The sequence below is a fragment of the Rhodomicrobium udaipurense JA643 genome, assembly GCF_000636015.1.
Taxonomy (GTDB): Bacteria; Pseudomonadota; Alphaproteobacteria; order Rhizobiales; family Rhodomicrobiaceae; genus Rhodomicrobium; species Rhodomicrobium udaipurense.
On sequence record NZ_JFZJ01000011.1, the window covers coordinates 1 to 47,324 of the forward strand.

At 62.6% G+C, this 47,324-nt stretch carries 44 protein-coding genes and 2 riboswitches; of the genes, 27 read left to right on the top strand and 17 right to left on the bottom strand.

All coding sequences use genetic code 11. The features are described from left to right. Positions 1–192: 192 nt before the first annotated feature. The 11 genes from T281_RS03180 to T281_RS03235 all read left to right on the top strand — a co-directional run bounded on the left by T281_RS03180 (position 193) and on the right by T281_RS03235 (position 7,637). The gene (locus T281_RS03180; RefSeq protein WP_037234072.1) at positions 193–567 is read left to right on the top strand and encodes a flagellar basal body rod C-terminal domain-containing protein; all 375 of its coding nucleotides are present in this window, start codon (positions 193–195) and stop codon (positions 565–567) included. After that, a complete protein-coding gene (gene flgC, locus T281_RS03185; RefSeq protein WP_081796559.1) occupies positions 567–986 on the top strand; it encodes a flagellar basal body rod protein FlgC in 420 nt (139 codons plus the stop codon). The genes T281_RS03180 and flgC overlap by 1 nt, the downstream gene beginning before the upstream one ends. 2 nt (positions 987–988) lie before the next feature. After that, positions 989–1,297, top strand: a complete 309-nt coding sequence (fliE, locus tag T281_RS03190) for a flagellar hook-basal body complex protein FliE (protein WP_037234074.1) — start codon at positions 989–991, stop codon at positions 1,295–1,297. A gap of 10 nt (positions 1,298–1,307) precedes the next feature. Beyond that, positions 1,308–2,093 (top strand): flagellar basal-body rod protein FlgG, encoded by a 786-nt coding sequence (gene flgG / locus T281_RS03195; protein WP_037234076.1) that lies wholly within the window; start codon positions 1,308–1,310, stop codon positions 2,091–2,093. Between the two features lie 11 nt (positions 2,094–2,104). Continuing rightward, the gene (gene flgA / locus T281_RS03200; RefSeq protein WP_037234078.1) at positions 2,105–2,560 is read left to right on the top strand and encodes a flagellar basal body P-ring formation chaperone FlgA; all 456 of its coding nucleotides are present in this window, start codon (positions 2,105–2,107) and stop codon (positions 2,558–2,560) included. Positions 2,561–2,563: 3 nt separating this feature from the next. After that, positions 2,564–3,667, top strand: coding sequence for a flagellar basal body P-ring protein FlgI (locus T281_RS03205; RefSeq protein WP_037234080.1), 1,104 nt, complete (start codon positions 2,564–2,566; stop codon positions 3,665–3,667). A gap of 224 nt (positions 3,668–3,891) precedes the next feature. Continuing rightward, complete coding sequence (locus tag T281_RS03210; RefSeq protein WP_210164069.1) at positions 3,892–4,416, top strand: MotE family protein; 525 nt, start codon at positions 3,892–3,894, stop codon at positions 4,414–4,416. Then, the gene (flgH, locus tag T281_RS03215) at positions 4,413–5,144 is read left to right on the top strand and encodes a flagellar basal body L-ring protein FlgH (protein WP_037234083.1); all 732 of its coding nucleotides are present in this window, start codon (positions 4,413–4,415) and stop codon (positions 5,142–5,144) included. Before T281_RS03210 ends, flgH begins: the two co-directional genes overlap by 4 nt. A gap of 68 nt (positions 5,145–5,212) precedes the next feature. Beyond that, complete coding sequence (locus tag T281_RS03220) at positions 5,213–5,596, top strand: flagellar basal body-associated FliL family protein (protein ID WP_199502385.1); 384 nt, start codon at positions 5,213–5,215, stop codon at positions 5,594–5,596. 73 nt (positions 5,597–5,669) lie between these two features. Beyond that, positions 5,670–6,440, top strand: a complete 771-nt coding sequence (fliP, locus tag T281_RS03225; protein ID WP_052036976.1) for a flagellar type III secretion system pore protein FliP — start codon at positions 5,670–5,672, stop codon at positions 6,438–6,440. Positions 6,441–7,037: 597 nt separating this feature from the next. Further along, on the top strand, positions 7,038–7,637 hold the full coding sequence (locus T281_RS03235) for a hypothetical protein (RefSeq protein ID WP_037234088.1): 600 nt from the start codon (positions 7,038–7,040) through the stop codon (positions 7,635–7,637). Positions 7,638–7,709: 72 nt separating this feature from the next. Here T281_RS03235 and T281_RS03240 read toward each other — a convergent pair whose 3' ends face one another. Together T281_RS03240 and T281_RS03245 are read right to left on the bottom strand one after the other, a co-directional pair. Beyond that, complete coding sequence (locus T281_RS03240; protein ID WP_052036970.1) at positions 7,710–10,994, bottom strand: efflux RND transporter permease subunit; 3,285 nt, start codon at positions 10,992–10,994, stop codon at positions 7,710–7,712. Next, positions 10,991–12,019, bottom strand: coding sequence for an efflux RND transporter periplasmic adaptor subunit (locus T281_RS03245; RefSeq protein ID WP_037234091.1), 1,029 nt, complete (start codon positions 12,017–12,019; stop codon positions 10,991–10,993). Before T281_RS03245 ends, T281_RS03240 begins: the two co-directional genes overlap by 4 nt. Positions 12,020–12,140: 121 nt before the next feature. Between T281_RS03245 and T281_RS03250 the strand changes: the two genes are divergently transcribed. Beyond that, positions 12,141–12,452, top strand: coding sequence for an ArsR/SmtB family transcription factor (locus T281_RS03250; protein WP_037234093.1), 312 nt, complete (start codon positions 12,141–12,143; stop codon positions 12,450–12,452). 51 nt (positions 12,453–12,503) lie between these two features. Here T281_RS03250 and T281_RS03255 read toward each other — a convergent pair whose 3' ends face one another. The 4 genes from T281_RS03255 to T281_RS03270 all read right to left on the bottom strand — a co-directional run bounded on the left by T281_RS03255 (position 12,504) and on the right by T281_RS03270 (position 17,165). Then, positions 12,504–13,319 (bottom strand): energy transducer TonB family protein, encoded by an 816-nt coding sequence (locus T281_RS03255; protein ID WP_037234096.1) that lies wholly within the window; start codon positions 13,317–13,319, stop codon positions 12,504–12,506. Beyond that, complete coding sequence (gene exbD / locus T281_RS03260; protein ID WP_037234100.1) at positions 13,316–13,780, bottom strand: TonB system transport protein ExbD; 465 nt, start codon at positions 13,778–13,780, stop codon at positions 13,316–13,318. The genes T281_RS03255 and exbD overlap by 4 nt, the downstream gene beginning before the upstream one ends. Before the next feature lie 4 nt (positions 13,781–13,784). Then, entirely contained in the window at positions 13,785–14,741 is a 957-nt protein-coding gene (gene exbB, locus T281_RS03265; protein WP_081796562.1) for a tonB-system energizer ExbB, read from the bottom strand. A gap of 270 nt (positions 14,742–15,011) precedes the next feature. Continuing rightward, the gene (locus T281_RS03270; protein WP_037234103.1) at positions 15,012–17,165 is read right to left on the bottom strand and encodes a TonB-dependent hemoglobin/transferrin/lactoferrin family receptor; all 2,154 of its coding nucleotides are present in this window, start codon (positions 17,163–17,165) and stop codon (positions 15,012–15,014) included. Between the two features lie 371 nt (positions 17,166–17,536). Between T281_RS03270 and hutW the strand changes: the two genes are divergently transcribed. Together hutW and hutX are read left to right on the top strand one after the other, a co-directional pair. Next, positions 17,537–19,069, top strand: a complete 1,533-nt coding sequence (hutW, locus tag T281_RS03275) for a heme anaerobic degradation radical SAM methyltransferase ChuW/HutW (RefSeq protein ID WP_338053293.1) — start codon at positions 17,537–17,539, stop codon at positions 19,067–19,069. Beyond that, entirely contained in the window at positions 19,066–19,602 is a 537-nt protein-coding gene (hutX, locus tag T281_RS03280; RefSeq protein WP_037234105.1) for a heme utilization cystosolic carrier protein HutX, read from the top strand. The genes hutW and hutX overlap by 4 nt, the downstream gene beginning before the upstream one ends. A 139-nt stretch (positions 19,603–19,741) precedes the next feature. Here the strand turns inward: hutX and T281_RS03285 are convergent, their stop codons facing one another. The 5 genes from T281_RS03285 to T281_RS03305 all read right to left on the bottom strand — a co-directional run bounded on the left by T281_RS03285 (position 19,742) and on the right by T281_RS03305 (position 23,634). After that, complete coding sequence (locus T281_RS03285; RefSeq protein WP_037234108.1) at positions 19,742–20,842, bottom strand: response regulator; 1,101 nt, start codon at positions 20,840–20,842, stop codon at positions 19,742–19,744. Further along, a complete protein-coding gene (locus tag T281_RS03290) occupies positions 20,835–21,272 on the bottom strand; it encodes a response regulator (RefSeq protein WP_037234111.1) in 438 nt (145 codons plus the stop codon). Before T281_RS03290 ends, T281_RS03285 begins: the two co-directional genes overlap by 8 nt. Beyond that, complete coding sequence (locus T281_RS03295) at positions 21,269–22,750, bottom strand: sensor histidine kinase (protein ID WP_052036972.1); 1,482 nt, start codon at positions 22,748–22,750, stop codon at positions 21,269–21,271. The genes T281_RS03290 and T281_RS03295 overlap by 4 nt, the downstream gene beginning before the upstream one ends. A 71-nt stretch (positions 22,751–22,821) precedes the next feature. Then, on the bottom strand, positions 22,822–23,343 hold the full coding sequence (locus T281_RS03300; RefSeq protein ID WP_037234114.1) for a sigma-70 family RNA polymerase sigma factor: 522 nt from the start codon (positions 23,341–23,343) through the stop codon (positions 22,822–22,824). Beyond that, positions 23,344–23,634, bottom strand: coding sequence for a hypothetical protein (locus T281_RS03305; protein ID WP_037234116.1), 291 nt, complete (start codon positions 23,632–23,634; stop codon positions 23,344–23,346). It abuts the gene before it with no gap. Between the two features lie 145 nt (positions 23,635–23,779). Here T281_RS03305 and T281_RS03310 point away from each other — a divergent pair, with 145 nt between their 5' ends. Together T281_RS03310 and T281_RS03315 are read left to right on the top strand one after the other, a co-directional pair. Next, positions 23,780–24,619, top strand: coding sequence for a response regulator (locus T281_RS03310; RefSeq protein ID WP_037234120.1), 840 nt, complete (start codon positions 23,780–23,782; stop codon positions 24,617–24,619). Positions 24,620–24,725: 106 nt separating this feature from the next. Further along, on the top strand, positions 24,726–25,427 hold the full coding sequence (locus T281_RS03315; RefSeq protein WP_037234123.1) for an alpha/beta fold hydrolase: 702 nt from the start codon (positions 24,726–24,728) through the stop codon (positions 25,425–25,427). Positions 25,428–25,460: 33 nt separating this feature from the next. On the opposite strand, the gene def is transcribed toward T281_RS03315, so the two are convergent. The 3 genes from def to T281_RS03330 all read right to left on the bottom strand — a co-directional run bounded on the left by def (position 25,461) and on the right by T281_RS03330 (position 28,047). Next, positions 25,461–25,991, bottom strand: coding sequence for a peptide deformylase (gene def, locus T281_RS03320; RefSeq protein ID WP_037234131.1), 531 nt, complete (start codon positions 25,989–25,991; stop codon positions 25,461–25,463). A 125-nt stretch (positions 25,992–26,116) separates the two neighbouring features. Then, positions 26,117–27,706, bottom strand: a complete 1,590-nt coding sequence (locus tag T281_RS03325) for a cobyric acid synthase (RefSeq protein WP_199502384.1) — start codon at positions 27,704–27,706, stop codon at positions 26,117–26,119. Beyond that, complete coding sequence (locus T281_RS03330) at positions 27,706–28,047, bottom strand: cysteine-rich small domain-containing protein (protein WP_037234133.1); 342 nt, start codon at positions 28,045–28,047, stop codon at positions 27,706–27,708. The genes T281_RS03325 and T281_RS03330 overlap by 1 nt, the downstream gene beginning before the upstream one ends. Positions 28,048–28,186: 139 nt before the next feature. Beyond that, a riboswitch (cobalamin riboswitch) is annotated at positions 28,187–28,381 on the bottom strand. Positions 28,382–28,473: 92 nt separating this feature from the next. Between T281_RS03330 and gluQRS the strand changes: the two genes are divergently transcribed. The 5 genes from gluQRS (at position 28,474) to bchE (ending at position 34,694) form a co-directional block, all read left to right on the top strand. Continuing rightward, a complete protein-coding gene (gluQRS, locus tag T281_RS03335; protein WP_037234136.1) occupies positions 28,474–29,346 on the top strand; it encodes a tRNA glutamyl-Q(34) synthetase GluQRS in 873 nt (290 codons plus the stop codon). 48 nt (positions 29,347–29,394) lie between these two features. Next, positions 29,395–29,593, top strand: a riboswitch (cobalamin riboswitch). 161 nt (positions 29,594–29,754) lie between these two features. After that, a complete protein-coding gene (locus T281_RS03345; RefSeq protein ID WP_052036973.1) occupies positions 29,755–30,744 on the top strand; it encodes a FecCD family ABC transporter permease in 990 nt (329 codons plus the stop codon). Beyond that, positions 30,741–31,520: an ABC transporter ATP-binding protein gene (locus tag T281_RS03350; RefSeq protein WP_037234145.1), complete on the top strand. Its 780-nt coding sequence runs from the start codon at positions 30,741–30,743 to the stop codon at positions 31,518–31,520. Before T281_RS03345 ends, T281_RS03350 begins: the two co-directional genes overlap by 4 nt. Continuing rightward, a complete protein-coding gene (locus T281_RS03355) occupies positions 31,505–32,377 on the top strand; it encodes an ABC transporter substrate-binding protein (RefSeq protein ID WP_338053294.1) in 873 nt (290 codons plus the stop codon). Before T281_RS03350 ends, T281_RS03355 begins: the two co-directional genes overlap by 16 nt. Before the next feature lie 490 nt (positions 32,378–32,867). Further along, positions 32,868–34,694: a magnesium-protoporphyrin IX monomethyl ester anaerobic oxidative cyclase gene (gene bchE / locus T281_RS03360; protein WP_037234147.1), complete on the top strand. Its 1,827-nt coding sequence runs from the start codon at positions 32,868–32,870 to the stop codon at positions 34,692–34,694. Positions 34,695–34,786: 92 nt separating this feature from the next. Here bchE and T281_RS03365 read toward each other — a convergent pair whose 3' ends face one another. Then, positions 34,787–35,245, bottom strand: coding sequence for a GyrI-like domain-containing protein (locus tag T281_RS03365; protein ID WP_037234151.1), 459 nt, complete (start codon positions 35,243–35,245; stop codon positions 34,787–34,789). A gap of 273 nt (positions 35,246–35,518) precedes the next feature. Between T281_RS03365 and T281_RS03375 the strand changes: the two genes are divergently transcribed. The 3 genes from T281_RS03375 to T281_RS03385 all read left to right on the top strand — a co-directional run bounded on the left by T281_RS03375 (position 35,519) and on the right by T281_RS03385 (position 39,190). Continuing rightward, positions 35,519–36,637: a hypothetical protein gene (locus tag T281_RS03375; RefSeq protein WP_155955055.1), complete on the top strand. Its 1,119-nt coding sequence runs from the start codon at positions 35,519–35,521 to the stop codon at positions 36,635–36,637. A gap of 11 nt (positions 36,638–36,648) precedes the next feature. Then, the gene (gene cobF / locus T281_RS03380; RefSeq protein WP_037234159.1) at positions 36,649–37,416 is read left to right on the top strand and encodes a precorrin-6A synthase (deacetylating); all 768 of its coding nucleotides are present in this window, start codon (positions 36,649–36,651) and stop codon (positions 37,414–37,416) included. Between the two features lie 205 nt (positions 37,417–37,621). Then, the gene (locus T281_RS03385) at positions 37,622–39,190 is read left to right on the top strand and encodes a TROVE domain-containing protein (RefSeq protein WP_037234162.1); all 1,569 of its coding nucleotides are present in this window, start codon (positions 37,622–37,624) and stop codon (positions 39,188–39,190) included. A gap of 61 nt (positions 39,191–39,251) precedes the next feature. Here the strand turns inward: T281_RS03385 and T281_RS03390 are convergent, their stop codons facing one another. Then, a complete protein-coding gene (locus tag T281_RS03390; protein ID WP_037234165.1) occupies positions 39,252–40,544 on the bottom strand; it encodes a GNAT family N-acetyltransferase in 1,293 nt (430 codons plus the stop codon). Between the two features lie 583 nt (positions 40,545–41,127). Between T281_RS03390 and hpnN the strand changes: the two genes are divergently transcribed. Continuing rightward, positions 41,128–43,794: a hopanoid transporter HpnN gene (gene hpnN, locus T281_RS03395; protein ID WP_037234167.1), complete on the top strand. Its 2,667-nt coding sequence runs from the start codon at positions 41,128–41,130 to the stop codon at positions 43,792–43,794. Here hpnN and T281_RS17380 read toward each other — a convergent pair. After that, entirely contained in the window at positions 43,764–44,291 is a 528-nt protein-coding gene (locus T281_RS17380; RefSeq protein WP_052036974.1) for a DUF2147 domain-containing protein, read from the bottom strand. The genes hpnN and T281_RS17380 overlap by 31 nt on opposite strands. Positions 44,292–44,459: 168 nt before the next feature. Here T281_RS17380 and T281_RS03405 point away from each other — a divergent pair, with 168 nt between their 5' ends. Continuing rightward, positions 44,460–45,851, top strand: coding sequence for an aspartate aminotransferase family protein (locus tag T281_RS03405; protein ID WP_037234217.1), 1,392 nt, complete (start codon positions 44,460–44,462; stop codon positions 45,849–45,851). A gap of 207 nt (positions 45,852–46,058) precedes the next feature. Next, positions 46,059–47,312: a penicillin-insensitive murein endopeptidase gene (gene mepA / locus T281_RS03410; RefSeq protein WP_052036975.1), complete on the top strand. Its 1,254-nt coding sequence runs from the start codon at positions 46,059–46,061 to the stop codon at positions 47,310–47,312. The last annotated feature ends 12 nt before the right edge of the window (positions 47,313–47,324 follow it).

Consider the following 47,324-nt stretch of genomic DNA (forward strand, 5'->3'; position numbering starts at 1 on the left):
CGCTCTAGGTCTTGACGATTAGTCAGCTAAAATTATCAATAAATTCCATATACTTGAGACGACGCAGTCCTTCGATCGACCGAGCGACAAACGCATGAACAGTTTCAGATAAGAAATGCAACCTATTATATTAACTGGTTGTAGAGCGTTTTGAGTCGAACCCCCATTTCTCGACGGACGGGCGCTTCCTGCATGACGAACGTACTCGATATCGCATCTCTTCAGGGCCGATGGCTTTTCGCCAAGGAAAAGGTTCTGGCGCAAAACGTCGCGAATGCGAATACGCCTGGATACAAGACGGCAAACGTCGTCCCGTTCGAGGCCATGATGCATGACATCGGGCTTCAGATGACGTCGACCAGTCCGCTGCACCTTCGGGCGGAAGTTTCGCAGGTCGGCTCCTACGCGCAGGAGGACGCAGGTGACGGCGCGACGTTCTACTCGGGTGGCGACGTCAATCTTGATCAGGAAATGCTCAAGAGTTCCGAAGTCATGCGCGATTACGCGCTGAACGCATCGGTCGTGAAAACTTTTCACAGCATGATTTCGCAGGCGGCGAGAGGGTAATGACGATGGATAGTCTGTCAGCCTCTCTTGCCATCGCGGGTTCCGGTCTCTCGGCGCAGTCTCAGCGCATCCGTGTCGCGACGGAGAACCTTGCGAACTCCGAATCCACCGGCAAGACGCCCGGTGCGCTTCCTTATACGCGCAAGATACTGAGCTTCGATCAGGAACTCGATGCCGCAACGGGGGCGGAACTGGTGATCATCGGCGATGTCGATGCGGACCGGTCTCCCTATCGCATCGAAAACATTCCGGGTCATCCGGCAGCCGACGCTCAGGGCAATGTCAAGCTCCCGAATGTGAACGTTCTCGTGGAACTCGCGGACATCCGCGAAGGCACGCGCAGTTACGAGGCAAACCTGCAGGTCATCAAGCAGGTGCGCCACCTGGAAACACTCACCATCGACATTCTGAAGGGCTGACCATGACAATTTCCTCGCTTGCCTCTTTCGCCATCTCCGATCCGACGGCGTCGTTCGCTCTGGAGAAGAAGGCGGCCTCCGCCGGCGCTGCCGCGGCTGATTTCTCCAGCGTGCTGGCCGCGCTTGGGCAGCAGACGGCCGTCGATGTCAAGGCGGGCGAAAGCGTAGCCGCTGCGGGGCTTCAGGGCCGCGCCTCGACACAGGAGGTCGTACAAGCGGTCTCCAAGGCGGAGCTATCGTTGCAGGCGGCGCTTGCCGTGCGCGACAAGGCCGTCTCGGCCTATCAGGAACTCACCCGGATGACGATCTAGCGAGGCCATCATGCGCGCTCTTTCTGTAGCTGCGACCGGCATGGTCGCTCAGCAAACGAATGTCGAAGTTATCGCGAACAATATCGCGAATGCCAACACGGTCGCTTTCAAGCGCTCACGGGCGGAGTTTGCAGACCTGCTTTATCAGTCGGAGCGGGCGGCGGGCGTTCCTAACCGAAGCGACGCCGATGCCATACCCGAGGCCTCACAAATCGGCCTTGGCGTGCAGCCAGTTGCTATCAGAAGCCTGCATACGCAAGGCTCGCTAACGAAAACCGGGAACTCGCTCGATCTAGCGCTCAACGGACGTGGGTGGTTCCAGATCACCGGGGCGAACAACGAGACGCTTTACACGCGTGCAGGCACGTTCAGCAAGAACGCGTCGGGCCAACTCGTGACGCCGGACGGTTACACGGTTATCCCAAGCATCACGATACCTACCAACACCACGTCGATCCAGGTCAACACCGACGGAACGGTCTACGTCGACCCCGGCACGGGGGTCATGACGCAGGTCGGGCAGCTCACCATCGCCACTTTCGTGAACGATGCGGGACTGGAGGCGCTTGGCAACAACCTCTTCCGGGAGACGATATCCTCGGGAAACGCTCAGGTTCAGGTGCCCGGTAGCGAAGGCTACGCGACGGTCCAGCAGTATTACGTCGAAAGCTCCAACGTCGATCCGGTGCAGGAGATCACAAATCTGATCTCGGCCCAGCGAAATTACGAAATGAACTCCAAGGTCATTCAGGCTGCGGACGAGATGTTCCAGGTCCTCACGAAAAATAATCTTTGATGGGTAGTATCATGAAAAGCGTCATGATCACTGCGGCAGTGGCCGCCCCGTTTTTCCTTGCCGCGCCATCATTGGCGGAGGAGGGCGGGCGAATCGTTCCCGTGCCAAAGCGTGCGCTCTATCCTGGCGACGTCATCACCGAAGAAATGCTCACCTCGAAGCAACTGTCAGAAAACGAGAACGCCAGCGCTTTCATTACCGAAGCCAGCGGCGTGGTTGGCAAGACTTCGCGTCGAACCTTGTTGCCGGGGCTGCCGATTCCGAAGGTTGCGATCCGGGAGCCTGTGGTTGTTCGCCAAGGCAAGGCCGTGTCGCTCGTTTATGAATCCGATACCGTGCGCATTACGGGACTCGCCATGGCGCTGCAATCTGGCAGCGTTGGCGAAACCATCAGCGCGCGCAATCCGGATTCGGGCGTCGTGATTCACGGCGTGGTGATGGCTGACGGCAGCGTGCGGGTAAACTGAGCCGTGAAACGCCTTCTGATAGCACTTCTGCTGATCCAGCCCGCGCATGCTACGACGCGGATCAAGGATATTGCTGTCATCCAGAATGTGCGGCCGAACCAACTTGTGGGTTACGGAATCGTGGTGGGATTGAATGGCACCGGCGACAATCTGAGAAGCTCGCCGTTCACCAGTCAGTCGATCCAGTCGATGCTGGACCGAATGGGCGTGAACATCCGCAACAACCTCATGAACAACAATCAGGTTCAGACGAAAAACGCCGCCGCCGTCATCGTCACGGGGGAACTGCCCGCCTTTGCCCGGGAGGGCGGCCGGATCGATGTAACCGTGTCCTCGCTCGGTAACGCAACGTCGCTTGAGGGGGGGACGCTCCTGATGACGCCGCTTTCGGCCGCAGATAGCGTAATCTACGCCGCTGCTCAGGGCCAGGTCAGCGTATCCGGCTTTACCGCCGGCGGTCGCGCGGAAAAGCTCACGCAGGGCGTTCCGACAGCCGGACGTATCGCCAACGGCGCACTGGTGGAGCGGCGTCTACCGATTGAACTCGAACGCTTTAAATCCTTCACGCTGGAACTTTTGAACCCCGACTTCTCCACGGCGACGCGAGCGGCGGACGTGATCAACTCCTACACTACGTCAGCCTATGGCGGACGCTCGGCGCGCGCGAAAGATCTGCGCTCGATCGAATTGCTCCGACCGCCGAGGCTCGATGCGGCGCGTTTCATCAGCGAGATCAGCGAGCTACCCATCCAGCCGGACACTCCGGCGCGGATCGTGATCGACGAGCGCACCGGCACCGTGGTGATCGGGCGTGACGTGAAGGTCAGCACCGTCGCCGTTGCACACGGCAATATAACGGTGCGCGTCACCGAGATGCCGAAAGTCGTTCAGCCTGCGCCTTTCTCGCGCGGTGAAACCGCGATCGAGGATCGTACGGCAGTCAATGCCGAGCAGCCGGATGGAACGCTGTTCGTGCTGAACGGCGCTAACCTTCAGTCTCTTGTCACTGGGCTCAATCGCATGGGACTCAAGCCGCAGGGCATTATCGCGATCCTTCAAGCCATCAAGTCGGCTGGTGCGCTGCAGGCAGAACTGGTGGTGCAATAATGAGACGCATGATCCAATCCGCAGGTTGCCTCATGGCGCTCGTCGCAGCATGTCCAATGTCAGCGATTCCAGCTGCCGCTCAGCAATACGCGTGGGGCTGGCCTGATGAGGGCGGAGTGGCGCGAAAGATTCGCGTGGCCCCCGACGCGCAACCGCAATGGGATGCTTCCGTCGATTCGGCGGCGAAGAAGGCGGGTGAAGTCCGGCCAAAGGAACCCGAGCCGGTGAAGATGCCCGCCGCTGCCGCGACCCCGCCTGCGGCCAATTCGCGGGCCGCGCAGTCCTACTGCGAGAACATCGCGGATGCGGCGGCGGATGCACGGTTTCTGAGTCAGAAAGCCGAACTGATGAAACTCGACGACGAACTTGCTCGCCGCACGGCTCTCCTTGAACAGAAAACGAACGAATACAAGGAGTGGCTCGGCCGCCGTAATGAGTTCCTGAGGAAGGCCGAGCAGAGCCTTGTCGAGCTTTACACGAAGGTGAAGCCCGACGCGGCTGCGGCTCAGATCGCCGCCATGGACGAAGAATCCGCATCGGCTCTGCTGATCAAACTGAGTACAAAAAAATCCAGCGCAATTCTGGATGAAATGCCGCCGGAAAAGGCGGCCCGTATCGTGGCGGTGATGATTGGCGCGTTCAGGGAGCAGGACGGTCCCGCCTCGGCCGCTGCAGTCAGCAATGAGGGCGCCCGGAAGGATGCTGCAAAGTCGGCCAGCCCGTCTCGGCAGAAAGAAGATAAATCATGAAAATCTGCACGCTGGCGGTAGCAGCAACGACCTTGATGCTCGGTGGATGCTTCAACCGGATGAACGAGATTGGACGGGAGCCGGGCCTTACGCCGGTCGGCGCGGGGCTTGTGCCTGCTCATACGGCGATCGGCACGATGCCGGCAACGCCCGCCTCGTATGTCACTCGCGCGTCGCTGTGGCAGGACAACGGAGCCGATCTGTTCAAGGACCCGCGCGCAACCAAGGTCGGCGACGTGATCACCGTCAAGATATCCATCAAGGACAAGGCGTCGATTGATAACAACAACAGTCGCTCGCGATCTTCGACGCGCGAACTGGATATCACCAACAAGGCCAATCTCAGCTGGTCCGGGCTTAACAAGCATCTGGACACACAAAGCAGCGGCGAGTTAGACCCCAAGGTGGAGTCGACTACCAGCACCGATGCAAAGGGCGGAATTTCCCGTGCGGAAAGCATCAACCTTCTGATCGGCGCGGTCGTGACGGAGGTGCTGCCGAACGGCAACCTGATCGTCGCGGGCCGTCAGGAAGTGCGCGTGAACTTCGAACTGAGAGAACTGCTGATCTCGGGGATCATCCGGCCGCGCGATATCGCAACCGACAACAGCATTTCCTACGACAAGATCGCGGAGGCGCGCATCTCCTATGGGGGGCGCGGCCGCATCATGGACGTGGCCCAGCCGGCCTGGGGACAGCAGGTTACCGACTGGCTTCTGCCATTTTAGCCGCGAGAGGATCGAGCGTGACGCAAAGCCAACCGAAAAAACTCTTCGGAGTCCTTGCAGGCGCACTCGTGGCAGCCGCGTCGGGGTTCGCGTTCGGCTTCCTCGAACCGGGAGCCCTTCAACCGGCTCAGAACGTGACGCCAAACCAGACGGTAACAACCAGAAACGAGGTCAGGGTGCTGCCGCCCATCATCGCCAATCTCGCGAACGGCTCGGACCTCTCGGTGCGGCTTGAAGCGGCGGTCGTGCTCAAGCCGGACGTCGCTGACGCAGCGGAGATTTGCGCCAAGATTTCGGATGACCTGGTGACGTTCCTCAAGACGGTTTCGATTCGCGAGATAGAGGGGCCGACCGGGTTCCAGCTCCTCAAGAATGATCTCAGGACGCGGGCTTCAAGGGTTGGTAACGGCGCAACCCTGGATCTGCTGATCCTCACATTTGTGGTTCAGTGAAATGCGGGCGCAATTGCACGGAGCTATCAGCCATCGAGAGGCCGCCATGCCTTCGCATTGGTGCGACGAAGGCATGAGCGTTGTTACAGTTTGGCGAGGCAAGTGGGCAACCGCCGCACTTCTGCTACTTCTGCTGGTGCTGGCGCCATCCAGCGCGGCCGCTCAGCAGACTGGTGGTCAGTTCGGTGGTCTCGCCTCGCTGTTCCCGGAGACAGCAGACGGCACGTCGTCGCGCATCATTCAACTGGTGCTCGTCATTACTGTGCTGTCGCTGGCTCCGGGGATCCTTATCATGGTGACGTGCTTCACTCGCTTCGTCATCGCGCTCTCTTTTCTGCGAGTCGGCCTCGGTTTGCCGTCCACTCCCGCCAATATCATCCTCGTGAGCCTCGCGCTTTTCATGACGGCCTTCACAATGTCACCCACCTTCGACAAGGCGTGGGAAACGGGCGTCAAGCCCTTCATGGACAAGAAGCTTTCAGAGGATGCGGCTTTTCAAAAGATCACCGATCCATTTCGGGAGTTCATGATGGCTAACGTGCGCCAGAAGGATATCGATCTCTTCGCGGGAATGTCTCCTCAGGCAAGCGCCGAAGGGGCGACCGCCCTCAGAACGCTGATTCCCGCCTTCATGATCTCCGAGCTTCGACGCGGCTTCGAAATCGGCTTCCTTATCATGCTGCCATTCCTGGTTATCGACCTCATCGCGTCTACCGTGCTGATGGCAATGGGCATGATGATGGTCTCTCCCACGACCGTTTCCTTGCCGTTCAAGGTGTTGTTTTTCATACTGATCGACGGCTGGAATCTTCTGGTCGGAAATCTGGTCCGGTCTTTCCACTAGTGGCCCGATCCCCGACATTGAGCGCGAACTCAAAGCAACCGGGGCTCAAATGTCAAGTTCGCGCCACTAGGACTTTTGGTAGCAACCTTAAGCTGTGTAATACGCGTTACAACCAATTGCCAAACCAGGAGGTAAACCGTCATGGTCGCGTTAACTTCTCCCATAATTGGGCTAGGTTGTGTTGGCTCAGGTCAGCGAGCCGGATCTGCCCTCGATCACCGTTCGCCATCAAAAGTCCGAGCACCGTTATCATCAATATGATCGTTCGGCACTCCCACAGGACCTTCAATGTCGCCACGACGATATAGGCACCTACCGCAAGCACGGCGATGGACTGAAACGGAAGGTTCGTCAACGCCGCCGTGAGAGGCGAAACGTCGACTCCCGAAAATGGAGCAATCGTCATCTTGTTTCTCTACTGCCCCCTAGAGCCGATGATTGTGCAAATATAATGCTCAACCGGAAGATGTGGCAAGTAGAGAGGAAACGGCGCCGCCCAAGAATGCAAGAGAAGTAAACAGTTGGAGAATGTGATCGTTAAACTTTAAGGATTGTCTGCCGTACCTAAACGCGTACTGCGTTCAACAAGCCCCAATCATGTCGACCACGGTCGCTCAATCACGCGAAAAAAAGATGTCCCTCCGCATTTCCGCTTTCGCCGACGAAGTCGGCTTTTATGTGCACTCGACCCGCTCCGGCGTTAACAAATACGCGATCGATGCTGACGCCTGGATTGAGGGCGCCACTGCCGCCGGATGGATGCCGCATTTGCGGCAAAGGCCCCTGTCTGCGGGCTATGTCGCTGGTGAGTGGCAAATCGCGACATTGAAGGATGCCGCGAACCCGGTTCGCTATCCGGGTCCGATCCCTGAAGCATTGTGGGACGATATTTTCATAGGGCTGGGATGGCGCGGCTTGGTAAAGGCGCAGCCCGAGCTCAAGGTTTGGAACGGCGATGTTTTGCCGGATGTACTCTCAGCCGGAGCCGTTCTGGTGCGCCTCAGCCTCTTGCGGGTTGCTGCCGCGCAGCCGGCAGCTATGGCCTTGGAGCTTTCCAACCTCCAGGCGCACCTCGCGAAAAGCGAGGGCAAAAAACTTGAGATCGATGAAGCGATGATCGAACTCCTCGAAAAATACGCGGAGCGCGCAGGTATTCCCGAGCATTGGCTGATATGGGGCATTGCGGAGGAGCTTTGATACTCCGCCGGTCAGCCTTTCGGAGAACAGTTTAAGAGGGGGGAGGCTGCGGGCCGCGGGGGGCACGCAGCCTCAATTTTTTGAAGGGAAGCCGCCTTCCGGTTCGGGCAACCGGTCGTCGCGCAACACGATGTAGATTGCCGGGATAACGAGAACTGTCAGTAGCGTCGATGACAACAGCCCAAACAGCAGCGAGATGGCAAGCCCTTGGAAGATCGGGTCGGTGAGGATCACCGCCGCACCGATCATAGCGGCCAGCGCCGTCAGCAGAATCGGCTTGAAGCGGATTGCGCCAGCTTCGAGCAGCACCTGACGGAGCGGCGTGGCTGCGTCCCGACGTTCACGGATGAAGTCCACCAGCAGGATCGAATTGCGCACGATGATGCCCGCCAGCGCGATGAAGCCGATCATCGACGTTGCAGTGAATGGTGCGCCGAACATCCAGTGGCCGATCACGATGCCGATCAGCGTCAGCGGCACGGGCGTCAGGATCACGAGGGGAAGCTTGAACGAGCCGAACTGGCCGACAACGATGAAGTAAATGCCGAGTATCGCAATGCCGAAAGCCGCCCCCATGTCGCGGAAGGTGACGTAGGTCACTTCCCACTCGCCGTCCCAAAGAAGCGTCGGCTTCGTTTCGTCATCAGGCTGGCCGTGAAGCGCAATGACCGGCTTTTGCCCCGGCCCCCAATCGGCGTGGTCGATGGCGTCCCGCACGGCGAGCATACCGTAAATCGGCGCCTCGAACTTGCCCGCGAGATCCGCCGAAACCATCTCCGCCGGTCTGCTGTTGTGACGGAAGATCGGGAAAGACGCGCGCTCGCGCTCAAGCCGCACCACATCGCCGAGTTCGACCACGCTACGATTACCGGGGATGGCGTTCGCGGGCACGGGCGTCGACAGCGTATGCTGGTCGATGGCGAGGTCGCGTTTCGGCAGCGCCACCGCGATCTCGACCGGATGCCGCCCCTCGCCGCGATGCGAATAGCCGACGGTTACGCCCGACAGATAGGCCTGCACCGTGTCATAGACATCCTTCTGCTCGACGTGGAAAAATTCGAGCTTGTCCTGATCGATGGCGACGCGCAGCCGCTCGGACGGCGTGCCGAAGCTGTCATCTACGTCCACGATGAACGGCACGCTCTTGAACAGCTCCTTCAGCTTCGTCGCCGTCTCGCGCCGCGCCTCCGGCGTGGGGCCGTAGACTTCGGCGAGAAGCGTCGCCATGACCGGCGGCCCCGGCGGCACTTCGACCACTTTCAGCGCCGAACCTTGCGGCAACGGGAGGCCCGCGAGCCGCTCGCGGATGTCGAGCGCGATCTGGTGGCTCGTGCGGTCACGCTCGTCGCGGTGCGTGAGGTTCACCTGAAGGTCGCCCAGTTCTGGCGCGGACCGCAGATAATAATGGCGCACGAGGCCGTTGAAGTTGAACGGCGCGGCGCTGCCCGCATTGGCCTGGATCGTCTCAAGCTCGGGAAGCGATGCGAGGCGCCGGGCGGCGTCGGCCAGCGCGCGGTCCGTATCTTCGAGCGACGAGCCTTCCGGCAAGTCGAGCACCACCTGCACCTCGGACTTGTTGTCAAACGGCAGAAGCTTCACGCTCACGGCCTTGAAATAAAACAGCGAGCAGGCCGCAATCGTCGCCACGCCGACGCCGACGAGGAAGCCGAGGGAGCGGGCGCGCGTTTTCAGGATCGGTCGGGCCGCGGAAAGATAGGCGCGCGCGAGGAAACCGTGCCGTACGCCAACCCCGTGGCTGTCGTCGCCATGCAGCGGCGCGCGGCCCGCGATGCGCATCATCAGCCACGGCGTCACCATCACCGCGACAAAGAACGAGAACACCATCGCGGCCGACGCATTTGCCGGGATCGGGCTCATATAGGGGCCCATCAGCCCCGAAACGAACAGCATCGGCAGGAGCGCGACCACCACCGTCAGCGTCGCGATGATGGTCGGATTGCCGACCTCCGCCACGGCCTCGATGGCCGCCGTCATGCGGTTGCGCCCGTCGCGCATCGCCCAGTGCCGCGCGATGTTCTCGATTACTACGATGGCGTCGTCCACCAGAATACCGATGGAGAAGATCAGCGCGAACAGGCTCACGCGGTTGATGGTGTAGCCCATGATCCACGACGCGAACATGGTCAGCAGGATCGTCGTCGGGATGACAACGAGCACGACCAGCCCCTCACGCCAGCCGATGGCGAACACGATGAGCAGCACGATGGAGACGGTCGCGAGCCCGAGATGGAACAGCAGTTCGTCGGCCTTGTCGCTCGCCGTCGCGCCGTAGTTGCGCGTGATGTTCACGTCGATGCCGGGCGGCAGGGCCGAGCCTTTCAGCGCGACGAGCTTCTTTTCGAGCCGCTCCGCGATGACCACGGCATTCGCACCGGCGCGCTTGGCGATGGCGATGGAAACGGCCGGCACCCGTTCGAGCTTGCCGTCCGCCGTCTTCGCGTAATGCCACGAGCGTGCTTCGACCGGCTTGCCGTCTACCACGACCTTCGCCACGTCGCGGACGTAGACGGGGCGACCATCGCGCGTTGTCAGCAGGAGCAGGCCCACATCCGGCACGCCGGCCAGCGTCTGGCCTGCAACCACAGGCACCGCTCGGCCACCGTCGCGCGTTTGTCCGGCCACGAACGAGCGGTTCGCCGATTTCACCTTGTCTATGAGCTGCGCAAGCGTCACGCCATAGAGCGACAGGCGCTCGGGGTCGGGCTCGATGCGGATCTGGTCCGGTCGGCCGCCCGAGAGATAGGTGAGGCCGACTTCGTCCACCTTGGCGAGTTCGATGCGCAGGTTCTCGGCGAGATGATAGAGCGCCATCTCCGTCCAGCGCGGCGCGGCCTCCGGCGTCGGCGAGAGCGTCAGCACCATGATGGCCACGTCGTCGATGCCGCGCCCGACGATCAGCGGCTCGGGGATGCCGACCGGGATTAGGTCGAGGTTCGCCCTCACCTTCTCGTGCACGCGCAGTATCGCTTCGTCCGCCTTCGTGCCGACGAGGAAGCGCGCCGTCACAACCACGCGGTCGTCATAGGTCTGGCTGTAAACGTGTTCGACGCCGTTGATAGCCTTCACGATCGTTTCGAGCGGCTCGGTAACGAGGCGCTCGGCGTCCTGCGCCTTGAGGCCGTCCGCGCGCACCTGGATATCGACCATCGGCACGGAGATCTGCGGCTCCTCCTCTCGGGGGAGCGCCACAAGCGCCAGCGTGCCGAGCGTGAGCGCGGCAAGCAGGATGAGCGGCGTCAGCTTCGAGTTGATGAAGGCGCGTGTGAGATAGCCGGAAATGCCGAGCCTGACATGCTTCGGGTCGCTCGGATCGCGCGTGCTGTTGCTGCTCGTCATGGCCGCACCAGCCTGTCGCCGGGGTTGAGCCCCGCGAGCACTTCCACACCTTCGCCGCCACTGTCGAGCAGCGCGCGATGGCCCGGCTGTACTACGACATCGACTGCGCCATCGCCATGCGCCACACGGGCATAATCGAGCCCGAAGCGGCGGAACAGAAAGGCAGGCGGCACCACGATAGAGGGTCTCTTGCCCGCCGAAATCCACGTCAGCACGCGCTCGCCCACGAAATATTTGCCGAGGCCATCGGCCGCCGCATCCGCGATCACGCGCCCGTCCTGAAGCTCTGGATAGACGAGCGTGATCGTACCCTTGGCCGTGGGAAGGTCGTCGCCCGAAAGCTCGCGACCGCCGACAAGCACCGGATCGCCTTTCTTCATGAAGCGCGCGTGCCGCTCGGGCAGTTCAAGGCGCAGCACATATGCGTTGGCCGCGATCTTGGCGATGGTCTCACCGGGCATGACCACAGCGCCGACAGTCACGGGCAGCGTCAGCACGCGCCCCTGCGCGGGTGCCAGCACCTCGCCTTCCTCGACCTGTTTCATGAGCACGCTGCGCTCGGCTTCGGCGGATTTGAGCGCGTTCGCGGCAACCTCGGAAACCGCGCGCGCCTCGTCGAGCTTGGCCCCCGCCGCGAAGCCGCGCTGCGCCAGTTGCTCCTGCCGCGCAGCCTCGGCCTTCGCCGTCTCGGCACGCGAGCGAAGCCCCACGATCTGCGCATCGAGCGACTTGATGCGGAGCGCGAGCTTCTGGTCCGTTACCGTTGCGATGACGTCGCCCGTCTTGACCTCGCTGCCGCGCTGGATCGAGAGCGAAGCCACCGTGCCGCCAGTGCGCACGCGCGCGGCCACCTCGTCGGTGGAGCGCACCGTCGCGTAGACGGCCTTAAGGTCGTCGATCTCGCGCGCGCCGACGTCGAACGTATCGGCGGCGTGGGCAGGCGCGGCGGCTGTGCTCAACACGGCGAGGAGCGCGAACAGCGCCGCCCCGCGCTGCGGCGTTCCATGCGGAGAGTGTCGTTTCATCGAAACCTCGTCAGCGTCGCCGTCGTGGCGGCTTTCTTCGTTGCTGGAAAGCTTAATCGCGGCGTGCTATTATTGCAATATGTCGTATCTATGAATATACGAAGATAACGGAAAAGGGATCATGCTGGCTGACGACATGGAAAAGGCGGCCGACGCCGCAAGCGAGCTGCTGCAATCGCTCGGCCACCGTTCGCGACTTCTCATCATGTGCCATCTCATCGACGGCGAAAAGTCGGTTGGCCAGCTGGCGGCGCTCCTTCAGACGCGGGAGTCGACCGTCTCGCAACACCTTGCGCTGCTAAGGAAAGATCGGCTCGTGGCAACGCGGCGCGAGGGGCAGACGGTGTTTTATTCCATCGCGAGCGAGCCCGCTCGGCAGTTGTTGGAACTGCTGCACGCCCTTTTTTGTCCGGCGGTGGGTAAAGGCCAATAGCTCCGTCGGCGGACGAGCGCTTTTCGGCTGCGCCGCGCCCCGTTCCATGGGTCAGCGCGTGAAACGGAGGGGAACCGAGAGTGTGATCGTTGCGCGCGCCATATCTGAAGGCGGCGCGGGCACGGGAGACGCGCGCCGCGCAAGAGAGACGGCCTCCGCGTCGAGTTGGGAGCTGCCCGACGAGCGGGTAAGACGTGCCCAAAGAACACGACCTTGCCGGTCTATGGCGAACGCGACGTAGGCCGTGCCGTTCGACGCGCCGCCGGGATGGCGCTTGTGGCGGTTGAGATGGCCGACGACCGCGCTGCGCCACGAGGCGGCTGAGGCCGAAGAAGAGACGCCTGCGGACGACGCGGCGTTAACGGCAGCATGCCGGGCCTTGTTCGGGCGGGGCGCGGCTGCGGCGCGCGCGGTCGATTTTTTCCGCTGCGGCTTCTGCTCCTCCGGCTTCTTTTCAATTGGCTTCTTTTCGACCGGCTTCTCGGGTTGAGGCTCCTGCCGTGCCTGCTCGATAATAGCTTCCGCTTTGTCGAACTCGGGAAGCTTGGTCTCTTCTTCCTGCAATTGCTTTTCTTCCGGCTTCGGCTCGCTGACCTCCTGTTCGGGCGAAGCTTCCGATTCTGCGCCCGTTGCAACATCGCGCATCGGCGTATCAGGGGCGGCCACGATCGGGGAAAGCTCGACCATGACCGCGCCAGCGGGATCGCTCGATGCGGGCGCCGCGTCTTCAGGCTGAAAGAGGATAATAGCAGCCACGCCCGCATAGAGCGTTGCGGCAGCCGCAGCAGCGACCGTCCAGCGCACCGCATCGCGCCGCCCCTCATCCATGCCTCCAGTCGCGTCGAAGCCCCAATCCGCTGTGGTCATGGCTTCCCCCCGCCGGTTGCCCCCGCCGGTGCGCCAGCCTGCGGCGCGGCCTCTAGGCCGACGAGCCCGATTTTCAGATAGCCCGCGCTTCGCAGCAGGTTCATCGCGTCCATCAGCGAGCCGTAATCGACGCTCCTGTCCGCGCGAACGAAGACGCGCTGCTCGGTGTCGCCCTTGGTCCTTGCGTCGAGCGCGGCCTTGATCGCCTCGCGCGGGAGGGGATCGTTGCCGATGGCGAGCGTGAGGTCGGCCTTCACCGTGATGAAGAGCGGCTCGGCCGGGCGCGGCTTTGGCTGCGCGTTCGATGTTGGAAGATCGACCGGCACATCCACCGTGGAAAGCGGCGCGGCGACCATGAAGATGATGAGCAACACCAGCATCACGTCGATCAGCGGCGTGACGTTGATTTCGTGGCTTTCCTCGACGGCGTCGCTCGGTTCCCGCTTCAGACTTCCGGCCATCGCGCTACTCCGCCGCCGCCTTGATGCGAGGCCGCGCTGTGCATCTTGCATCGAGATCGAAGCTCACGAGCCTTTCGACCGCTGCCGACGCATCCGCTAATAGCTGGCGGTAGTCGGTGATTTGCCGCGCGAAGGCGTTATAGACCACGACGGCGGGGATCGCGGCGACCAGGCCGAGCGCGGTTGCGAGCAGCGCTTCGGCGATGCCGGGCGCGACCACGGCAAGGTTCGTGGTTTGCGCTTTCGAGATGCCGATGAAGGCGTTCATGATGCCCCAGACGGTGCCGAACAATCCGACGAACGGCGCAACCGAGCCGATGGTGGCCACGACGCCGATCCCGACCATGACGTGACGGCTCGCCCGCGCCTCGGCGCGAGACAGCCTGGATGCGACGCGCTCCTTGACGCCGTCCTTGTCGGGATTGCCAAGCGTTCTGGAGCGCTGAACCTCGCGAACGGCCTCCGCGACGGCCACCGCGCCCGGCCCTTTGGTTTGCGCGACCGCCTCCGCTGCCGCGTCGAGGCTTGGCGCGCTATCGATGCTCATGATCGCCGCCTTCAATCCCCGCCGCGCCGCCCAGAGTTCCGCCGTTTTCGCGAAGAACACCGTCCATGTGAGAAATGAGGCCAGCATGAGCGCGATCATCACCGTTTTCACGACAACGTCGGCGGCATGGAACATTCCCAGCGGGGACAGTTCGTGCGGAAGCTGCTTGCTGGTCGGCTTGTCGCCCGGCGAGAACGGAAGCGGATCGCTTTCAGGCGTCGCGATGGGCGCTTGTGCTTCGGCGACTGGCCCCGCGTCGACTTGCGCCGCTTGCGTCTCGACCTGCGCCGCTTGCGGCTGCTGCTGTGCCTCATTCTGTGCAAAAGCGGGACTCGCTGCGATCAGAAGCATCGCCCCGACGGCGATCATCCGGCTTACGGTATTCAGACGCCGCGGCGTGGCCTCCGACTGCATCCGTTCTCCCTCATGTCATGAGATAGGCTTGGCGCGGGACTGTCTTCACAGCATTCATTCAGTCGACCGAGTCCTTGCGCGCGGTCGGGAAACAATAGTCCGGCAAGCAAAGACAAGCAATAATAATAGTTTATAACTATTATAGGTTTAGTTTGAAATTGGCGAGCGTCGGGGAGTCATTATATAAGGCGGGAGAATAGAACCTTTCAAAACAATACCCGGCGGACCGTCCGCCGGGTTCATATCGTGTGGATCGTTGCTCGCGGGTGGCTACCACTTCACGGTCCAGCTCACCGCGCCCTTGAAGTTGATGCCCTCCTCGTAGGATGCGTAATCCACTACCTGATAGGCCTGATCGGTGATGTTATCGACTCCGAGATCCACTCGGAAACCCTTGAACGGCCCTTCGGTCGGTTCCAAGACCATATAGAGGTCAACGAGATCGTAGCCGCTGCGATAGGATGACGACGAACTGGTTTGAGTGAACTGATCGGCGATGGTGTAGCGCGCGCCGAATCGGGACCAGATCTCCGGCACCTTGACGCCCGCGTTGAGGATCACCTTGTCGGGCTGGAGCGCGCCGAGATACTCGTTCGTCTCGGTGTCCTTGCCGGTCATGGTCGAGTATCCGACGCCGCCGAAGAAACGATGGCTGTCATAGGTCAGCTCGATTTCCGCGCCGGAGAGTTCGGCGTTCGGAACGTTGAAAAACCATGTGTAGCATTTCGACTGGTCGAACAATGCCGGGTTGCTTACGCAGCCGTCGGAGATCACTTCCTGATTGATGTAGTTCTGCGCGGTCGTATTCCAGTATGAACCCTTGATCCTTAGTTGGTCTCCGCTCTGGACGAGGTTCTTGAACTCGAAAGCCGCGCCGCCCTCGGCCGTCTGGCCCTCCTGCGGCTTGAGATCGGGATTCGCCTTGAACCTATTGTATATCAGCCCGATACCGCCGACATATCCGGCCGTGAAATGGTTCCCCTGAGCGTAGAGTTCGTTGTAGGTCGGCGCGCGAAACGCCTCGCCGTAGCTACCGAACACCTGGAACCACGGCACCGGCTTGTAGCTTCCCGCGATCTTCGGCGAAATCGCTTCGTCGGTGAAGTCTTCGTGTCCGGTGGCATTCATCGAGAACGTGTCGAAGCGGACGCCAGGAATAAGCGTCGCTTCGCCGGGCAGCGATAGCGGTCGGTCGAACTTGAACTCCGCCTGCGCGAACGTGCCGCCGTAGGACGCTTCGGCACTCGGGATCGACGCGGTGGACGTAACAACCGAGGATGTCCCGCATCCGGAGCTTCCCACCGGGCAGCTATCGTTGCCCGCCTGCCGGTCGGTATGGTAGTCCGCACCGTAGGTCAGCGTCACCTTGGCGCCGAGACTGGCGAGGTCGAAGCGGGAGCGGTTGTCGATGTCCACGCCGACAGTTTCGACATTGCGAGCTGCTTCACGCACTGTATTGGAGATGTTGTAGTTTTCGTAGAGGTGGTTCTGCTCCCAGTAGACGCGCAGATTGCCGTCGAACCACGGGCTCCCGGCTGGTGCATAGGAGAGCTTGCCGGACACCATATCGCTCAATGCCCGCCTGTTGACCGCCTTGTTCGTGGTGGCGTCATATACGTTGTTGCCCTGTGGGTTCGCGAGCGACGGACCGTTGTCGAGGAAGTGCGTATAGGTGCCCGTGAATTTCAGGTCCGGCGTGATCTGCACGGAACCCTTGACGAGGGCGGATTTGATGTCGTCCGTGTTCGGCAGTGTCGTGCCGTTGCCGAGTTCGAGATCGCCCACCCTGCGATAACCGAAATTGGCGACGACATCATATGTCTTGTCTTCGCTCCGCGTGAAGACCGTCGCCGACGCAAGCGCCTGCTGGCTGGCGCTCTGCCCCCCCATCTTGATCTTGAACCCGGCCGTTTCGCCATCCGCGAGGAGATCCGCCGCGTCGACTGTCGTCATAGCGATCACGCCGCCGAGCGCGCCTGAACCATAGAGCGCCGACGACGGTCCCTTGATCACTTCCACCTGCTTCAGAAGGTCGGGATCGAGGAAGATGCGCCCCTTGTGGCCGGACTCGAAACTTTGCCGCACGCCATCGACGAGAACGAGAATGTCCTGCCCGGTGAAGCCGCGGATCTGCGGGTCTTGCCCCGCGATACGCGGGCCGCCGCCCACGTAAACGCCGGGGATGCTTTTCAACACGTCGCTGATAGATGTCGGCTGCTCGATTTCGATCTGATCTTTTTGGACCACCGAAACCTGCCCCGGATAGTCGAAGGCCGCGATCGGATTGAGTGTCGCGAAGATCGAAATCTCGTCCAGTTGGACCCGTTGCCCCGCTTCATCTTGCGAAAATGCGGACGCCGAAAGAAGAGTGGACGCTGAAAGCGCCACTGCCGCGGCATAAGCCGCTCTGCTGCCCCATGTCATAACATACCCCAGTCAAGTGCCAAAGTGCCCGACGCAAGGTTGGGGTAATGAAACAGGCCGCGCAAGGCGAAAGATCGAGTCGATCTCGGTTTTTACTTGAGTGTGTCGAATATATTTAGAATATTTCTCGCATAACTTCACATGGAATGAGTCTTATAATAATTAAAATCAAATAGCTTAAATTAAGCGAGGTGCGGTAAAGTTAAACTTTTAGAATTAATCGAAATATAAATAAATGTTGTTGCGACATTAATCGGCGTCGTCTAGCTTTTTTACTCAAGCTGGAGCCTCGCACGTGCCGTATCCGCTCGACTGATCGAGGCGGGCTGTGCAACTGCGCGCCAGCGTTGGGCACAGTTGGGGAAGGACTTATGCACCGCAGGCCGCCGAACGCCGAAAAAGCAAGCCGCTCCGATCCATCGCACAACGACGCGGTCCCTCACCATGGCGCAAGCCATCCTCACGCGAGCCCGCCGCATGCAGGCAATACCGGCGCAGGTCATCCGGCCAAGCCGGGCCACGCGGGCGGTCATCCCGGCGGACACCCGATGTCCGCGCCTAAGACCATCGACGCATTCTTTGTTCCGGCTGGGCGCGATCCGCTGACGGAGGCGTTTTCGGGCCGCGAGTTTTCGCCGCCCTGGCGCGGCAGCGTCGCCATCAATCCCGCCGAAGCCGGAGATGCGGTCGCGCGAGCCTTCGCAACGCCACGCGCCGATCCCGCAGCCGTCTATATCAACGTGCCTTACTGTCAGAGCCGCTGCCTGTTCTGCGGGTTTTTCCAGAACGTCTGGCGCCCCGAGCTTTCGGATGCGTACGTGAACGACGTCGTCGCCGAAATGGAAGAAATGGCCGCGACGCCGTTGGTTTCGACCGCGCCCATCGAGTCCGTCTATCTCGGCGGCGGCACGCCGAGCGCGCTTCTTTCCGCTCCGCTGGCGCGTCTCATCGCCAATGTGCGCCGCCTGCTGCCTCTCGATCCCGAGTGTGAAATTACGGTAGAGGGCCGCGCTTACGGCTTCGGCCTCGAAAAGGCGGTGGCGGCGTTCGATGCGGGCGCGAACCGCGTCTCGCTCGGCGTCCAGACCTTTGACACGACGGTGCGGCGGCGTCTCGGACGCAAGCTCGACGGCGCGGCGACGCTCGCCTTCCTGAACGACCTCGCGGCGCTCGACCGCGCCAGCATCGTCTGCGACCTGATGTACGGCCTCCCCGGTCAGTCGCGCGAAATCTGGCGGCGCGACATCGAAACCGTCGCGGGCAGTCGCATCGACGGCGTCACGCTCTATGCGCTGAACATCTTTCGTGGCGGCCCGCTCGCGAAGTCCATCGCGGACGAAAAGCTGCCCCCGGCCGCGCTCGTGGGCGAACAGGCGCAGATGTATGCCGAGGCCGCGGAGTTCCTCGTGGCGGAGGGCTTCCGACAGGTGTCGCAGTCGCATTTCGCGCGCGGTAATCGCGAGCGGAACCGCTACAACAGCGGGATCAAGCGCGGCGTGCCATGCATTCCGTTCGGCCCCGGCGCGGGCGGACAGGCGCACGGCGTCCGCTGGAGCAATCTCGTCAGCATTGAGGAACGGAAGGCCGCGAAGGCGGAGGGGCAGGCCCCCATCGCGGGCGCATCGCGCATGCCGCCTGCCTATGCCGCGCAAGCAACCATCACGGCGGGGCTTGAAGCAGGCTCGCTCCCCATCGATGTTGTGGACGCCATCGCGCCCGGTTTCGCGCGCGCGGCCGCGCCGCTCCTCGACAATTGGACGGCGGCGGGACTGGGCCGGGTCGACGGTAGCGCCTTCCGAGCCACGCGCGCGGGCACGTTCTGGATCACCAACCTGACCGGCGGCCTTTACGCTGCGCTCGACGCCATTCCGCACACAGTCACAGCAACGGAGGAAATCGCATGACCGAAACGCAAACCGGCTTTGCCTCAAAAGAGGAAGCGCTGGCGGCACTCGCCGCGCGTCTCGAAACGAACCCGGATGGCGTCATCGAGGCGCTGGCGGAGGCGCACGGCGTAAGCGTGGTCGAAGCGATGCAACTCCTGCCGCGCGCGAACTGTGCTTTCGCGCCCGCCTCGGCCTTCGACGACATCATGAACGACCTCGCGGAATGGGGCGACGTTACCGTTGTGGTTCACACGAAGAGCCTCGTTCTCGAATGCCGGGGTCCGCTTCCGAAGGGCGAATATGGGCGCGGCTTCTTCAACCTGCATGGCAAGAGCCCTATCGGCGGACACATCAAGGCGTCGCGCTGCGCCTGTATCGCCTTCGTGCGCCGCCCGTTCATGGGCAAGGAAAGCTGCGGCGTGCAGTTCTTCGACATCGACGGTGAAGCCATGTTCAAGGTGTTCGTGGGGCGGCTGGCGGACTATTCGCTCAACCCGGAGCAGGTCGAGAAATTCGAGGCGTTGAAAGCGCGGGTGAGCCAGAACGGATGAGTGCTGCTTTCAAAGAGTAATTCGAGACGCCGCGATCGGAAGCGCCACGACGAGCGAGCTGCTGTTCGCTATCGTCGTTGCGCTTTTTTCGGCAAGCCGCCCCGACTTCACGATCCGGTCTTGCCTCGGGGGCGGCGCCTCAGGTCAGCGCCTTCTCGCTTTCCAGAACACGAATGTGATCGCCGAGGGGAAAGGTCAGGACGGCACGCGTTCCCGGCGACAGCTTTTCGTATCGCAACGCGCCTTCGAGCTTTTCGGCCATGCCCGCGATGATGCGCTGGCCAAGTCCACGCCGCTTCTTCTTTTCGGGCGGATCATCTTGGGTGCCTACGCCGTCGTCCTCGACCAAAAGATCGATCTCTGACTCGCGCAGGCGGATCAACACGCGCACCTGACCGCGTCCGTTCGGATAGGCGTGCTTCAGCGCGTTCAGAATCAGTTCGGTGGTGACGATCCCGATCGAGACGGCCGCGTCGGGCGATATCTGGATCGGCGCGCCGCTGAACGAAATGACGCTGTTCGAGCTTTCCCCGCCGGACACATCCTCCAGATCGCGAATGAGGCTGGCCAGATAGTCCGAGAGCGTCACCCAGCGCACGTCGAACGACGTATAAAGCGAGCGGTGGACGCGCGCGACTGCCAGCACGCGGCCGTTCGCCTCTTTCAGCGCCGCCTTCACGTCGGCGTTGCCGCTGACGTCTCCCTGAAAATGGAGGAGCGACGCGATAAGCTGAAGGCTGTTGCTGACCCTGTGATTGACCTCGCGGAGCAGCAGCGCGCGTTCCTCGGCCAGCGCTTTGAATTCGTCGCGAGCCGTGCGGACGGCGGCTTCGGCCCGTTCCCGTTCGCGCTTGAGGGCGGTCGTGAACATCGCGTTGGTGATCGCGTTTTCCAGCAGCAACAGGAAATCGCCGTGGAGGTCTTTCACGACATAATCCGCTGCGCCTGCCTTCAGCGCCGCGACGGCGACACGGCTATCCTGCATTCCGGTCAGATAGACGATGGGTGGCGCGTTCGAGCGCGATTGAAGCGCCGCGAGAAGCGACAGACCGTCCTGCTCGGGAAGGACGTGATCCAGCAGGACAACGTCGAATTCGGACGCCGCGTTTTCCTCAAGGCCAGCCGCCGCGGAGTTCGCCGAAACGACAGAAAAGCCGCTGCGTTCCAGACGATTCGAAACCAGCTGGCAGAAGCCTTCATCGTCGTCGATGATCAGGATTCGCGGATTTTTGTTAGGCATTCAACGGGTCCGGAACCTTGATGACGGAAAAGAACAGGCCAAGCTGCCGTATGGCAACGGCGAACTGCTCGTAATCGACGGGCTTGGTAATATAGACGTTGCAACCGAGATCGTAACAGCGCCGGATTTCGAGTTGGTCATCTGTTGTTGTCAGCACGATCACGGGCGCAACGCGAAGATGACCGTCATTTTTGAGATATTCGAGAATATCGATTCCAGACATGTCCGGCAGGTTCAGGTCGAGCAATACAAGGATCGGATTCATGTCGGCCGGTTCGCTCTCGATCCGTTTGAAATAGGCGAACGCGGACGCGCCGTCCGAGAAATGAATGATCTCGTTCGTTACGCCGGCTCGTCGGATGTTTCGTTCGATGAGGCGAGCGTGACCATGATCGTCTTCGATCATGACGATTGCAACAGGCTTGTTCACGCCGCGATCCCCCTGTTCTGCGCTGCGGTTCCCGGAAGGGTCACCTTGAAGGTGGCCCCGATTCCCAAGGCGGATTCGACGGCGATCGATCCGCCGAGACGCCGCACCAACGCGGACACGAATGCCAATCCCATTCCTTCGCCGGGTACATCTTGCGGACCAGCCCGCCGAAAAAGCTCGAAGATCCTTTGATGATCGCGGGGATCGATGCCCCGGCCATTATCGGAAACCGAATATACTACGTCAACACCCCGCAAGTAGCCTTCTATCTTTATTTCTCCGTGTCCGTCATTTTTAAGGAATTTGATGGCATTCTCGATGAGGTTGGAAAAAATCTGCTCCATCGACATCCGGTCGCTCAGGACCGGCGGCAAATCCCCGACCGTGATACGTCCATCCTTCTCGCGTATTTGATGGGCGACGTTCGATACGACGGTCTCGACGAGGGCCTTTGCTTCGATCAATTCAGAGTGAAGCGGACGGCTCCCTTGCCGGGAAATCTTCAGAATGGCGTTGATGAGCCGGTCCATTCTGGCGATCGAGCTTTTGATGAAGCCGAAAGCCTCGTCGAAATCCTTGCTGAGAACGTCAGCATCCGCCAGCGCGTTCGCCTTCTCCAGCCGTTCGAACAATTCCTTGCGAAGCGTTTCAAGCTCCGACGTGAACCCCATGATATTGACGAGCGGCGAGCGAAGATCGTGGCTCACGATATAGGCGAAGCGCTGAATTTCATCGTTTGCCCGCTGCAACGCCGCAGTGCGATGCCGGACGATATCTTCAAGGTCGTTATTCGTTTTTTCGAGCGCCTTGTGTGCTTTCGTCAGCGCCGCGTTAGACTTCATCAGGAACCAAATGCTGAGAAACGAAAAAGCCAGCACGGCGACGCCGCCGATCACATCGACTATGGTCTTGATCTCGCGAAGTTCCGCCGCGTTCGTCTCTATTTCCTCGCGCTTCTCGGTGGCCTCATCTTGCAAGGCGTTGATGTTCTCTTCGATCTGTTCGGAAAGCTTGACGCCGTAGTTCTCTTTGAGGCGCGCGATAGTGGCGTCGCGTCGTTCGTTCGTGGCATCGGCAACGGTTGCCGCCATTTCGTCGGCCTTGCGCATCATAAGATTCAGCAGAACCGCAAGGCGTTCCTTTTCTTCGAGTGCCGAGGGTGCGCTTTCGATCAAGCTTTTTGTTCGCGGAACAAGCTGCGAATGCAGCTCATTATAAGGCCGCAGATATTGCTCTGTTCCCGCGAGCAAATAACCGCGCTGGCTGCTTTCGACGGTTCGCATCATTCGAGCGACGCGGCCGAGCTTGCCGTAATAGCGGTTCATCTCGGCACCGGTGCGGGAACCGTCTTCGAGGCGATGGGATAGCCAGAACGAAAACGTTGTAAGAATGATGAGCACGCTGGCGGCCGCGCCAAGAAGCGCGGCCTCCCGGCGGCTCTCGCGGAACAATGTGAAGATGTCGCGGAAGCTGGCCATGACACCAACGCTCTCTTTCGCGGCCGAAGCCCGGCCGTCGACGTAAGATACACGATGTGGCTTCATGGAGGTCAATCGACCTGCGCGGGAATCGCTTTCTCCCCGTTCACGTATTCTTCAAGCCGCTGTCGAGCGCGGCTGAGACGGCTTTTAACCGTGCCAACAGGGCAATTGCAGACCGCCGCCGCTTCTTCATAGGAAAGCCCCTCCGCCGCGATGAGGATGATCGCCTCGCGCTGTTCGGGCACGAGGCCGCTCAGTCCTCTCAGCACGTCCTTGAACTCGATGTATTTTTCCTGCGTCGCGCGGGTTTCGAGGTTCGACGGGTCGACATCGTCCAGCGGCGAGGTCTGATGATATTTCTTGTAGCGGATGTCGTTGTAGAAGCTGTTGCGGAGGATCGTGAACAGCCAGGCGCGCAGGTTCGTGCCTTCCTGAAACTTGTCGAGGTTCGACAGCGCTTTGACGAGCGTATCCTGAACCAGATCGTCCGAATGCTGCGAGCTTTGCGTCAGCGATAGCGCGAAGGCGCGCAGGTTCGGGATCCACTTGACCAATTCCTGCCGCAGGCTTGCATCGGCGGGATTACCCATTCAATTGCGCTCCTGCTTTTCGATCTTGTTGATAAGGGCGAGCATGTCGTCGGGGATCGGCTCCGCGAGAAGCTTCTCGTAGAGCTTCACCACACCGGCCGCGAACCTCGCTTCATCGTATGTGGGATCGAGCGGCGGCTTTTGCTCGGAATCGCCGGCCCCGTCGGCGGCGCCTTTGTCCTCAGGCATCTCGGTCAGCTTTACGACCAACCCGGCCTCATCGTCCTTCAGAGGCGACTGCGGGAGAGGAGCGCTCGCTTCGCGCTCGCTCGTATCGTTTTCGTTCATCATGGTTCCTTGTTGTTGAGAGGAGTCACCGGCCACTCTGGACAGGGAGTAAATTTTCACAAATCATCAATGCACTGGAACACCCGCTACGGGCGTTTGTTGCAGTCACGTCAACTACGCCTGGACAATTATCTTTGGGGTACGCCATATGTCTGTTTCGCAATCCATTGCTCCGCATCTGCCTTCGCTCCGGCGGTTTGCGCGTGCGCTTTCCGGTTCGCAGGAGAGCGGAGATGCCTACGTTGTGGCCCTGCTGGAAGCGCTGGTCGACGACCCCTCATTGTTCCCGACCGGACTGGAGCCGAAGATCGCGCTCTACCGCGTTTTCCTGAAGATCTGGAATTCCGTAGGGACCAACGACTTCCGGATCAGCAGCGAAACGTCCGAGGCGATCCATGGGCTGCAAACGCTCACGCCAAAGCCTCGTCAGGCCTTCCTACTTCTGTCGGTGGAAGGTTTCGACGCGGAAGCGATCGCGAAAATTCTCGACATCGACACGGCTGAAGTCGCCGTGCTGATCGCGGCGGCGGATCATGAAATCGCGAGCCAGCTCGACCCGGCGGACATCCTCATCATCGAGGACGAACCGCTGACCGCCGCGCATCTCGAAGAGATCGTGACGGGCATCGGCCACAACGTGACGGGCACAGCACGCACGCACGCCGCCGCGCTCAAGCTCGCGCGCGAAACGCAGCCGGATCTCATCCTCTCCGACATTCAGCTCGCGGATGGGAGTTCGGGCGTGGAGGCCGTGAACGAAATTCTCGGCTCACTCGAACTGCCGGTGATCTTCATAACGGGGCACCCGGAACTTCTGCTCACCGGCGCGAAGCCGGAGCCGACCTTCCTCATCGCGAAACCGTTCAACGCCGAGACCGTCAAGGCCATCATCGGGCAAGCGCTGTTTTTCCAGGTGCGCTCGCGCGTGAAGGACGGCAACGGCGAGCTTCCCCGGAAATCTTCGGAATCGGCAGCCGACGCGTGCTGATAAACCGTTCCTTCAGTTGGAGCGTTTACAGAACAACGTGACTCCTCAGGTTCGTGCATCCCGCATAAATGCTCGCGGGAGTGCACGAGGGGAACCGGAGAACACCATGGAAGCCTTGCCAGCGCTGTTGATCCCCGGCCTCGGCTGCGACACGCGGCTCTATGGCAGCCAGCTTCCTGCGCTGTTCAGGCAGGGAGCGACCGTCACGGTTGCCAACCACACCCGTAGCGACTCCATCGCCGCCCTCGCCGACGATGTGCTCGCGGCCGCGCCGCCGCGCTTCGCACTCGCCGGGCTTTCGATGGGCGGCTATATCGCTTTCGAGATTATGCGACGCGCGCCGGACCGCGTGGCGAAGCTCGCGCTACTCGACACAACGGCGCGCCCCGACACGCCGGAGCAGACAGCGCGGCGCAAGACCCAGATCGAGATGGTGCACACCGGCAAGTTCGGCGATCTGCCGGGCCTGCTGTTCCCGGTTTTCGTGCATGCAAGCCGCCGCAACGACCACGCTCTGCGCGCCGTCGTGGAAAGCATGATGTTTGAAAGTGGCGCGGATGTCTTTGTCCGCCAGCAGACCGCCATCATGGGGCGGCGCGACTCACGGCCTTATCTCGCCGCGATCCGCTGCCCGACGCTCATCGCTGTCGGCTATGGCGACGAGCTGACGCCGCCCGCGCTCGCGAAGGAAATGGCCGATGCGATCCCCGGCGCGAAACTGGAGGTCGTGCCGGATTGCGGGCATCTGTCCACGCTGGAACAGCCGGACTTCATGGCGCGCACGCTGGCGGCGTGGCACAGCGTATGAGGCGGGCGATCCGCGTCGGCGCTGCGTGGCGCCCTAAAGCACGTCGGCCTTGGCGCGCTCGCGTTGCAGCTTGTGGTATTTGCGGATAAGCAGGGTCCGCTTCAGCCGCGACAGGTGATCGATGAACAGCCGCCCTTCGAGGTGGTCGATCTCGTGTTGCACGAGCGTTGCCTCAAGATCGGAAAAGTCCCGCTCCTGCTGCTTGCCCTCGACATCGACATAGCGAACGCGCACGAGCGCCGGCCGCTCCACCTCCGCGTACATCTGCGGAATGGACAGGCACCCTTCCTCATGCACGCGCGGCGTGTCGCCATGTGCGAGAATTTCAGGGTTGATGAGAACGACCGGGCTCTTGCCCTTCTCGTCGCCCTTCTGCGCATCCATCACGATGAGGCGGCGAAGAACGCCGATCTGCACCGCCGCGAGCCCGATGCCCGGCGCGGCGTACATGGTTTCAAGCATGTCGTTAGCGAGCGCGCGCACCTCGTCGTCGACTGTCTCGACGGTTTTCGATGTTTCGCGCAGGATCGCGTCGGGGATCGTGATGATGGATCGTATTGCCATGCTCAGCAGATAAGCGAGGCGCGCGGCGCGGTCAACGGCTTCGTTTGCGGCGGAAATCAGGATTTGTTCATCCGCTCAAGTCTTCGCAGGCTACGCCCCGATTTTTTGAAGGCAACGGGCGCGCTTCAAACGGCCAGGGCGAGCAACGCGTCGAGGTCGAGGTTCTTTTCGACATGGTCCGCCAGCGCTTCGAGTGCCGCTTCGGTGCGCGCGTCGAAGTCCAGCCCGGAGGCCGCCGCGCCGACGCTTTGAAGCCAGTGCGCGCGAAACTCGTTCGAGCCGAACAGGCCGTGAACGTATGCGCCCGCGATGAGGCCGCTCGCCGAGAGCGCACCCTCGGGCTGTGCGCCGCCGTGATCGTCTTCCAGCACGAGCCAAGGCTGATCGAGCCCCGCGCCGGTCGTGCGGCCCATGTGCATCTCGTAGCCCGTGACGCGGCAGCCCGACGCGCGGTCGGTCGTATCGATGTCAATCAGCCGCTTCTCGCCGCCGATTTCCGTTTCGATGTCGAGCAGGCCGAGGCCCGCTGTCTCGCCCGCCGGTCCCTCGATGCCCTGGGGATCGCGCACCACGCGGCCGAGCATCTGAAAGCCCGCGCAAAGCCCAATCACGCGACCGCCGCGCCGCGCATGCGCGAGGATGTCGATGTCCCAGCCCTCACGGCGCAGCACGTCGAGGTCGGTGCGCGTCGCCTTCGAGCCGGGGAGGATGACGACGTCGGTATCGGCGGGGATCGGGTTGCCCGGTTGAATCCACCGCAGCGAAACGCCGGGTTCTGCCGCCAGCGGATCGAGATCGTCGAAATTAGCCACGCGTGACAGGCGCGGCACCGCGACGTTGACGCCGCGTCCCTCGCCCTCGGCGGGACGTTCCAGCGCCAGCGAATCCTCCGCCGGAAGCCGCTCCGCGCTGTCGAACCAGCGCAGCACGCCGAGAAACGGCCAGCCGGTCGCCTCCGTGATCGTCACCACACCCGGCTCGAACAGCGAGAAATCGCCGCGAAACTTGTTGACGATGTAGCCCTTCACCCGCGCGCGGTCCGCCTCGGAAAGAAGCATGTGGCTGCCGACAATGGCCGCCATCGTGCCGCCCCGGTCGATGTCCGAGAGGATCACCACCGGCAGGCCGCCCGCTTCCGCGAGGTGCATGTTGGTAATGTCGGAGTTGCGAAGGTAAACCTCCGCACCGCTGCCCGCGCCCTCCACGATCACAAGATCGGCTTCGGCGCGCAGCCGGTCGAGGCTGTCGATCACGGCGGGCATCATCCGCTGGCGCATGTGGTGATAGATGCGCGCGGGGCAGTTGCCGAGCACGCGCCCGCGTAGCACCACCTGCGAGCCGATATCCGTCTGCGGCTTCAAGAGCACCGGGTTCATGTGGATCGAGGGCGCGGCCTTCGACGCGCGTGCCTGCATCGCCTGCGCGCGGCCGATCTCGCCATAGACGATCTCGCCATCGGGGCCGGGCGGCAGGTCGCTGTCCGCCGCCACGGCCGCGTTGTTCGACATATTCTGCGCCTTGAACGGGCGCACCACGAGACCCCGCCGCGCATACGCCCGGCACAGCCCCGCGACGACCATGCTCTTGCCGACATCCGACGCCGTGCCCTGGATCATAAGCGAACGCGCGCGGCGCGGCAGCCCCTCGGGCGCGGGCTGATAGGCGATGCGGGCGATGAGTTCGGCGGCCTGTGCGGGGATCGTGTCGGCGGTCATTAGTCTGTTTCGTTTTCTACCGGCGGCGCTTTCAGCCGGAATTCGCGCGTCTGATCGTGCCCGTCCCAGATCTCCGGCTTCTTCAGCCATTTCTGGATGAAGTTCCAGCTTCCGCGATGGCCGTTATGCGGCAAGGTGCAATCGGAGCAATCCTTTCGCCGCATGCCGTTCGCGTCGGTGTAAACCTTGTACGGGCCGGGGCATTCGTAGGCGATTAGCGGGCAATAGCAAAAGAGGCAATTGAATTTGCCGCGAACGCCCTTGTGGCAAGGCAGGAACGGGCACGCCTCGTTCGTGAAGCCCTTGAAGCCTTCGTTTGTGGTGGTGTCTTTCGGTTCCATGCCGTGGCCTTTGCGAGTGTCATCGGAGGCGAAGGACGGCGATGGCAGGCGGGCGACCGGCGACGAACGCAGGCAGTCTAGCGCATGGCATGGCACCGTTTCGGCCCTCCGCCGATACGAAAATGCGTGTGCGCGCTTTTGATAACGCGCGGCTCCGGCCGGTCTCCTGGCTCGCGGATATCGCCTCGACCGCCTTCCCGAACCGCACCGGCCCAGTGACTCTTGATCGAAGCATCCGCCTACAGTTGCGGGGGCAGCCGCGGCATTGGCAAATCGCCGACCGCGTTCCCGTTTCACCCGATTTCACGCGGGCACCGAAGCTAACCTTAAAATAGGTCGAAGGAGCGCGCGGGCAAGCCCGACGAACGGCGCGGCTGCAATGCTCCACAGGCTTGCGCGGTGGCGCGGCGTGAGAGACAAAAACGCATGACCTATATCGGCCGCTTCGCACCCTCGCCCACGGGGCCCTTGCATTTCGGCTCGCTCGTCGCGGCGGTGGCGAGCTACTGCGATGCGCGCGCGGCTGGCGGGCGCTGGCTCGTGCGCATGGAAGATATCGACCCGCCGCGCGAGATGCCGGGAGCGGCCCGCCGCATCCTCGATCAACTCGCCGCTTATGGTTTCGAGTGGGACGGCGATGTGCTGTTCCAGTCGACGCGGCTCGATGCTTATGCCGAGGCGCTCGACGCGCTGCGGGCGAGCGGGCACGTGTTCTGGTGCAACTGCTCGCGGGCAGATCTCGCCCGCCGCTCTGGCGCGGTCTATCCCGGCACATGCCGCGCGTTCACGGCACCGCGCGACGATGCCGCCGTGCGCATCCGCGTGCCACCCGGCACCGTGGAGTTCGCGGATCGGGTGTTCGGCCCGCAGCGCGAGGACGTTGCCGAAACCGTAGGCGATTTCGTCGTGCGGCGCCGCGACGGGCTTTTCGCGTATCAGCTCGCCGTGGTGGTCGACGACGACTTTCAGGGTGTAACGGATGTCGTGCGCGGCGCGGACCTCCTCGACAACACGGCGCGACAGATCGTGCTGCAACGGCTGCTCGGCCTGCCGACGCCGCGCTATATGCATCTGCCGCTCGCGCTCAATGCCGATGGCAGCAAGCTCTCCAAGCAAACGCACGCGCAGGAGTTGCCCACGCCCGCCGATAGCGGCCTCTTGTGGCAGGCGCTCGCCTTTCTCGGGCAGGACGTGCCGCCGGGCACGCCGCCAGTGCCATGCGCGGATGTCCTCGGCCATGGCGTCCGGCACTGGACCGGCGCCGCAGTGCCGCGCTCATGCCCTATGCGGCTCGCCTAGCCCGCGCGACGCGAAGCCCATCGCATTGCCGTCGCTTTCCCTTTATGATAGGCCGCATCAAGCGCCGGTGCCCGCGAAAGCGGGTGAAACGGGAACGCGGTGAGGGATCGATCCCAATTCCGCGGCTGCCCCCGCAACTGTAAGCGGCGAGCCGACATCGAAGCCACTGAATGCATGCGTGTGTTCGGGAAGGCGATGGCGGCGACGACCCGCGAGCCAGGAGACCGGCCGGCGCTGTAACTTGTTATGTCGACGCGTTTCTTCATGCGAACCGGTTTCCACTTCGCTTGAAAACGCCATCGGCAGCGAACGTGCGACGGCGGGTCGGCGGAGGATGTCATTTTACAGGTTCCCCATACGGATTCGGCCGTAACCGCGACCGCGCTCGCGCCTCGCCGCAAGTGGCCGGTGGCGACGCTGGCGCTGATCGCGGTTACGGCGGTGCTCGCCGTGTTGTCGCTTGGAGCGGGGCCGGTCGCGCTTTCGCCCGACACGGTTACGGCCGCGCTCTTCGGTGCAGGCACTGAGCCGCAACGCATCATCGTGCAGGAAATCCGCCTGCCGCGCGCGGTGCTGGCGCTGGCCATCGGTGCGATCCTCGGGCTTTCCGGCGCGGCGCTGCAAGGGCTGTTGCGCAATCCGCTCGCCTCGCCCGCGCTGTTCGGTGCACCGCAGGCGGCGGCTTTCGGCGCGGTCGTCGTGATCGCGACGGGGCTGGCCGACGCGCTTTCATTTGCGCTGCCCGTGGCGGCGATCGCGGCGGCATTCGCGTCCGTCTTCGTTCTGCTCGCCGTGGCGGGGCGCAACGCGAACCTTCTGATCCTCATCCTCGCGGGCCTCGCGCTGTCGGCGCTGGCGGGCGCGGGAACCGCGCTGGCGGTGAACCTCGCGCCGAACCCCTATGCCGCGCTCGAAATCACCTTCTGGCTGCTCGGTTCGCTCGAAGACCGGAGCTTCCAGCATGTTGCGCTGGCGCTGCCTTTCATACTCGCGGGCGCGGCAATCCTGCTCGCCAATCGCAACGCGCTTCGCACGCTGAGCCTCGGCGAAGAGGCGGCGCAAAGCCTCGGCGTGGATGTGGGGCGGCTGAGGCTCGCGGTGATTGCGGGCGTGGCGCTTGGCGTTGGCGGCGCGGTGGCGGTGTCCGGCACTATCGGCTTCATCGGCCTCGTTGCGCCGCATCTCGCGCGCCCTCTCATCGGCCACGACCCCGCGCGGCTGCTGCTGCCAAGCGCGGCCATCGGCGCGGCGCTGCTTCTGGCGGCCGACATCGCCGTGCGCCTCATTCCGGCGACGACGGATATAAAAGTCGGCGTGCTGACGGCGATCATCGGCGTCCCGTTCTTCCTTTATCTCATCGTGCGCGACCGCCGCGCGCTGACCGGTGGCCTCTCATGAGCGCGGCTTATCTCTCCGCGCGCGGCCTCGGCGTTCGGCTTGGCGCGCGCGATCTCATCGCGAACGTGTCGTTCGATCTGCCGTGCGGCTGCCTCGCCGCCGTGATCGGCCCGAACGGTGCGGGCAAGACGACGCTGCTCCGCGCGCTCGCAGGGCTGGTGCCTTCGCGCGGCGAAATCCGTGTCGGCGGTAGCGATGCGGCGGCTCTGGCGATCCGCGAGCGCGCGCTCCGCTTCGCCTATCTGCCCCAAGGCCACGCGGTGCATTGGCCGCTGCCCGTGCGCGACGTGGTGGCGCTTGGCCGCTATCCGCACGGCGCGACCGATCCCGCGAATCTCCCGCGCCGCGACGCCGAAGCCGTCGCTCGTGCCATCGCCGCCGCCGATCTCGGCTCGCTCGCCGACCGCCCCGTTACCGAGCTTTCCGGCGGCGAGAAGGCGCGCGTGGCGCTTGCCCGTGTGCTTGCGGTGGAAGCGTCGGTCGTGCTGGCGGACGAACCCATCGCCTCGCTCGACCCGCGCTATCAGCTCGACGTGATGGCGCTGCTTCGCGACACGGCGCTCGGCGGCGCGCTGGTGCTGGTGGTAACGCACGATCTCGGCCTTGCCGCGCGGTTTGCAGATCGCGTGCTGGTGCTGAAGGACGGGCGGCTGATCGAGTCCGGGCCGCCTTCCGCTGCGCTGTCGCCCGAGGTGCTGGCGCATGCGTTTCACATCGGCGCATTCCGGGCGGAGCATGACGGCTCGCCGGTGCTGGTGCCGTGGGTCGCGCCGTGATCCGCCTCGTCGCCGCCTGCGCGATGCTGGTCGTATCGCTCGCGGTCGCCCGCGCAGCCGACGCCCCGCGCCGCATCGTTTCCATCAATCTTTGCACCGACCAGCTTGTTCTCACGCTCGCCGACGCCGATCAGATCGCCGGTCTCAGCCCTTATTCGCGCGATGCCTCGCAAAGCTGGCTCGCGAAGGAAGCGCGCGCCTTCCCGAAAATGTCGGGCGGGGCCGAGGATGCGCTTGTTGCCGAGCCGGACCTTGTACTCGCGGGTCGCTATACGCGGCTTGCCACGCGGCAGCTCCTGAAGGCGAAGGGCGTGCCCGTTGCGGAGTTCGACGTCGCTCGCTCCATCGACGACGCAAAGGAGCAGATCCGGCGCATGGCCGCGCTCGTCGGCCATCCCGAACGCGCGGAGCCTCACATAGCGCGGATCGACGCGGCGCTGGCCCGCGCCCACGCAGCCGCATCGCGAACGCATCCGCGCGTGCTCGCCGTGTCCCGGCGCGGCTGGGTGTTCGGCGGGGAGTCGTTGACAACATCGCTGCTGGGTGCGGCCGGTCTCGCGAACGCCGCCGGAGATATGGGTCTGGCCCATGGCGGTTTCGCGTCGCTGGAAGCCATCGTGATGGCGCGCCCGGATTTCATCCTCGTGACAAATGTTCGTGATCGCCCGCAGGATCAGGGCGAGGCGCTGCTGGTGCATCCCGCGCTGCAAAAGCTGTATCCGCTCGCGCGCCGTATGGTCATACCGGAGCGGCTCACGACATGCGGCGGACCGATGCTCGCCGAAGCGCTGGATAGCCTCGCAGCGCAGGTTTCGGCAGTCGAGACGAGTAAAGCCACGCCTGCGTTTTCACGGTGAGATTCAACGCATATCGGGTCAGAACGCCGCGCAAAGGGCCGCGAAAGGCCGCTTGCATTCGTCTCAAGCGGGTGCAATAAGTCGAGTTTGATGGTGCTTCGATGGTCTTGATCATCGAAGTTAATGGGTAATCAGGCTGACATTCCATCCTTTACAAAGAAGGATGGATACTTGGCATTGCTCGCGCAGGAAAGTTTTCCGCGGCGAAGCGGCAAGTTTGCCAAGCTATTACCGGCCATTGGAACAGACCAAATCCGCTGGAGGGTGGTTCAGACGCTATGATGACCTTCAACTCTACCGGCCGGTTTCTGATTTGTCGCGGAATCGCCGACGCCTTCTGAGGAGCGTTGCTGATGTCGCTGTGGCATTTTCGGACAACGGCTCATATCGGATTATGGCGTAGCTCACGCTTCCGGCTTTGTCCACCCCGCGACATCATCACACTCATCAACAGGCGTTGACGGGACAGCGGCCCCCAAGGAGGCGATGCATGCGGATAGTACTTATCCATCCTAATTATCATTCGGGCGGCGCCGAAATCGCGGGCCGATGGTCCCCTGCATGGGTGGCCTATCTCGCCGGTTATCTGAAGGCGGGCGGCTATTCCGACATCCGCTTCATCGACGCGATGACGGACAACCTCACCGAGGACGAGCTCCGCGCGATCCTTGTCGAGGAAAAGCCCGACATCATCGGCTCGACGGCCATCACGCCGTCCATCTACAAAGCCGAGCGCGTGCTCCAGATCGCCAAGGAAGTTCACCCCAACGTGGTGACGGTGCTCGGCGGCATCCACGGCACGTTCATGTATTCGCAGATCCTGCACGAAGCCCCGTGGATCGACGCCATCATCCGCGGCGAAGGCGAAGCAGTGATGCTGAACCTCGTGAAGGCGATCGACAAGGGCGAATGGCCCGACAGTCGCGGCCAGGTCCACGGCATCGCCTATCAGGAAGGCTCGAAGGTCATCGCTACCCCGGCCGAGCCGCCGATCCGCGACGTCGATACCATCGTCGCCGACTGGTCCATCCTCGACTGGACGAAATATCACTACATCCCGATGAACACGCGCGTCGCCACGCCGAACATGGCGCGCGGCTGTCCGTTCACTTGCTCCTTCTGCTCGCAGTGGAAGTTCTGGCGCGACTATCGCGTGAGAAAGCCGAAGCTCGTCGTCGATGAAATCGAGACGTTGGTGCGCGATCACAATGTCGGCTTCTTCATCCTCGCCGACGAAGAACCGACTATCAACCGCAAGGCGTTCGTGGCGTTCTGCGAAGAGCTGATCGAGCGCAAGCTGCCGGTTCTATGGGGCATCAACACCCGCGTAACCGACATCCTTCGTGACGAAGACCTGCTGCCGATGTACCGCAAGGCGGGCCTCGTGCACATCTCGCTCGGCACGGAAGCGGCGGCGCAGCTCAACCTCGACCTGTTCAACAAGGAAACGACGGTTGCGCAGAACAAGAAGGCTATCGACCTTCTCCGCGCGAACGGCATCGTGACCGAGGCGCAGTTCATCGTCGGCCTCGAAAACGAGACGCTCGAAACGCTCGAAGAAACCTACAAGATGGTTCGCGAGTGGAACCCGGACATGGCCAACTGGTCGATGTTCACGCCGTGGCCGTTCTCGGACCTCTACCGCGAACTTGGCGACACGGTCGAAGTGTTCGACTTCGAGAAGTATAACTTCGTGACGCCGATCATGAAGCCGAAGGCTATCGACCGCGGCGAACTGCTCGACGGCGTGATGAAGAACTACCGCCGCTTTTATATGAACAAGGCGCTGTGGGGCTATCCGTGGGTGCGTGGCGACAAGGTGCGCCGCAAGTATCTGCTCGGCTGCCTGCAGGCGTTTCTGCTCTCGGCTTATCAGCGTCAGTTCTACGATCTCGGCAAGCGTGGCTACTGGGGTCCGCAGACGAAGAAGAAGCTCAAGTTCGACTTTGACTCGTCGCGGACGCTGGAAAAGACACCCGAGCTTGAGATTTCGTCGAACGCGTGGAAAGCCGCGCCGAAGCGCAAGGCCGAGGCCTCTCCGATGGCTGCGGCTGCCGCGAAGGTGCGTGGTGAGGACGCCAACGATCCGCAGAAAGTCATGGCTTGCGGCGGCGGCGACCAACAACTCGACGAAGCGACGATGGCTGCTGCCATCGGCGGCAGTGTTGCGAAGCCGACGATGGACGCAGGCTGCGGTTGCTCGGGAGAGTCGAAGCACGAGCATACAGAAAGCGGCGAGTGCAAGGGCCATGGGCCGGAAGGCAGCTGCGGTTGCGAAACGGCCGAAGCGAAGTCCGACACGCCCGCCAAGGTTTAGCGAAAAGAGAAGCGCCGCCGGATATGGCGGCGCTCCGATCTCCTGAGGCCGGGTTCGCCCGGCCTTTTTTATGCCTGCGTTCCATCGGTTCGTTATCGCGACAAACCGAACTGGATTTCGATCCGATGATAGGCCGCTCCTGGCCCGTTCCAATCATGATAGATTTCCCGGCTCTCCCCGGAAAAAACGTGCCGTGATCGTTCGATCTCGGCGACGAGCGGTGCATAGCCTTGCGTGAAAAGCGTCCGCAAAGAGCCTTGATGAACGGCTGATGCAACGATGATCGGTTCGAGATGGACGAGTTCGATCGCGCCCCGATACTCGTTCGGCCTCTCGATCGGTCGGCAGATGGCCCAGTCGAATGGGGTCTTGCCGGTCTTGGGCAGGTTCTGGGCGATGAAAAGCCACGGACCCGATGGCGTCAAATCCGCAGACGCAATCGCGTTTTCTATGATCCGCCCGTACTCCTGCCCGGCTTGTTTCACCTCCGGAATGCAGAGGCGCTTGGTGAGCCGCAGCGCCCACATGTCAGGAGTTTCCTTGATTTGCATAGTCTCCGCCTCCCATTTCACGAATGCGAGTACCGCGCCGCGAGTTTGAAGACAAACCCGGACAGGGAACCGCATTCGATTTTTCGTCTTTATGGGAGGCGATTAAGAAAGATTTTTTCTGAGCTAATGCCTGTCGGCGGCGGTAATGGGCGCGATCAGCCCGTAAGTTTGAGTTGCCGAAAGACGCCGCTTTTCGCACAATAAGCCAACGGCAGCGCGCAACGGCGCGCGCCTCACCGATTTTCATGCAAGTCGAACCCATCGGGAAGCATCGTGTCTTCTGATTTCTGGTCGCGCAGCTTAGCAAGGATCGCGCGCCTCATCGCGCCGAGAACGATCCGCGTTCGCCGCAAGCCGGGCGTGCCGTCGCCCTCGCCGTCCGCGCGCGTGCCGCGCCCGCGCCTCGGATCGCCGTCGCGCTTTCCAACCATGGGCCGCATGGATTCGGACTGGGAGGGCGAATACGACAACGCGACGGGTTGCCGGAATACCGTCTACACAGCGCCGCAGACCGTGGTCGCACCGCAATGGGCGAACGTGACGCTCGGCGTGCTCGGCACGCAGCGGCTCGACCGCGCCATCGCCCGGAACGCCGCGACGGCTGGCGCGAAGGTCGCGATCCTCGGTGCGCCGCTTCAACCGAAACTGCGCACCGTCGCGGCGTACCCCGATCCGGCTTCGGTCGTGAAGGGCGCGCGCTATGCGATCCTGCCGGTTTTCGCGCCAGCCCAATCCGCGCAGGCAAGCGCAAGCTTCGCGCCGGAACGTGCCTACGGCTCCGCGCTGGGCGGCATGAGCGCAGGCGCACATCTGATCGCGCCGCGCGCCGACGCCGCGCTCACGCGACATGCCGCTGCGCTGGGTCTCACCGTCCACAGCTATGAAGACGGGCTTCGGCCGATCCTCGACGCCGCCTCCGAGGCCATGGACGAGCTTTTTCAGCGCGTCGAAAAGGCCGGGACGCAGCTTCAAGGCTCCACGGTCTGCGTCATCGCGGGCGAGCGCATCCCGGATTTGCTGATCGTGCGGCTGTCGGTGTCGGGCGCGCGCGTGCATCTCGCAACAAACGAGCGCGGGCTGGACGACGCCTTTCCCGGCGTTACGGTGCTCCCGCTTTCGGACTTGCCGGTGAAGTCGCCGAAGTTCGACGCGATCTTCTCCACCATCAACGGCCCGGTGGTCGACGCGCGCGAACTCGGCAGCTTGCCGGATCACGCGCTCGTGGTCGATCTTGCTGACCCACCGGGCAGCGTCGATTTCCAACTCGCCAAACAACTCGGCCGCAAGGCGATCTGGGCGCGCGGCATCATGCGCCGTGTGCCGCCGCTTGGTCAGGCCTATTGGTCCGTGATCGGCGGGCTTATCGCGTCGCTCGAACAGAACGAAAGCTGAGCCCGCAGGCGATGCGCAAAATTCTCGTCATCGGCATCGGGGCCGGAAACCCGAATTACCTCACCGTGCAGGCCATCGAGGCGCTGAACCGCGCCGACGTGTTCTTCATCCCGGACAAGGGCACGGAAAAGGCCGCGCTGCGCCTGTTCCGCGAGGAGGTCTGCGCGCGCTTTATCCGCGAGCCGCGCTTTCGCGAGGTGGTCGTGCCGATCCCGCGCCGCGCGGAAACGCCCGACTATCGCGCGAATGTGGACGAATGGCACGCCGCCATCGAGGCCAGTTACGAGCGGCTGTTCGCGGAGGCGCTCGGGCCGGACGAAACGGGCGCGTTTCTCGTGTGGGGCGATCCGGCGGTGTATGACAGCACGCTTCGCCTGCTCGACCGGCTTCTCGCGAAGGGCGTCGCGTTCGAGCACGAGGTTATCCCCGGCATCGGCGCGATCCAGGCGCTCGCCGCGCAACACAAGATCCCGCTGAACCGTATAGCCGAGCCGGTGCTCATCACCACGGGGCGGCGGCTCGATGAGGACTTTCCGCGCCATCCGGGCAGCGTCGTCGTCATGCTCGACGGCACGGTGAGCTTCACGCGCGTGCCCGAGCCGGAGACGGTCGAGATCTATTGGGGCGCGTATCTCGGGACGAAGGACGCAATTCTCGTGGCGGGGCGGCTTTCCGAGGTGTGTGGCGAGATCGAACGGCTTCGCGCCGAGGCCCGCGAGAAGCACGGATGGATCATGGACACCTATCTCATGCGGCGTGTCGGTGGAGCGTCGGAGTAAGCGGAGTAGGGCCAGCTGCCGCCGCGGCGCATCGTGGCGACGGCTCTGAGGCGGGCCGAAACGCGCGTCCGCGCCGCTTTTGGGCTTACGAACCCCCGCTCAATCCAGAGGCGAGCCGATTCGCCGCACCACATTGCCCGCCCGCGCGCCTCGTTTTTTTTCTACGACAGGAGCAGCAATCCTTTTTCGCTCGAGGTGGGCTGCCATGTTCGATTACAGGAAGTTCTTGCTGCGCCGCATCAAGCCGCGCGTCGTGGACACCGTTGCTCTGCCGTTCCCGATGAACGACTGGTCGCGGTTTGAGCGCTTCCTCATTCTCGGCTCGGAGAACGGGCGGTATGTGGCGCGGGAGCGGGCGCTCAACGCCGAGCATATTCCCGCCGTGCTTCGTTCGCTCGAAGTCGGCGGCGCGCATGCCGTTTCGGTGATCGAGGAGAAAAGCCTCGCTTCGCGCGCCCCTTCAAACGCGCCCGCCGTCTTCGCGCTGGCGCTCGCCGCCGTTCATGGCAATGCGGCCGTGAGGCGCGCCGCGGTCGCCGCCCTGCCGAGGGTGTGCCGGACGACGGATCATCTGTTCCAGTTTGCCGAGGCGGCGCAGGGCTTGCGCGGGTTCGACCCGACGACGAAGCGCGCGGTTGCTCTATGGTATGCCGAGCAGAAAACCGACGACCTCGCGCGGCAGATCGTGACCAGCCGCCAGCGCGCCGGTTGGACGCATCGCGATCTTATCCGGCTTTCGCAGCCGCTCGCGGCGGACCCGGCGCGCAAAGCGCTTTACGATTGGGTCGCGACCGAAAAGACAAGCTCCGCGCTGCCGTCCGTGGTGAAAGGCTATGTCGCCTTGCAGCATGCGAAAACGGCGGAGGAGGCGGCGACGCTGATCGCCGCGCATGATCTCCCAATCGAGACGGTGCCGAAGCACTGGCGGCGCGATGAGAAGGTGCTGCGCGCGGTCGTGGAACGCATGCCCGTGAAGACCTTGCTGCGCGAGCTTGGCCGCCTCACCGCGACAGGCGTGCTGAAATCCTCCGGCGAGGGGCTGAACCTCGTCCTGCCGTCGCTGAGGGACATTACGCGCGTCTGGCACTCGCATCTGCACCCGTTCGCCTTCCTGCTCGCGCTCGACGACTACCGGAAGGGGAGCGACAACGCGGAGAAGCTCACCTGGGAGCCGCTGCCGCAGGTCGTGGACGCGCTCGAAGCGGCCTTCCACGCGGCTTTTGCCAATGCCGACACGACAGGCAAGCGGCTTCTGATCGCAGTCGACGGCTCCTATTCGATGGGCGCCAGTCATGTCGTCGGCACGGGCCTGAGCGCGCGCGATGCTGTCGCCGCGATGGCGCTCGTCTCGGCGTCGATCGAGCGCGAGTGCCACCTCGCCGCCTTCACCGTGCCGAGCGGTTCGGACGAACAGCGGCTTTTGCCGGTGAATATCAATGCCACGATGCGGTTGCCCGAAGCGCTGCGGGAAATCGCGAACTACTCATCCGACTCTGTGGATTGCGCGCTGCCGATGCTCTGCGCGCTCGAAAACGATCTCAAGGTCGATGCCTTCGTCGTCTACACCGACAGCGAGGTGCGCGCGAAATCGGTGCATCCCGCGCTCGCGCTGCGCGAGTATCGCGCACGCTCAGGGATTGCTGCGAAACTCGTGATCGCGGGCGTGGCTTCGGGCGGGTTCTCCATCGCCGACACGAACGATGGCGGTATGCTCGATGTCATCGGCTTCAACGAGAAGACGCCGCGCCTGATCTCGGATTTCATCCGGGGCTGACAGGCGAGGGGCGGCGCGCTCTCGCGCCCGCCCTCTTGGCCGCGCTCCCGTCGCCCGGCTCCTACGCCCGCAGATCGGAATAGTTCGCGAACTTCTTCAGGTGCGGATCGTACTTGGTCGGCTCCAGATACGGCAACACGACCTTCATCGCCGCGTTGATGACCGGCGAGCGATGCCGCGCGTAAAGGTCGAGCGGGTCTAGTTGCATGCGCAGATGATGCTTCGGGTCATAGTTCAGCCCGTTGCTGACATAGCGCTGGTAGCCGTTCGCCATCGCCCAGCTCATGATGTCGCGAATGGTGTAATGGTAGAGGTGCAGATCGAGCGCCACCTCGTAATCGAGGCCGATATACTGGTCGTAGATCGCGTCCTTGTGCACCATGCAGAGGTTGAATGCGACGATCCGGTCGCCCTGCCGCCAGACAAAGAAGCGCGTGCGGTCGGGCATGCGCTGGCCGAGCGCGCAGAGATAGTCCTTCGTCAGCTTCTCGAAATGCAGCTTCGAGCGGTTGTAAACGTTGAGATACAGCGGATAGATCTCGTCGACGATGGGTGTGATGTCTTCGACCACGGACATGGTCAGCCCGGCGGACTGAGCGGCCTTGAACTTGCGGCGCAGATCCTTGCGGGTGGCGCGGCTGAGCGACGCGGCCATGTAGGCGTCGAAATCCTTGTGCGCGGTGCTCAAGCTCGCCATCGGCAAGCTCGGCAGGCAGATGAAGCCATCGTCTTTCAGATGACCGAGCACCTCGCGATAGGCGGACGGAAACTCCTTGAAGACAATGAGCCCCGCGCGCTCCTTCTTCGCCTCGTCGAGAGTGGCCTGCGCCAGAAGCGAGCACGTTTTCGGATCGGCGAAAGCGTCGCGGTTGTCCAGATGGCCTTCGCCGGCAATGCAGCCGACCATCAGCGTGCGGAGTGTGAGGAACTTTGGAAAGCGGTGACGGACTGTGTCCACGGCGGCCTTGATCGTGCCGCTCGCCCCCGCGAGAATGTCCTGATCGAGGACGAAAAAGGGCTGGATCGCCTTTTGCCGCCCGGCCTGGTCGCGCAGCACGAAATAGCGGTAGCTGTGCTCGGGATGCAGGGTTTCCTGCACGATCCGGTAATAGCGTCCGTCCTTGTACTGGCCGCTGAAGGCCGTGTCCCAGCCGCCGGACGCGTCTATTTCCGCGTAGGTCGCCACGCTGACGCTGTCGGGGCCGCGTGACGTGCGGGCCTCCGGTGCATAGTCGCGCGGAGGAACGCGGTACAGGACGTCGCTTTCAGGGGCATCGCGCCTCAATGCGGGGCGGACCCTGTTCAATTCGCCTGCGTCAAAAACCGCGGCTTCCTCGTTCACGAGATCGCTCATGCCCGGTTTCCCTCTCTGATTCCCCGTTCTGCTGGAGGGGCTTCTAGCACCGCCCGGCAGGCATGAACAAAAAATGGCGTGTAAGCACTTATCGCAAAACTAGGTTGTGTTCTTGATAGATTCGAAACCATACCCAAAAAATGGCTGCGTCCCATGGCTTTAGCGGCGCCCCCGCAAAAAGTCATGACTGAAGTGCCGTTTTGGCGATGGTTTCGGCGGATCGGAAAAGGCGATTGAAATTCAGTTCGCCGAACCGGGACGCGGCAAAAACATTCTCCTTATTAACAGCAATGCAAGCTTCGTTTACACGAAGCTGCGCGATCGTGCCTCATTTGCAACAGATGCGCGAAATAGCAGCAATGTGGGTCACGTCCGGGAAAAATGTGGAGCGAGGGCAAGTCTTGGATTGCCGTTCTAAAATCCTATTTCAGAAAAGTGCCGTCTTGGAATGGTGGCCCGCTCCAAGTCTTAACTCAGGTTGCAATCCGTCGCGCCATCACGCTTTCCGGTTGCCAAGCGTGGACATATCTGCATTGTTCGCGGCGTCGAAGTGCCGGTTGCACCAATCCAAATACGGTAGGCAATGCTCAAAGAGCCCATAGTAAAGACTGTCGATATCTGTTCGCGCCATCCATGGCGAGTACTGGCCGCAGCGCTCGTCCTGACGATCATATCCGGCTATTATTTTGCCGCGCACTTCGCGATCAACACGGATATCAGCAAGCTGATCTCGACGGAGCTTCCCTGGCGACAGCGCGAAGTTGCGTTCGCCAAGGCGTTTCCGAAGGTGGAATCCGCCATCGTGGCGGTCGTGGACGGCCCGACGCCGGAACTCGCCGATCAGGCCGCGCAGCGTCTCGCGCACCGGCTTTTGGAAGAGAAGACCCTTATCAGCAGCGTACAGCAGCTGACCGGCGGTCCCTTCTTCCAGAAGAATGGATTTCTTTTCCTCTCCGAGAGCGAGCTTAAGGACGCGCTTGGTCAGTTGACGCGCGCGAAGCCGCTGCTCGAACCGCTCGCCGCCGATCCAAGTCTTCGCGGTGTGATGAGTGCTATCACGCTCACAACACAAGGCGTGCAGGGGCGGCAGGTCACGCTGAACAGCCTTGCGCCGCAGTTCAATTCGATGGCCACGGCGATCGAAAACGCCACCGCCGGGCGTCCGGCCAATTTCAGTTGGCGCGAGATGCTGAGCGGTCAGGCGTCGAAGACGAGCGACAAGCGGCAGCTTATCGAAATCGTGCCGATCCTCGACTACAACGCGCTTCAGCCGGGCCTTGAAGCCTCCGACGCAATCCGCAAGGCTGCGGCGGAACTCGGCCTGCCCGAGCAAGGCGTGACCGTGCGCCTGACCGGTCCAGTCCCAATCTCCGATGAGGAGTTCGGCACGCTCAAGGAAGACATGGGCATGCACGGGACACTGACCATCCTGTCCGTGCTCATTATTCTCTGGCTCGCACTGCATTCGGGGCGGATCATTTTCGCCGTCTTTACCTCGCTGATCGTGGGGCTCGCGATAACGGCCGCGCTCGGGCTGGCAGCGGTTGGCGCCTTCAATCCGATCTCCGTCGCGTTCTTCGTCTTGTTCGTCGGCATCGGTGTCGACTTCGGGTTGCAGTTCAGCGTCGGCTATCGCGCGGAGCGCTTCGAAAAAGACGATCTGCACGGCGCGCTGAAGGCGAACGCCTCGAACCTCGGCAGCCGCCTCGCGCTTGCCGCAATGGCAACGGCGGCGGGCTTCCTCGCCTTCACGCCCACGGCTTATAAGGGGCTTTCGGAACTCGGCCTCGTCGCCGGCATGGGCATGATTATCGCCTTCCTGACGAGCATCACCGTGCTCCCAGCGATGCTGCGGCTGCTGAACCCGCCCGCCGAGGCGCATCCACTCGGTTACGCGTTCCTGAAGCCGGTTGACGAGTTCATGGACCGGAACCGCTGGCCGATCCTTATCGGCACGTTATGCGTCGTGCTCGCCGGGTTGCCGCTTCTTAATTGGCTGCGGTTCGATTTCAACCCGATGAACCTTCGCAGCCCGAACGTGGAATCGGTCGCCACCTATCTCGACCTCAAGAAGGATCCAGAGACGGCGGGCCGCACCATCGAGGTGCTTACGGCGTCGCAGACCGAGGCGGACGCGCTTTCGAAGAAGATCGCGGCGCTGCCTGAGGTGGCCCGCACCACGTCGCTCAGCTCGTTCATCCCCGACAATCAGGACCAGAAGCGCGCATTGATCGCACAGACGGCCGCGATGCTTGAAAGCGTGCTCAAGCCGCAGGCGACCCAGCCTGCGCCAGCCGACGCCCAACTCGCGGAGAAGCTTGAGGGTACCTCGAACCTCTTGAGCGTAATCATCTCGCGGGTTCGCGGCCAGAAAGAAGGCGTCGAGGCGGCCAAGCGGCTGTCTGAAGCTCTCGCCGCGCTCTCCAAGGCCTCGCCCGAGGCGCGGGCGCGCGCTACCACGGCGCTGGTGGACCCGCTCAACATCACGCTGAACATGCTGAGGACGAGCTTCGACCCCGGAACGGTGACACTCGCCTCGCTGCCGCCGCACCTCGTTTCCGACTGGAAAACGGCGGACGGTCGCGTGCGCATCTCCGTTTCGCCGAGCGGCGACTCCGAAAATAACGACGTTCTCCGCCGCTTCGTCGATGTGGTGACGGCGGTTGCACCGGATGCGACGGGCGAAGCCATCGGCATTCAGGAAGCGGGTGACACCATCGTCAATGCGTTCCTCGAAGCGGGTTTCTGGGCGCTGACGTCGATCTCGATCCTGCTTTTCATCTTCCTGCGGCGCGTGCGCGACGTGGCGCTGACGCTGTTCCCGCTGCTGCTGGCGTGCGCCGTCACGCTGGAACTGTGCGTGATCCTCGACCTGCCGCTGAACTTCGCGAACATCATCGCGCTGCCGCTGCTGCTCGGCGTCGGCGTCGCGTTCAAGATCTACTACATCATAGCGTGGCGCGACGGGAAAAGCGGCCTCCTCGCCTCGCCGCTCACGCGCGCTGTGTTCTTCAGCGGCATGACGACGGCGGTGGCGTTTGGAAGCCTCTACCTTTCGAAGCACCCCGGCACGTCAAGCATGGGTGAGTTGTTGGCCCTGTCGCTCATGTCAACGATGGCGGCAGCGGTACTGTTTCAACCGCTGCTGATGGGGCCGCCACGAAAGGTTGAAGAGGAAGAACCGGAAGGGAAGAAGACGGAGACGAAGCGTCCCGCCGCCTATCTCGGAAGTTCTGAGCACACGGCCTGATCGGTCAGAGCGCCTTTCTGCGGCGGGGTCTTGACGCGAGTCCAGTCCTGCCCGCCGCAGATCCACCCGCCGAGCACGCAGCCTTCGATGCGCAGTAAGTCCGGGCTCGAAAGGCTGATGTGCGAGATGTAGTTGTCGCCTTCCTCGGCGTTGTACACTTCGCCGTCGAAGCGACCGGGCTTATCCGCCGAGGGCTTCATCCCGAGAAGGATGGGCATGCCGAGCACGGATCGCGTCTGCTTCGCCGGATCGGGGTTCTTGCTGTCGACGCCGGGCTCGCCCTTCGTCCACGAGATGATACCCCAGACGCCGTCCGCACAGGAAACGACACGCACCTGAGCGGTGCCGTCTTCGACAAGCCATTCACCCAGAACGGACGGAACCGCAGGCGCGGCTGGCGCCGCCGGGGCAGGTTTAGGGGAAGCGGGCTTCGGCTGAGCAAAAGCGGGACCGGCGATGAGCAGGCCCGCGACCGCTGCGAGATGAAATACCTTCATGAATTTTGACTCCAATCTGTTGCCTGCGAGCCTCATGTGCCCCCAATGTGGAATTTCTGCGGTTAAGAACAAATTTTGCGTCCAGCCCGCATCGCATGCTATCCCCAGAACAATTCAAAGATAGGGCCGGGCGCGCATCACGCGACCGCCGCCGAGGAGCCGTTCAGCATGAGCATCGACATCAAATCGCTTTTCGCGGAGAACGAGGCGGGGCGTTATGCGCTCCATACGCGGCATCTGAACGAGCAGATGGTGCGCGTCCTCAAGACAATCGGCTACGATGTCGGCTTCGTGCGCGGACAGGGCGCTTACCTGTGGGACCGCGCGGGCGACAAATATCTCGACCTCCTTTCGGGCTGGGGAGTCTTCGCGCTCGGGCGCAACAATCCGAAGGTGAACGACGCACTGCGGCAGGTGCTCGACAGCGAATTACCGAACCTCGTTCAGATGGACGTGTCGCCGCTCGCGGGCGTCGTCGCCGAGCGCCTTCTCGCGCGGGCGCCGTGGCTGGACAAGGCGTTCTTCGCCAATTCCGGGACCGAGAGCGTTGAAGCCGCCATCAAGTTCGTGCGCGCTGCGACGGGCCGCGCGGGAATCGCGCATTGCAGCCATGCGTTCCACGGCTTGTCCTACGGTTCGCTCTCGCTAAACGGCGACCAGATTTTCCGCAAGGGCTTCGAGGGCTTTCTCACCGATACGGTGGAAGTGCCGTTCAACGATCTCACGGCGCTGGAAGACGCGCTGAAGACGAAGAAGATCGCGGGCTTCTTCGTCGAGCCAATCCAGGGCAAGGGCGTGCATGTGCCCGACGACGGCTACCTGAAGGGCGTTCAGGAGCTTTGCAAGAAATACGGCACGCTATTTGTCGCGGACGAAATTCAGACCGGCGTCGGCCGCACGGGCAAGTTCTTCGCCATCGATCACTGGCCGGGCGTCGAGCCGGACCTCGTGCTCGTCGCGAAGGCGCTATCGGGCGGCCATGTGCCGGTTGGCGCTGTGCTGACGCACAAATGGATCTTCGACAAGCTGTTCAACCGCATGGATCGCGCGGTGGTCCACGGCTCCACCTTCGCCAAGAACGACATGGCGATGGCGGCGGCGCTGGCAACGCTTTCGATCCTCGAAGAAGACGGCGTGATCGAGAATGCTGCCGCCAAGGGCGAGCGGCTAGCGGCCTCGTTCCGGTCGATGATCGGTCGGCACGAGCTGATGAAGGATGTTCGCGGCAAGGGGCTCATGATCGGCATCGAGTTCGGCGAGCCGAAATCCTTTGCGCTGCGCATGTCGTGGCACGCGCTGGAGGCGGCGAACAAGGGCCTCTTCAGCCAGATGATTACCATCCCGCTGTTCAAGGAGCACAAGGTCCTCTGCCAGGTCGCGGGGCACGGCATGAACATCGTGAAGCTGCTGCCCGCACTTACGCTGACCGACGACGACTGCAAGTGGATCGAGGACTCGTTCGACGCGACGATTGCCGCCGCCCACAAGGTGCCTGGCGCGGCGTGGTCGCTCGGCAAGACGCTCGCTGGGCATGCACTTAAATCGCGAGCGGAAGCATAGGCACACGCTGAGGTTAACGCTGTTTAAGGTTTTGGCAACGAAACGGTGAAGCCTTTCCGCTACAATTCCACCCGATATCGGACTTATCGTCTGAATTAAATGGTACTCGGGGAGCGCCGCGCGCTGACAAAGCCACGGCGCTCGGTCTTTGCAGATCGACCGTTCGCCTTCCGCAGGAGGCGGGGCGATCAGGCCGGGAGACTTTGGATGAAAGTGCAAAATTTTCTGCTCAACGCGTCGCTGGTCACGAGTGTCGCGCTGGCGGTGACGGTTGCCTCGGGCGGCGCGGATGCCCTTGCGGGGCTGGCGGCTTCATCGTCTGATACGTCGAAATCGACGTCCACCTATAATCCTCGTCGCGGCACGCCGAAACACGCGGTCACGGCTCAGGCGCAATTGACCGAGACGCGGGCCGCAGCGACGTCCACTGCGCCGACGGCCGAAACAGGAACCGCGCCCTCCGTGGCGCAACCCGCTCCCACCACGAATGCTCCGGTCGCGATCCCGGTCAAGGCTGCTGCGACAGCCGCGCCCGGCGTGCGACTGGCAGCCGGAGCGACACCCGCCGCGACGCCGCTTCCTATCCCCGGCAGCGGGCCTATTCCTCCGCAGGTCTTCAAGGCGACGCCCGCGAAGCTGCTGTTCGGCGCGGCGCGCGAACCCGCCAAGATGGAAACGCGATCCGTCGGCTTCTATGCGAAGGGCTGCCTTGCGGGCGCGGCGCAGCTTCCCGAAAATGGACCGGTCTGGCAGGGCATGCGGCTTTCACGCAACCGCCACTGGGGCAACCCCGTTCTTGTGACGTTCATCGAAAAGTTCGCCAAGGATGCCAAGGCGAAGGACGGATGGCCGGGCCTTCTGATCGGCGACATGTCGATGCCGCGCGGCGGCCCCATGCCCTTCGGTCACGCGAGCCATCAGGTCGGTCTCGACGTCGACATCTGGTACAAGCCGATGCCCGGTCGCACGCTTGCGGTCGATGAGCGCGAGCAAATGAAGATGGACAGCGTTTTGCTCGATCCCGTGCACGTCAACGAGCAGAGCTGGACGCCGGACCACGTCAAGCTTTTGCGCCGCGCGGTGTCCTATCCTGAAGTCACGCGCGTTTTCGTCAATCCCGCGATCAAAAAGTGGATGTGCGATAATGTGACGGACGATCGCGGCTTCCTGCACAAGATCCAGCCCATCATGGGCCATGATGCGCATTTCCATGTCCGGCTCGCCTGCCCCGCTGGCGATGAGGGCTGCCGTAATCAGCCGCCTCTGCCCGCTGGCGACGGGTGCGGCGGAGGGCTGGATAAGTGGATCGCGAAGCTTTCGAAGCCGGTTGTCCCCGTCGCGCCGAAGCCTAAAGTGGCGTCAGCGCCCGCGAAGCCGAAGGCCGGCATAACCATGGCGCAGTTGCCTCCGGCCTGCGCAGCCGTGCTGAACGCGCCGTCGATCACACTCGCCGCGCATTAGCAGCCGCCGATC

Coding starts and splice junctions, on each gene's coding strand:
- T281_RS03245 (WP_037234091.1), bottom strand. CDS start 12,019: ATGAAACGACACTCTCCGCATGGAACGCCGCAGCGCGGGGCGGCGCTG.
- flgH (WP_037234083.1), top strand. CDS start 4,413: ATGAAAATCTGCACGCTGGCGGTAGCAGCAACGACCTTGATGCTCGGT.
- def (WP_037234131.1), bottom strand. CDS start 25,991: ATGGCAATACGATCCATCATCACGATCCCCGACGCGATCCTGCGCGAA.
- T281_RS03250 (WP_037234093.1), top strand. CDS start 12,141: ATGCTGGCTGACGACATGGAAAAGGCGGCCGACGCCGCAAGCGAGCTG.
- T281_RS03325 (WP_199502384.1), bottom strand. CDS start 27,706: ATGACCGCCGACACGATCCCCGCACAGGCCGCCGAACTCATCGCCCGC.
- exbD (WP_037234100.1), bottom strand. CDS start 13,780: ATGGCCGGAAGTCTGAAGCGGGAACCGAGCGACGCCGTCGAGGAAAGC.
- mepA (WP_052036975.1), top strand. CDS start 46,059: ATGAAAGTGCAAAATTTTCTGCTCAACGCGTCGCTGGTCACGAGTGTC.
- bchE (WP_037234147.1), top strand. CDS start 32,868: ATGCGGATAGTACTTATCCATCCTAATTATCATTCGGGCGGCGCCGAA.
- T281_RS03240 (WP_052036970.1), bottom strand. CDS start 10,994: ATGACGAGCAGCAACAGCACGCGCGATCCGAGCGACCCGAAGCATGTC.
- gluQRS (WP_037234136.1), top strand. CDS start 28,474: ATGACCTATATCGGCCGCTTCGCACCCTCGCCCACGGGGCCCTTGCAT.
- T281_RS03255 (WP_037234096.1), bottom strand. CDS start 13,319: ATGACCACAGCGGATTGGGGCTTCGACGCGACTGGAGGCATGGATGAG.
- T281_RS03300 (WP_037234114.1), bottom strand. CDS start 23,343: ATGGGTAATCCCGCCGATGCAAGCCTGCGGCAGGAATTGGTCAAGTGG.
- flgA (WP_037234078.1), top strand. CDS start 2,105: ATGAAAAGCGTCATGATCACTGCGGCAGTGGCCGCCCCGTTTTTCCTT.
- T281_RS03295 (WP_052036972.1), bottom strand. CDS start 22,750: ATGGCCAGCTTCCGCGACATCTTCACATTGTTCCGCGAGAGCCGCCGG.
- T281_RS03390 (WP_037234165.1), bottom strand. CDS start 40,544: ATGAGCGATCTCGTGAACGAGGAAGCCGCGGTTTTTGACGCAGGCGAA.
- T281_RS03285 (WP_037234108.1), bottom strand. CDS start 20,842: ATGCCTAACAAAAATCCGCGAATCCTGATCATCGACGACGATGAAGGC.
- T281_RS03305 (WP_037234116.1), bottom strand. CDS start 23,634: ATGATGAACGAAAACGATACGAGCGAGCGCGAAGCGAGCGCTCCTCTC.
- cobF (WP_037234159.1), top strand. CDS start 36,649: ATGCGCAAAATTCTCGTCATCGGCATCGGGGCCGGAAACCCGAATTAC.
- T281_RS03315 (WP_037234123.1), top strand. CDS start 24,726: ATGGAAGCCTTGCCAGCGCTGTTGATCCCCGGCCTCGGCTGCGACACG.
- fliP (WP_052036976.1), top strand. CDS start 5,670: ATGAGCGTTGTTACAGTTTGGCGAGGCAAGTGGGCAACCGCCGCACTT.
- T281_RS03330 (WP_037234133.1), bottom strand. CDS start 28,047: ATGGAACCGAAAGACACCACCACAAACGAAGGCTTCAAGGGCTTCACG.
- T281_RS03365 (WP_037234151.1), bottom strand. CDS start 35,245: ATGCAAATCAAGGAAACTCCTGACATGTGGGCGCTGCGGCTCACCAAG.
- hutW (WP_338053293.1), top strand. CDS start 17,537: ATGCACCGCAGGCCGCCGAACGCCGAAAAAGCAAGCCGCTCCGATCCA.
- T281_RS03270 (WP_037234103.1), bottom strand. CDS start 17,165: ATGACATGGGGCAGCAGAGCGGCTTATGCCGCGGCAGTGGCGCTTTCA.
- T281_RS03310 (WP_037234120.1), top strand. CDS start 23,780: ATGTCTGTTTCGCAATCCATTGCTCCGCATCTGCCTTCGCTCCGGCGG.
- T281_RS03350 (WP_037234145.1), top strand. CDS start 30,741: ATGAGCGCGGCTTATCTCTCCGCGCGCGGCCTCGGCGTTCGGCTTGGC.
- flgG (WP_037234076.1), top strand. CDS start 1,308: ATGCGCGCTCTTTCTGTAGCTGCGACCGGCATGGTCGCTCAGCAAACG.
- fliE (WP_037234074.1), top strand. CDS start 989: ATGACAATTTCCTCGCTTGCCTCTTTCGCCATCTCCGATCCGACGGCG.
- flgC (WP_081796559.1), top strand. CDS start 567: ATGACGATGGATAGTCTGTCAGCCTCTCTTGCCATCGCGGGTTCCGGT.
- T281_RS03405 (WP_037234217.1), top strand. CDS start 44,460: ATGAGCATCGACATCAAATCGCTTTTCGCGGAGAACGAGGCGGGGCGT.
- hpnN (WP_037234167.1), top strand. CDS start 41,128: ATGCTCAAAGAGCCCATAGTAAAGACTGTCGATATCTGTTCGCGCCAT.
- exbB (WP_081796562.1), bottom strand. CDS start 14,741: ATGCAGTCGGAGGCCACGCCGCGGCGTCTGAATACCGTAAGCCGGATG.
- T281_RS03385 (WP_037234162.1), top strand. CDS start 37,622: ATGTTCGATTACAGGAAGTTCTTGCTGCGCCGCATCAAGCCGCGCGTC.
- T281_RS03180 (WP_037234072.1), top strand. CDS start 193: ATGACGAACGTACTCGATATCGCATCTCTTCAGGGCCGATGGCTTTTC.
- hutX (WP_037234105.1), top strand. CDS start 19,066: ATGACCGAAACGCAAACCGGCTTTGCCTCAAAAGAGGAAGCGCTGGCG.
- T281_RS03235 (WP_037234088.1), top strand. CDS start 7,038: ATGTCGACCACGGTCGCTCAATCACGCGAAAAAAAGATGTCCCTCCGC.
- T281_RS17380 (WP_052036974.1), bottom strand. CDS start 44,291: ATGAAGGTATTTCATCTCGCAGCGGTCGCGGGCCTGCTCATCGCCGGT.